The 57,671-nt window shown below is 42.4% G+C and carries 51 protein-coding genes, 3 tRNA genes and 1 other RNA gene (2 of these 55 cut by a window edge); 34 read left to right on the top strand and 21 right to left on the bottom strand.

The features are described from left to right. Together ABH008_RS14970 and ABH008_RS14965 are read right to left on the bottom strand one after the other, a co-directional pair. Positions 1 to 258, bottom strand: the 5' portion of a protein-coding gene (locus ABH008_RS14970; RefSeq protein ID WP_347986417.1) for a GNAT family N-acetyltransferase. 243 nt of this gene lie to the left of the window's left edge; only the first 258 of its 501 coding nucleotides appear in the window; the start codon lies at positions 256 to 258; its stop codon lies off the left edge, out of view. Beyond that, entirely contained in the window at positions 255 to 539 is a 285-nt protein-coding gene (locus tag ABH008_RS14965; RefSeq protein ID WP_347986416.1) for a DUF1778 domain-containing protein, read from the bottom strand. Before ABH008_RS14965 ends, ABH008_RS14970 begins: the two co-directional genes overlap by 4 nt. 1,170 nt (positions 540 to 1,709) lie before the next feature. On the opposite strand from ABH008_RS14965, the gene mutL reads away from it, so the two are divergent. Together mutL and miaA are read left to right on the top strand one after the other, a co-directional pair. Continuing rightward, positions 1,710 to 3,671: a DNA mismatch repair endonuclease MutL gene (gene mutL, locus ABH008_RS14960; RefSeq protein ID WP_347986415.1), complete on the top strand. Its 1,962-nt coding sequence runs from the start codon at positions 1,710 to 1,712 to the stop codon at positions 3,669 to 3,671. Then, a complete protein-coding gene (miaA, locus tag ABH008_RS14955) occupies positions 3,671 to 4,624 on the top strand; it encodes a tRNA (adenosine(37)-N6)-dimethylallyltransferase MiaA (protein ID WP_347986414.1) in 954 nt (317 codons plus the stop codon). The genes mutL and miaA overlap by 1 nt, the downstream gene beginning before the upstream one ends. Before the next feature lie 203 nt (positions 4,625 to 4,827). Here the strand turns inward: miaA and ABH008_RS14950 are convergent, their stop codons facing one another. Continuing rightward, positions 4,828 to 5,493, bottom strand: a complete 666-nt coding sequence (locus tag ABH008_RS14950; RefSeq protein WP_347986413.1) for an NF038129 family PEP-CTERM protein — start codon at positions 5,491 to 5,493, stop codon at positions 4,828 to 4,830. A gap of 383 nt (positions 5,494 to 5,876) precedes the next feature. On the opposite strand from ABH008_RS14950, the gene ABH008_RS14945 reads away from it, so the two are divergent. Beyond that, complete coding sequence (locus ABH008_RS14945) at positions 5,877 to 7,001, top strand: carboxynorspermidine decarboxylase (protein ID WP_347986412.1); 1,125 nt, start codon at positions 5,877 to 5,879, stop codon at positions 6,999 to 7,001. Between the two features lie 209 nt (positions 7,002 to 7,210). Further along, positions 7,211 to 7,534 carry a hypothetical protein gene (locus tag ABH008_RS14940; protein ID WP_347986411.1) on the top strand — a complete coding sequence of 108 codons (324 nt, stop codon included), beginning with the start codon at positions 7,211 to 7,213 and terminating at the stop codon, positions 7,532 to 7,534. A gap of 199 nt (positions 7,535 to 7,733) precedes the next feature. On the opposite strand, the gene ABH008_RS14935 is transcribed toward ABH008_RS14940, so the two are convergent. After that, a complete protein-coding gene (locus tag ABH008_RS14935; protein WP_347986410.1) occupies positions 7,734 to 11,501 on the bottom strand; it encodes an EAL domain-containing protein in 3,768 nt (1,255 codons plus the stop codon). Between the two features lie 518 nt (positions 11,502 to 12,019). Between ABH008_RS14935 and ABH008_RS14930 the strand changes: the two genes are divergently transcribed. The 7 genes from ABH008_RS14930 (at position 12,020) to ABH008_RS14900 (ending at position 20,136) form a co-directional block, all read left to right on the top strand. Further along, entirely contained in the window at positions 12,020 to 12,739 is a 720-nt protein-coding gene (locus ABH008_RS14930; protein ID WP_347986409.1) for a response regulator transcription factor, read from the top strand. A 4-nt stretch (positions 12,740 to 12,743) separates the two neighbouring features. Further along, positions 12,744 to 13,901 (top strand): HAMP domain-containing sensor histidine kinase, encoded by a 1,158-nt coding sequence (locus ABH008_RS14925; protein ID WP_347986408.1) that lies wholly within the window; start codon positions 12,744 to 12,746, stop codon positions 13,899 to 13,901. 206 nt (positions 13,902 to 14,107) lie between these two features. Next, positions 14,108 to 14,776 carry a hypothetical protein gene (locus ABH008_RS14920; RefSeq protein ID WP_347986407.1) on the top strand — a complete coding sequence of 223 codons (669 nt, stop codon included), beginning with the start codon at positions 14,108 to 14,110 and terminating at the stop codon, positions 14,774 to 14,776. After that, positions 14,766 to 16,529, top strand: a complete 1,764-nt coding sequence (locus tag ABH008_RS14915; protein WP_347986406.1) for an ATP-binding protein — start codon at positions 14,766 to 14,768, stop codon at positions 16,527 to 16,529. The genes ABH008_RS14920 and ABH008_RS14915 overlap by 11 nt, the downstream gene beginning before the upstream one ends. Before the next feature lie 69 nt (positions 16,530 to 16,598). Continuing rightward, positions 16,599 to 17,831 (top strand): hypothetical protein, encoded by a 1,233-nt coding sequence (locus ABH008_RS14910; RefSeq protein ID WP_347986405.1) that lies wholly within the window; start codon positions 16,599 to 16,601, stop codon positions 17,829 to 17,831. Positions 17,832 to 18,063: 232 nt separating this feature from the next. Beyond that, on the top strand, positions 18,064 to 18,846 hold the full coding sequence (locus ABH008_RS14905; protein WP_347986404.1) for a spondin domain-containing protein: 783 nt from the start codon (positions 18,064 to 18,066) through the stop codon (positions 18,844 to 18,846). 243 nt (positions 18,847 to 19,089) lie between these two features. Beyond that, positions 19,090 to 20,136 carry an EamA family transporter gene (locus tag ABH008_RS14900; RefSeq protein WP_347986403.1) on the top strand — a complete coding sequence of 349 codons (1,047 nt, stop codon included), beginning with the start codon at positions 19,090 to 19,092 and terminating at the stop codon, positions 20,134 to 20,136. Between the two features lie 236 nt (positions 20,137 to 20,372). On the opposite strand, the gene ssrS is transcribed toward ABH008_RS14900, so the two are convergent. The 3 genes from ssrS to ABH008_RS14885 all read right to left on the bottom strand — a co-directional run bounded on the left by ssrS (position 20,373) and on the right by ABH008_RS14885 (position 21,088). Further along, a non-coding RNA gene (gene ssrS, locus ABH008_RS14895) (6S RNA) lies at positions 20,373 to 20,552 on the bottom strand. 21 nt (positions 20,553 to 20,573) lie between these two features. After that, positions 20,574 to 20,864 (bottom strand): cell division protein ZapA, encoded by a 291-nt coding sequence (locus ABH008_RS14890; protein ID WP_347986402.1) that lies wholly within the window; start codon positions 20,862 to 20,864, stop codon positions 20,574 to 20,576. Beyond that, positions 20,864 to 21,088, bottom strand: coding sequence for a TIGR02449 family protein (locus ABH008_RS14885; RefSeq protein WP_347986401.1), 225 nt, complete (start codon positions 21,086 to 21,088; stop codon positions 20,864 to 20,866). Before ABH008_RS14885 ends, ABH008_RS14890 begins: the two co-directional genes overlap by 1 nt. Positions 21,089 to 21,195: 107 nt before the next feature. Here ABH008_RS14885 and ABH008_RS14880 point away from each other — a divergent pair, with 107 nt between their 5' ends. From ABH008_RS14880 to ABH008_RS14835, 10 genes are all read left to right on the top strand, one after another. Further along, positions 21,196 to 21,720: a UPF0149 family protein gene (locus ABH008_RS14880; protein ID WP_347986400.1), complete on the top strand. Its 525-nt coding sequence runs from the start codon at positions 21,196 to 21,198 to the stop codon at positions 21,718 to 21,720. Positions 21,721 to 21,726: 6 nt separating this feature from the next. Then, positions 21,727 to 23,037, top strand: a complete 1,311-nt coding sequence (gene pepP, locus ABH008_RS14875) for a Xaa-Pro aminopeptidase (RefSeq protein ID WP_347986399.1) — start codon at positions 21,727 to 21,729, stop codon at positions 23,035 to 23,037. Beyond that, positions 23,038 to 24,246 carry a 2-octaprenyl-6-methoxyphenyl hydroxylase gene (gene ubiH / locus ABH008_RS14870; RefSeq protein ID WP_347986398.1) on the top strand — a complete coding sequence of 403 codons (1,209 nt, stop codon included), beginning with the start codon at positions 23,038 to 23,040 and terminating at the stop codon, positions 24,244 to 24,246. It abuts the gene before it with no gap. Between the two features lie 25 nt (positions 24,247 to 24,271). Beyond that, on the top strand, positions 24,272 to 24,799 hold the full coding sequence (locus ABH008_RS14865) for a hypothetical protein (protein WP_347986397.1): 528 nt from the start codon (positions 24,272 to 24,274) through the stop codon (positions 24,797 to 24,799). Between the two features lie 82 nt (positions 24,800 to 24,881). Next, the gene (locus tag ABH008_RS14860) at positions 24,882 to 25,157 is read left to right on the top strand and encodes a cupin domain-containing protein (protein ID WP_347986396.1); all 276 of its coding nucleotides are present in this window, start codon (positions 24,882 to 24,884) and stop codon (positions 25,155 to 25,157) included. Positions 25,158 to 25,268: 111 nt separating this feature from the next. Next, positions 25,269 to 25,517, top strand: a complete 249-nt coding sequence (locus ABH008_RS14855) for an RNA-binding protein (protein ID WP_347986395.1) — start codon at positions 25,269 to 25,271, stop codon at positions 25,515 to 25,517. A 21-nt stretch (positions 25,518 to 25,538) separates the two neighbouring features. Further along, positions 25,539 to 25,775 (top strand): VF530 family protein, encoded by a 237-nt coding sequence (locus tag ABH008_RS14850; RefSeq protein WP_347986394.1) that lies wholly within the window; start codon positions 25,539 to 25,541, stop codon positions 25,773 to 25,775. 205 nt (positions 25,776 to 25,980) lie between these two features. After that, complete coding sequence (locus ABH008_RS14845; protein ID WP_347986393.1) at positions 25,981 to 27,768, top strand: GspE/PulE family protein; 1,788 nt, start codon at positions 25,981 to 25,983, stop codon at positions 27,766 to 27,768. Between the two features lie 306 nt (positions 27,769 to 28,074). Continuing rightward, complete coding sequence (locus ABH008_RS14840) at positions 28,075 to 29,037, top strand: rhodanese-related sulfurtransferase (RefSeq protein ID WP_347986392.1); 963 nt, start codon at positions 28,075 to 28,077, stop codon at positions 29,035 to 29,037. A gap of 172 nt (positions 29,038 to 29,209) precedes the next feature. After that, the gene (locus ABH008_RS14835) at positions 29,210 to 29,779 is read left to right on the top strand and encodes a transglutaminase family protein (protein ID WP_347986391.1); all 570 of its coding nucleotides are present in this window, start codon (positions 29,210 to 29,212) and stop codon (positions 29,777 to 29,779) included. A gap of 51 nt (positions 29,780 to 29,830) precedes the next feature. Here the strand turns inward: ABH008_RS14835 and ABH008_RS14830 are convergent, their stop codons facing one another. The 3 genes from ABH008_RS14830 to ABH008_RS14820 form a co-directional block, all read right to left on the bottom strand. Further along, positions 29,831 to 33,262 (bottom strand): AAA family ATPase, encoded by a 3,432-nt coding sequence (locus tag ABH008_RS14830; protein WP_347986390.1) that lies wholly within the window; start codon positions 33,260 to 33,262, stop codon positions 29,831 to 29,833. Between the two features lie 230 nt (positions 33,263 to 33,492). Then, positions 33,493 to 33,690, bottom strand: coding sequence for a hypothetical protein (locus tag ABH008_RS14825; protein WP_347986389.1), 198 nt, complete (start codon positions 33,688 to 33,690; stop codon positions 33,493 to 33,495). 370 nt (positions 33,691 to 34,060) lie between these two features. After that, positions 34,061 to 36,265: a tetratricopeptide repeat protein gene (locus tag ABH008_RS14820; protein WP_347986388.1), complete on the bottom strand. Its 2,205-nt coding sequence runs from the start codon at positions 36,263 to 36,265 to the stop codon at positions 34,061 to 34,063. 413 nt (positions 36,266 to 36,678) lie between these two features. On the opposite strand from ABH008_RS14820, the gene csrA reads away from it, so the two are divergent. The 6 genes from csrA (at position 36,679) to ABH008_RS14790 (ending at position 39,811) form a co-directional block, all read left to right on the top strand. Further along, entirely contained in the window at positions 36,679 to 36,870 is a 192-nt protein-coding gene (gene csrA, locus ABH008_RS14815) for a carbon storage regulator CsrA (protein WP_347986387.1), read from the top strand. Between the two features lie 17 nt (positions 36,871 to 36,887). Continuing rightward, positions 36,888 to 36,978, top strand: a tRNA-Ser gene (locus ABH008_RS14810). Between the two features lie 66 nt (positions 36,979 to 37,044). Further along, positions 37,045 to 37,121, top strand: a tRNA-Arg gene (locus tag ABH008_RS14805). Positions 37,122 to 37,137: 16 nt separating this feature from the next. Beyond that, a tRNA-Asn gene (locus ABH008_RS14800) sits at positions 37,138 to 37,213 on the top strand. A 183-nt stretch (positions 37,214 to 37,396) separates the two neighbouring features. After that, positions 37,397 to 37,822: a GNAT family N-acetyltransferase gene (locus ABH008_RS14795; protein ID WP_347986386.1), complete on the top strand. Its 426-nt coding sequence runs from the start codon at positions 37,397 to 37,399 to the stop codon at positions 37,820 to 37,822. Between the two features lie 936 nt (positions 37,823 to 38,758). After that, positions 38,759 to 39,811 carry a DUF475 domain-containing protein gene (locus tag ABH008_RS14790; protein ID WP_347986385.1) on the top strand — a complete coding sequence of 351 codons (1,053 nt, stop codon included), beginning with the start codon at positions 38,759 to 38,761 and terminating at the stop codon, positions 39,809 to 39,811. Positions 39,812 to 39,893: 82 nt separating this feature from the next. On the opposite strand, the gene ABH008_RS14785 is transcribed toward ABH008_RS14790, so the two are convergent. From ABH008_RS14785 to ABH008_RS14775, 3 genes are all read right to left on the bottom strand, one after another. Next, on the bottom strand, positions 39,894 to 40,373 hold the full coding sequence (locus ABH008_RS14785) for a nuclear transport factor 2 family protein (RefSeq protein ID WP_347986384.1): 480 nt from the start codon (positions 40,371 to 40,373) through the stop codon (positions 39,894 to 39,896). Between the two features lie 57 nt (positions 40,374 to 40,430). After that, complete coding sequence (locus tag ABH008_RS14780; RefSeq protein WP_347986383.1) at positions 40,431 to 40,988, bottom strand: pyridoxamine 5'-phosphate oxidase family protein; 558 nt, start codon at positions 40,986 to 40,988, stop codon at positions 40,431 to 40,433. Positions 40,989 to 41,198: 210 nt separating this feature from the next. Further along, a complete protein-coding gene (locus ABH008_RS14775) occupies positions 41,199 to 41,753 on the bottom strand; it encodes a carboxymuconolactone decarboxylase family protein (RefSeq protein ID WP_347986382.1) in 555 nt (184 codons plus the stop codon). Positions 41,754 to 41,882: 129 nt separating this feature from the next. Between ABH008_RS14775 and ABH008_RS14770 the strand changes: the two genes are divergently transcribed. Together ABH008_RS14770 and ABH008_RS14765 are read left to right on the top strand one after the other, a co-directional pair. Further along, positions 41,883 to 42,782, top strand: a complete 900-nt coding sequence (locus ABH008_RS14770; RefSeq protein ID WP_347986381.1) for a LysR family transcriptional regulator — start codon at positions 41,883 to 41,885, stop codon at positions 42,780 to 42,782. 119 nt (positions 42,783 to 42,901) lie between these two features. Continuing rightward, positions 42,902 to 43,774, top strand: a complete 873-nt coding sequence (locus ABH008_RS14765) for an AraC family transcriptional regulator (RefSeq protein WP_347986380.1) — start codon at positions 42,902 to 42,904, stop codon at positions 43,772 to 43,774. Positions 43,775 to 44,013: 239 nt separating this feature from the next. On the opposite strand, the gene ABH008_RS14760 is transcribed toward ABH008_RS14765, so the two are convergent. The 4 genes from ABH008_RS14760 to ABH008_RS14745 form a co-directional block, all read right to left on the bottom strand. After that, positions 44,014 to 44,868, bottom strand: coding sequence for a PA4780 family RIO1-like protein kinase (locus tag ABH008_RS14760; RefSeq protein WP_347986379.1), 855 nt, complete (start codon positions 44,866 to 44,868; stop codon positions 44,014 to 44,016). A 313-nt stretch (positions 44,869 to 45,181) separates the two neighbouring features. Next, positions 45,182 to 46,084 carry an ion channel gene (locus ABH008_RS14755; protein ID WP_347986378.1) on the bottom strand — a complete coding sequence of 301 codons (903 nt, stop codon included), beginning with the start codon at positions 46,082 to 46,084 and terminating at the stop codon, positions 45,182 to 45,184. Positions 46,085 to 46,391: 307 nt separating this feature from the next. Then, positions 46,392 to 46,652, bottom strand: coding sequence for a type II toxin-antitoxin system MqsA family antitoxin (locus ABH008_RS14750; RefSeq protein WP_347986377.1), 261 nt, complete (start codon positions 46,650 to 46,652; stop codon positions 46,392 to 46,394). Further along, entirely contained in the window at positions 46,649 to 46,975 is a 327-nt protein-coding gene (locus ABH008_RS14745) for a DUF4258 domain-containing protein (RefSeq protein ID WP_347986376.1), read from the bottom strand. Before ABH008_RS14745 ends, ABH008_RS14750 begins: the two co-directional genes overlap by 4 nt. Before the next feature lie 704 nt (positions 46,976 to 47,679). Between ABH008_RS14745 and ABH008_RS14740 the strand changes: the two genes are divergently transcribed. The 5 genes from ABH008_RS14740 to ABH008_RS14720 all read left to right on the top strand — a co-directional run bounded on the left by ABH008_RS14740 (position 47,680) and on the right by ABH008_RS14720 (position 55,085). After that, complete coding sequence (locus tag ABH008_RS14740; RefSeq protein WP_347986375.1) at positions 47,680 to 49,494, top strand: hypothetical protein; 1,815 nt, start codon at positions 47,680 to 47,682, stop codon at positions 49,492 to 49,494. Beyond that, entirely contained in the window at positions 49,491 to 50,498 is a 1,008-nt protein-coding gene (locus ABH008_RS14735; RefSeq protein ID WP_347986374.1) for a MoxR family ATPase, read from the top strand. The genes ABH008_RS14740 and ABH008_RS14735 overlap by 4 nt, the downstream gene beginning before the upstream one ends. A gap of 18 nt (positions 50,499 to 50,516) precedes the next feature. Then, positions 50,517 to 53,567, top strand: a complete 3,051-nt coding sequence (locus tag ABH008_RS14730) for a formylglycine-generating enzyme family protein (protein WP_347986373.1) — start codon at positions 50,517 to 50,519, stop codon at positions 53,565 to 53,567. Continuing rightward, positions 53,564 to 53,977, top strand: coding sequence for an HRDC domain-containing protein (locus ABH008_RS14725; protein WP_347986372.1), 414 nt, complete (start codon positions 53,564 to 53,566; stop codon positions 53,975 to 53,977). Before ABH008_RS14730 ends, ABH008_RS14725 begins: the two co-directional genes overlap by 4 nt. A 310-nt stretch (positions 53,978 to 54,287) precedes the next feature. Beyond that, positions 54,288 to 55,085 (top strand): formylglycine-generating enzyme family protein, encoded by a 798-nt coding sequence (locus ABH008_RS14720; RefSeq protein WP_347986371.1) that lies wholly within the window; start codon positions 54,288 to 54,290, stop codon positions 55,083 to 55,085. A 472-nt stretch (positions 55,086 to 55,557) separates the two neighbouring features. Here the strand turns inward: ABH008_RS14720 and ABH008_RS14715 are convergent, their stop codons facing one another. The 4 genes from ABH008_RS14715 to ABH008_RS14700 form a co-directional block, all read right to left on the bottom strand. Beyond that, on the bottom strand, positions 55,558 to 55,839 hold the full coding sequence (locus ABH008_RS14715) for an XRE family transcriptional regulator (protein WP_347986370.1): 282 nt from the start codon (positions 55,837 to 55,839) through the stop codon (positions 55,558 to 55,560). Beyond that, positions 55,839 to 56,174 (bottom strand): type II toxin-antitoxin system RelE/ParE family toxin, encoded by a 336-nt coding sequence (locus ABH008_RS14710; RefSeq protein WP_347986369.1) that lies wholly within the window; start codon positions 56,172 to 56,174, stop codon positions 55,839 to 55,841. The genes ABH008_RS14715 and ABH008_RS14710 overlap by 1 nt, the downstream gene beginning before the upstream one ends. Positions 56,175 to 56,279: 105 nt before the next feature. Next, complete coding sequence (gene draG / locus ABH008_RS14705) at positions 56,280 to 57,167, bottom strand: ADP-ribosyl-[dinitrogen reductase] hydrolase (RefSeq protein WP_347986368.1); 888 nt, start codon at positions 57,165 to 57,167, stop codon at positions 56,280 to 56,282. Positions 57,168 to 57,247: 80 nt separating this feature from the next. Then, a protein-coding gene (locus tag ABH008_RS14700) for an NAD(+)--dinitrogen-reductase ADP-D-ribosyltransferase (RefSeq protein WP_347986367.1) crosses the window boundary here: on the bottom strand, positions 57,248 to 57,671 show its 3' end. Its footprint extends 443 nt past the window's final position; the window shows 424 of its 867 coding nt (coding positions 444-867); its start codon lies off the right edge, out of view; its stop codon occupies positions 57,248 to 57,250.

The following is a 57,671-nucleotide window of genomic DNA, read 5'->3' as shown; positions in this document are numbered from 1 at the left end:
TACAAAAGGGTAGCGTGGCAGCTTTTTAAGCAGATGTTCAGGTAAATCAGTGCATGGAATGCCAGCTGCAGAGAGGGTATAGTAGCCCGCCAAAGCCGAAGTAACAGTGTCAACCGCAACAAAACATGAATTAGCTCGACGGCGCATATCTTGACTTGCCTGTTCTCGTAAGTAACGATCAAGCGCCTCTATACCACAAGAAAAAGCAGCTCGATGGTGTTTGCTACCAAGCAGTTCTATGCTGTACTGCGGACTCATTCCACGCCGAATAGTTTGTGGTTATGTTCAAAAGCTTTAAGAATAGCAGGCGATGGGGCTGGAGGATTGAGTAACAGTTCAACAAAACGAATTTGATCTTCTGCTGATAAACGGATGATATTGGTTTCTTCTATAACCTTTTCTGCTGCGTTCTGTGCAGCTGACACTAAAAAATCGCTCAGACTGCAACCTTTAAGCTCGGCTGCACGACGAACAAGCGCAAGCGCATCTGGAGTAATCCGTGCTTCAATTCTGGCGGTACGCTGAACTTCTGCTGCCATTAAGTTTAACCTCTCATTTAGAGTCCACTTTGAGTAAATTCCCCATAGACTGCTGCGAAACATTTAGCAAATGTTCGGCATAACCCTGAGTCTACTTGGGGTGGGGTTTTTGTCAATGTACGGTAAACCACTGTACAAGTCAATATTAAAACATATTAAGGCGAAATCGTAAGCCAATTTCATAAGTGTCGTAGGGTGCGGTGAGGTAACGAACCGCACCAAAAAGCCTTAATCGCTGCCGTCAATCTCAAAATATTGGTTTATCAGCGTAGACTGGGTTGAGGTAACGAAACCCAGCTTCGAAGCACATAACAACCAATACACAATTTCACTATGAGGCTAAAGTAGCCTTGCCGTTGTGCTTCTCAATGTTTGATTAAAAAGAGAACTATACACAGCCAATTGCCCGGCATTCTCTAATGTTCGTGATCAAAACTGCAATTAAATAAGCCTGTCTTTAAATTTGCAAAGTTTGTCACTTCAAATCTGGGTTTCGTTACCTCAATCCATCCTAAGCGCTTTTATTACAAACTCCTTGAGTCAAAGCACTCAATTTTTCATCCCGTTATCAAAGTCCGGGCGGTATTACCTAATGCTATCAATTTGAAAGCGACCACGTTGTTCGCCCAAGCCCATTACTTCGCCAAGGTGGCATAAGGCAGCAAATACCACCATAAAATACGGTATGGCTGTACCATACAGCACCAGCCCCAATGGTATGACAGAGCCAGCAGTATAGTGGGTGTTTTCTTCCAGTGGCGGTATTAATAAATAAGGGCGGGGTGGTTCTTGATTAGGGTCTGTCTAGTGTGGCGGTGGGTTTGGATTATAGAAAAAATCGCGTATCGGTGTGCCTATTTTGGCCAACGCCTGACCAAATGCGCCGTGGAAGCAAGATCCCTTATCAGCTGGTAGTTTAGTTTCATTTATAAAACGCAGTTGAAATTCAATATGCGTAAGCTGAAACGTGTGTTTATTGGAGTTATTGTTCAAGGTATAGTCTCAGAATACGCTCAGTTTGCACACTAACGATTTTATTATAATATCGTATTAGTTAAAAATGAAACTTAAATTTGTAAATTGCAACATAGCTTGTTTTAACCTAAATCAACATTAGCCACCACCCCACACATCCGTTAAAATACTAGGTTTTACCGACGAGCCATCCTGATGCGGATTCAAGCCTTACCCATCCAGTTAGTTAACCAGATAGCCGCTGGCGAAGTGGTAGAGCGTCCGGCTTCGGTGGTTAAAGAACTGGTCGAAAACTGCTTTGATGCCGGTGCAACGCTGATTCAAATTGATATTGAGCAGGGCGGTTTGCGCCAAATTAAAATTCGCGATAACGGTTGTGGTATTGTTAAAGACGATTTGGCCTTGGCGTTATCTCGGCATGCCACCAGTAAAATAAGCTCCCTGCAAGACCTGGAAGAACTAGTCAGCATGGGCTTCCGTGGCGAAGCTTTACCCAGTATTAGTTCGGTGGCGCGCTTAACCTTGATTTCTCGCACAGCCGATGCAGAATGTGCCTGGCAGGTCAGTGCCGATGGTACGGAACGTAATTTTGATCCGCAACCTGATCCACATCCACCCGGTACCACCGTGGATGTGCGCGATCTGTTTTATAACACCCCTGCGCGGCGTAAATTTCTAAAAACGGATAAAACCGAGTTTTCCCATATTGAAAGCCTGATTCAGAAACTGGCACTCAGCCGTTTTGATATTGGTTTTGTACTCAATCATAATCAAAAAGAAGTACTCAATTTTAAGCCGGCTAATACTCAAGAAGCACAGGAAAAACGTATTGCCGCCATCTGCGGTTCCGGTTTTTTAGAGCATTGTATTCATATCGATTATGCCGCCTCTGGTTTTCATGTGCATGGCTGGGTAGGGTTGCCGACTTTTTCCCGCAGCCAGCAGGATATGCAGTTTTTCTATGTGAATGATCGGTTGATTAGAGATAAACTGATTGCTCATGCGGTTAAACAAGCCTATCAGGATGTGCTTTATCATGGTCGGCATCCGGTGTTTGTGTTGTATTTTCATTTAGACCCGGCCTTGGTCGACGTAAATGCACATCCTACTAAGCTGGAAGTCAGGTTTCGCGAAAGCCGTTCTGTGCATGATTTTCTGTTTCAAGCATTGCATCGTAGTCTGGCAGCACAGCGACCGGGTAGTCAGCCGCAATACTTGCAGCAAACGCACATCATGGCGGAAGACGATACGCCAGTTGTTTCTCCGCCCGTTCAAACGCCAGAACAGAGCATCAGCCCGGCCGAAAAACCCAGTGTGCATCCGCAAATCAGTTTGCCATTCAGTATGCCGTCCGAACCACGTAGCGTTTCTACTCCACGCTCGGCATCGACACCGCCCCGTTTTTCGTCCCAAAGTTTTGCACCGGGATCGGCCAGAGCAGCTCCCGTGTCTGGTTTGGAACAGGTAAAGACCTATAGCAAACTATTACCCAGCACAGAGCCTGCAATGTCCAGCTCTGCGGATGGAGTGTTTCTGTCAACCTCGGCAGATGTAAACAGTATCAGTGATAAAGGGCCTCCTTTAGGTTATGCATTGGCGCATATTCATAGTATTTACATACTCGCGGAAACGGCTAATGGCATTATATTAGTGGATGCACATGCCGCTCACGAAAGAGTTAGCTACGAGCGGTTAAAAAAACATTACCAGCTAAGCGATATTGTTTCGCAACCCTTGTTGTTGCCGATGAAAATTAAGGTGACGTCTGCCGAAGCGGAAATTGCCGAACAGGAACATGCATTTTTTCAACAACTGGGTTTTGAACTGAATCGTTCTGGTCCAGAAACCGTGCTACTAAGAGCGACACCGGCTTTGCTGGCTAAAACCGATGTGGATCAACTGCTGCGCGATCTATTAGCCGATATGCTGGCACACGGCTTTAGCCATCAGGTCGAAGAAAAAATCAACGCGGTATTGGCTAAAATGGCCTGTCATAGTTCGGTACGCGCCAAACGTAAACTTAGCATAGAAGAAATGAATGCCTTGCTGCGTGATATGGAACAAACCGAACGCATAGGACAGTGTAATCACGGCAGACCAACCTGGGTTGCTCTCAGTCATGCTGAGCTAGATAGATTTTTTCTGCGGGGTCAATAATGTCTGTTTCTGGCAAGCTCCCCGTCATTATGTTGATGGGGCCTACCGCCTCGGGTAAAACCGCGCTAGGTGTCGCTATGGCTCAAGCTCTCAATGCCGAAATTATCAGTGTGGATTCGGCGCTGGTTTATAAGGGTATGGATATTGGTACGGCCAAACCCAGTCTGGTCGAGCGCGGCGGTATTCCGCATCATTTATTAGATATACTCGATCCCAGCGAAGCGTATTCCACGGGTCAGTTTCGTCAACAGGCGCTGGAATTAATTAATGCTATTCAGCAACGCGGAAAACTGCCCATTTTGGTGGGTGGCACTATGCTGTATTTTAGCGCTCTGACACAAGGTTTGGCGCAACTGCCTGCAGCCGATGCCAGTATTCGCGCTCGATTGGATGCGGAACTGGCGCAAGAGGGTAAAGAAGCTTTACATGCACGATTAGCGGCTATCGATCCACAAGCCGCTGCCCGTATTCATGTAAACGATCCACAACGTATACAACGCGCACTGGAAGTCTACGAAATCAGCGGTCAATCTTTATCAAAGTTTTTTGATGCTCAAGCTGCTGAAGAATCGCCTTATCAATGGCTTAAACTGATTGTCGCCCCAGCGGAAAGACAAAGCTTGCATGAGAAAATTGCGCTACGATTTCAAACCATGCTGGCGCAAGGCTTGATAGACGAAGTACAAGCACTTTATGCACGTGGCGATCTGGACGAAAGCATGCCTGCTATTCGGTGTGTGGGGTATCGACAGGTTTGGTCGTATCTTAAAGGCGAAGACGATTTTGCCAGCATGCAAGACAAAGCCATTGCGGCTACGCGCCAACTGGCTAAGCGCCAGTTTACCTGGTTACGAAAAGAACAAGACGCACACCCCTTGTTAAGTGACGCTCCGGATTTACTGGAACAGGCGTTACGCTATTGTCAGAAATCGTTAATGGCTGTTAGCGGGTAGTTCCATCAGAGTGCCTAGAAACTAGGCTACCAACAAGGTAGTATGTATTGAGTTAAAAAATAGTTACAAAGTTTAAACCTTTAAGCCACTGACAAAAACGCAGTATGCACACCATCGGCTAGTCCATTCGTGGTGAGCCTAGTCGAACCCTGAACGGACTAGCTGATCCGACGTAAAAAATAAACCTATATTTGGGTTGCAGTCTATATCCTGTCATGACGCCAATGCCTATAACCAAAACCCAGTACTACCGATGCAAACAACCAAAAAGCACCTGGTATGGGTGTGGGTGTAAAAATAGAACTTGAGACACCTATTGTCCAGATAACTGAGTTAGCATTTTGGGGAGTGGCACTATTTAAATCAAGTTTGCCTGCAGTTGTTCCATCTATCGTGAAGGATAATAATGAATTAGCCTTGCTGACATCGGTAGTGCTAAATAGGCTATGACCGTTAGCATCCAATAGATAAACTGAAAACGAATCTTGCAGGGTGGCCGATGGGTCAACATTTTGCGTGGCGTTGAAAATAAAACTGATGTAGTTACCTAAGGTGATAGCTTGTACAAATTCATTATTTGGTTGCGTATTTTTAAGTGTGACGGTCGATGTAAGATTCCCGCTTACGTCACCTTGTAGCGTAGGGTTAGCAGACGATAAAGTGCCATTAGTGCTAAAGCTAGTAAGGGTAATCGAATTTTGAATGTTTCCATTGCCAGCTTTAAAATCAAACACTAATTCAGCAGCCGTTCCTTTTAAAGGTTTGGTAATGATATCGGTAAGTATTTCCGTGGCCTGTGCATTTGTTAACATGAATTGACTGATTAATAGTGTCAACAGGTAACAGCTTAAAGTGTTTTTTTGTACCATTTCATGTTCCTTGTTCAAGGCTGATGATGTCTGAATTTATACTACAAACTACACTAAGTTTCCATATAAATTAAATCTATTAAAAAGCATTGGGTTTTTCTGTAGAAATATTGGTATAAGACAGCAATTAGCGACTCATTTTTTATGACATAAACAAAATTGATCTCTGACGCTAACTGTGTTGAACTAAAATGTCTGATGATTACAGGTAGCTTCGAAAAACCTGGTTTTTGCGCTTCGACAGGGCTCTCCTGAGTTGTATCGAAGGGTGGTTTTTCGAAGTTCCCTAGAGCTTTAATTCACAACAAGTTAATTTTGCATTTTCTCAACATACTGGATTTAGTCTTCTATCAGATGCTATTCCATAATAATTTATAGCCGCTATGCACAACATTTTCTTCAATTTACCCTCCAGCCCTGCTTTTGTAATCGATACTGATCAAGTGCTTGCCAACCTAAATCGTATCAACACTATGCGTCAGGCAAGTGGTTGTAAAGTGCTATATGCTATGAAAGCACTGCCTTTGGCGGCACTGCTACGTGTTTTAAAACCACATGTCGATGGTATTGCGGTTAGTTCTTTGTTTGAAGCACGTCTGGCAAAACAAGTGCTAGGTGAAGAGGTCAGTCTACACCTTACTACCCCTGGTTTACGCGCTGACGAATTTGCCGAACTTGCTCAGCTATGTAGCCACATCAGCTTCAACTCACTGGAACAACAACGCAGATTACAAGCCTTAGCGGAAGGCTATTCCCCCGGTTTGCGTATTAATCCTAAACGCTCGTATTTGCACGATGATCGTTATAATCCTTGCCGACAATATTCTAAGTTAGGAATAGACACGGCGGAGCTGCAAAACGCTTGGCCAGAATCTGTGCAAGGCTTACATCTGCATACCTTGTTTGCTGCTCATTATTTTCAACCATTAATAGAAACGGTACACAGTCTTTTGCCGTTACTTAAACAGCATGGCAAATTGAAATGGCTCAATCTGGGAGGCGGTTATCTGTATAACAGCATAACGGATCAAACCGAATTGCTGGCATTACTAGATATTCTGCATAATGATTATGCAGAACAGGTATTCATAGAGCCAGGCAAAGCTTTTGTTGGCAATGCAGGTTATCTAATTAGCACCGTTTTGGATAGTTTTATCAGTGATGGTAAAACTGTATTGATACTTGATACGAGTGTCAATCATCATCCAGAAGTATTTGAGTATCAAACTAGACCCTATTTATTTCCTACCGAACCCGAAACAGGAGAAGTAGCTATTTTGGCGGGTTCTACCTGTTTGGCGGGTGATATATTTGGTGAATATCGGTTTAAGCAACTGCCAAAAATTGGCGAACGCATTATGTTTTGTGATGTAGGGGCGTATAGCCTGATTAAAGCTAATCGATTTAATGGCTATAATTTGCCCGACATCTACCAGTTAAAAAATGGGCAAACTACTTTGCTCAAGCAGTATGATTATGCTGATTATGAACGACAATGGCTGGTTTAGGTGTTTGTTGCTAAGGCGTAGCAAAATTGGGATGCTTGAATTTGCTGTTTTTTCCAAGCTATTTTAATAGCAACCGATTTTTATAACAGGGTTAAAGTACCAAAAAAGTGAGAAAGCAGGCTGGCTTTACTTTATAATGGGCCATAGATTTTGTTTAAATGGCATATTGCCGATATTCGCTAAAAATACTTCACTGAGAACACATCGTTATGAAAAATATTAATGTTGCATTGATTCGACTGCTACAGTTTGTGGTATTCACCCTGTTTACTTTCATTGTTTTAACTTACTTTAGCGTTTTGATATTGTTGCCTCTGGATATTGTGGTGCTGATCTCTAAAGGACTGAGTGTGATTGGTTTTGGTACCTTGTTCGGTGCCATTATCGCCGTGCCTGTAGTGGCCTATTTAGGCAAAATTGTCTATACAACGCCCGGTTTAATTCAAATGTTGATCGATAGCGGTTTGGATTTGGTACAAACTGGCAAACAACGTGTGGATGCCTTTAATAAAGTGGTTGCCCAAGTTAAATAAATACTCGGCGTAAGGTGGGTTAGTTGCGCAATGCTAAGGATTTTAAACAGTCTAAACGCTGTGCGTAGCTTAACCCAGTTAAGTATCGGTAATATTCTATTGAGCTAAGTCTTTCGGGGGGCGATAGTCCTTTCAGTAGTTAGATTTAGAACTGTTTTGACGTGTGTCAGGGGTTACTGTAATTCGCTCTGTTATATCACTAGTTTAAATTTGCTTTGATCAAAAGTTTGATGTGTTGATTGAGTGTTAATCGCAATTGATATAGTTCTTGTATTCCCTTTAAAGTATCTACAGTTTGTCCAGCTGTATGCAGATCATACAAGGATTTACCCAGGTTAAGAATTTGCTGATACAAACGGGTAATCAACTGAAAGTTTTCATCCGTTCCATAATGGACATTCCCATAGTCTGATAACCAGTTGCCAAATCTATATTGATGGTTATCTCGATGATGATTGATGGGTATTTGTGCATTAAAATAGTTTTCTAGATGTAAAAACCAGGCGCGTAGCTCAATACTTGCGAATAATAACGGCAAATTTTCCCTGCGTAATTCAAATAAATCCTGCCAGGAACTATAAGGAACCCAGGTGCTGACCCAATGGGGTAACTGTTCGGCTGGCATGGGGCGGGCAATACCGTAACCTTGACCCAACTCACAACCAATTTGCAATAATAATTCGCCATGCTCAACGGTTTCCACGCCTTCGGCAATTATTTGGCGATGAAAAGCACTCGATAAACCGATCACACCTTCCAGTATGGACAGGTCATCAGGGTCATCCAACATATCCCGCACAAAACTTTGATCAATCTTCAGCATACTGACGGGAAGACGTTTAAGATAGGTGAGAGAGGAATAGCCAGTTCCAAAGTCATCCAACGCAAAACTAACACCCAATGATTGGCAGGTTGCTATGATATGCGAAACATGCGTGATGTCTTCCAAGGCACTAGTTTCCAGTACTTCAAGTTCTAAATATTTAGGTGGAATTGTGGCGTGTTTGGCAAGAATTTCTCGCAGTCGATCCACAAAGCGTGGATGCTGTAGTTGTTCTGCGCCAATATTGACACTAACGGCCATTTGCAACCCGGTGAATTTCCAGATTTCCATTTGCGTGAGTGCCTGATCGATAACCCACTCGCCAAGTTCTATAGCAAGCGGATGATTTTCAATCACTGGCAAAAATATGCCTGGTGCAAGTAAACCTCTTTCAGGATGCTGCCAGCGGATCAAGGCTTCTGCACCAATTATTTTGCCAGTGCGCATATTGGCTTTGGGTTGATAATACAGCACAAACTGCTTATCTTTAAGTGCCTGGCGAATATGGGCAATACTTTCGTGGTGACCACGAATATTGCTATCTTGTTTTGAATCAAACAGATGATAACGATTTTTGCCCGTTAATTTTGCCTGATACATGGCTTGATCAGCTTGACGGAGTAAATGATCGGCATCGACATCATCCGTTTGTGGATAAAATGCCACACCTAGGCTAGCAGTAATATGCAGAGACAATTCACCGATAAATAAGGGTTGATCTACCGCAGTAATTAGGCGGTTAAACATAGGTATGCTTGAGTTAAGGTCAGAAATGTCCAGCATGACCACTACAAATTCATCACCCCCTAAGCGTGCTAGTGTATCGCTGTCTCGCAAACTTGCGCGCATACGGTTTGCGGTTTCCAGCAATACCAGGTCACCCACATCGTGTCCGTACTTATCATTAATACCTTTAAATCCATCCAGATCAAGATAGATAACAGCCAGTAATTGCTGGTGGCGCTGTGCTTGTATAATACCTTGTTGTAAACGGTCCGCCAGTAGTAATCGGTTGGGCAGATTGGTTAATGCATCATAATGTGCAATGTGTTCAAGTTGTTGTTCATGTTCTTTGTAAGCGGTTATATCCGAAAATAAAGCAACATAATGTTTGGCCTGTTGCTGGGTATCCGCTACGGCACTGATGGTGAGCATTTGTGGATAAATTTCACCGTTCTTACGGCGATTCCATATTTCGCCAAACCAGTGATTATTTACAATTAAATGCTTCCAGAAATCGGTATAAAATTCTTTGTTATGACGTCCAGAGCTTAACATGCTGGGTTTATTTCCCAAGGCTTCTGATCGTGAGTAACCCGTAATGCATGTAAAGGCGGCATTAATTTCTATAATAGTGCCATCTAATTCGGTAATCATAATGCCTTCACGGGCATGAGTGAAGACGCTGGCCGCTAAATAGAGTTTTTCTTCCGCTTGCATACGTTCTATAGCAATGCTGACCAGATGAGCCAGTTGCTCGATCAATAAAAGTTCGGTTTTGTTTGGACAGCAGGCTAGCTGATGATAAATAGCAAATGTACCTAATATTTGCCAGGTAGACGAGCGGATAGGTTGCGACCAACAGGCCCCCAGATTTGTCTGGCGTGCAATCTGGACGTAATTGGCCCAGTATGGATGAGTGGCAATGTCTTCCACAATAACGCGTTCTCCACTGGCGGCCGCAGTACCACAAGAGCCAACACCTATGCCAATTTTGAGGCCTTTAATAGCATTGTTGTATGAGTCGGGCAAACTGGGAGCAAATACTTCCGAGAAATATTCGCCAGTTGCATCCAGCAGCAGAATGCTGCACAGCATGTCTGGATACAGTTGTTCAACACCGCGTATAATCGCGTTCAAAATTATTTCCAGCGATTTTCCATAAGACAGCATTTCCAGAATATGACTGCGAAATTGTTCGTATTGTTCAGCATGTTTGCGTTCAGTAATATCTCGGGATGAATAAAACAACATAGGTTTACTGTCTAATTCAAGTTTACAAGCACTGATTTCAACATCAAATACGCTACCATCTTTGCGTATGTGCCGAGTTTCAAATTGCGTTCGGCTGGGCAGTTTACTCAGTTGACTAAATCTGGATTGGATTTTCTGATGACTGAAATCTGCATTCCATTGACTGATATGCATTCCCATCATTTCCTGTCTCTGATAGCCAAGCATGGTGCAGAATGCATCGCTGACTTCAATGATGTAACCGTTTAAATCTACAATGTGAATGCCATCACTGGCATTTTGCAATAGCGCAACATTTTTAGCGCACTCGCGCTCTAGAGCATTAATGGCTTGTTTCTGCGAAGTAACATCCTGACCGATACATAAAATGCTGGTTATTTTTCCGGTAACATCCGTTTCCGGTATCAAACGCATCTCCGACAGGAAAAAATCGCCGCTTATGTTCTGCCATTCCAGAAACAGGGTTTCAGGTTGTCCAGTGGTTAACACTTGTTTAATTTTTTCTTGATAATCAGCAATACTGGTGGAACCTCCCAGATATTCTAGCGGAGTGTATCCCAGAAGGTTTTCCAGTGGTTTTCCGATACAATTTTGCAGAGCAGTGTTAGCATAAATACATCGGCATTGGGTGTCGTGGCGACTAATGCTATCGGGTATATTTTCCAGCAAAGTGCGTAGCGCAGTTTCTTGTTGATCTTTGTTTTGCCGATAGGAATCGATCAAATCTACAATTAGTTGCTGACCTGCGGGGAAAGAATAGTGATTAATATGTTTGTTGAAATCAGTGGCAGTGATAAAACCTAACAGGGTTTTATTGTCAGAAACGATAGCAAGATGATGTATGCCTAAATGTAGTATAAGTTGATAGGCATCCAGACAAGTCATATTTTCTGGAACGCTTAATACTGGAGTGGTATTGATATGCCCTAGTAAGCCGTTAGCTGTCATCTCGGACTGTGAGGCTTGCGAAATATCGTATTGAGTAAGTATGCGTATGTTTTGAGTTTGTGCTTCGCCGATAACAATAGCGGAAATTTGTTGTTCAGCCATGAGTCGAGCGGCTTCATTCAAATGTTGATCTGGGCGGAAGAAATAAATGTCACGCGTAGCAATTTCAATCAATCGAGTGTATTGATTTATACGATCTTGAAAGAATGAATGATTGTCCATATAGGAAATAATTATCTCAATAGTAAAAAACTTACGTTAGATTGGTAAATAGACAGGCACAGCGAGTCTATTTTAGAGGGAGTTAATGAGAAACTTTATAGGTACTAGCGTTCATGGTTTCATAAAAGCCATGCGATATCTAGTGTTTTGCGTGAATTTTGTGAAGAAGTGCATATTGTTTTGTCTTAAGCGTATCGTTGTATCTGCGTAGTTTATATGTTAACAACTCAGCTTGTCCGCTTGGAAAGTACGCAAAAATTATGGGCGAAAAACGCCGGAAGCTTTAATGAGAGCCTAGTTTATATAAAATTAAGGTAAGTATTTATAGATGGCAACTTCGAAAAAACTGTCTTTTGTGCTTCGACTGGGCTCTCCTGAGTTGTATCGAAGGTTGGTTTTTCTAAGTTCCCAGAAGTATCACGAAAGTATCACGGGCGTATCAATAAAATGTTTATTGCAAGCTTGCTTAAGCTTAATCATAATTTCTTCTCTTTTCTTGAAGTACTCTCAGCACGCTTATGATGGAGTTGCCTACCAAACAGTTATTGGTTATTGAGGATGATCCCGATATTGGGGATATGCTTGCTATTAATTTACAAGACGAAGGTTATCAGGTAACTGTATGCAGGGATGGTGCTCTTGGCTTAACTAAACTGAAGCAACAACATTACGATTTATTAATACTTGATTTAATGTTGCCTGGTGTTGATGGCCTGGAAATTTGTCGCCAAATGCGTAGTATGGAATATTATCAGCCCATTATTATTATCAGTGCCAAATCCACCGAAACGCAACGCGTTTTAGGATTGGAGTTAGGTGCAGATGATTATTTGACCAAGCCATTTTCTGTTGCCGAATTGATAGCGCGAATTCGTGCGTTATTTAGACGTGCAGAAGCCATTGAGCGACAAGCACAGGTAAAAATTGGTCTGCTGGAAGTGGGGGAGTTAAGCATAGATCCACTCTCTCACGATGTGACATTGGCAGGAAAACTGATTGCCTTAACGTTAAAAGAGTTTGAACTGCTATTGTTTTTTGCACGTAACCCTGGCAAGGCATTTACGCGTATTGCCTTATTAGATCAAGTGTGGGGCTACAGTCATGATGGCTACGAACATACCGTTAACTCCCATATAAATCGTTTGCGTGGCAAAATTGAACGCGACCCAGGAAAACCCGACTATATCCAAACCGTTTGGGGGGTAGGATATAAGTTTGTGGATCAGGCCAAGTCTTAAGTGTATGTTTAGTTCTTTCCGTCAGCGCATATTTCTAACCTATGCGTGTCTATTGTTTCTGACAACTGGGATTAATTTACTCATTAGCTGGAATGCTTTATCTGCCTGTCGACATAAGAATGCCGACAGGTTTACCAGTCAGCATAGTGAATGGGTAGTCAATGGATTAACGTTACCAGAACAAGATTATACCTACTACTTTATCTCGGAAATCAGTGCAGTATTGCTGCTAATGTTGATAGTGGGGTTGGTGGCTTTTTCGGCAATTACGCACAGATTTCAATGCTTTTATGCCAGTATAAAAGGATCTGCGACAGCGGATATTGCCGCAAATCTGTATAGCAAAAACGACGAAATTGATAACCTAGGCCAGTGTTTCAAACAAATGTCGGAACAACTGGCTGTGCAGCGCTTACAGCTACTAAATCAGGAAGATCAGCGCCGGCAAATGATGATTAATGTTTCGCATGAGCTACGCACGCCGCTCACTTCTTTACAAGGTTATTTGGAAACCTTGTTACGCAAAAATGCACATTTATCAGTCACTGAACAATGGCATTATCTGGAAGTAGCGGTTAAACAGAGTCAACGCGTAGGTCAGTTAACCCAAAATTTGTTTGAACTGGCAAAGCTGGAAGCCGATTTGTTGTTACCCCATTTTGAAATATTTTATATTCAAGAATTGGTTCAGGATTTAGCTCAGAAATTTAGTCATTTAACGAAAACAAACTGCGAACTCAGTACCACCCATTTTATGCCCGGTAACTCAAGTGTTTATGCTGATATTGGTATGATAGAACGGGTTATCAGTCAATTGTTGGAAACAACACTGCATTACACCACTAATGCCAGTTGTATTCACTTAAGTGTTGAATGTCATAACGGATTTGTAGAAGTAGCAGTGCAGAGTTCGGAATTAGATCAAGTTGGGGATGAATTGTTGAATTTATTATTGACCGACCAACTCTGGGATGAAACACAAAGCAGTCATGCCGTTGCATTAAACTTATGGATTGCTAAACGTATTATGCTGTTACATGCCAGTAAAATCGAAATCGGTCCAGTCGGGAATTATATCAATGCTTTAAAATTTCGTTTGCCAACTGCTAGCGAAGTTGAGAGTAAAATAGAATCAACTCCTCCCGGTTTCAGCGATTTTTAATGTTTAGGCCATAAAAAACCAGAGTTAAGCTATTAAAATAACCAAGCGGCACTAACTTGCTCAATGTAGTGGCGGGTGGCGAAGTCGAGCCATCATGACGACAATTCATAGAAATGCTTGCATACTCATGTGTTGTGTTTAGTGCATAAAGTCATTTTTTAGCAAAAAAAGGAGTTGAGGATTTGCTTAATAATCGGGTAAGGTCAATGTTGTCCACACGTATTACTATGGGAATAATTCTGTGTCTAGACTCGTTGCATTCCCTTGCCGCACTTGTCGAAGGTGAAATCAGAGATCAGTCTGGACGACCGGTAGCCAATGCCGTCGTGACTGCCATACCGTTACAGACTATGCAGGCAGTTAACGATAGCCCGACGGCCACTGCAATACTGGATCAACGTAACCGCGAATTTTTACCGCATGTACTAGTGGTGCGTACCGGAACGGAAGTCAGTTTTCCCAATAATGATAGCGTCCATCATCATGTCTATTCATTCTCGCAAATAAAGCGTTTCGATATTAAATTATATAAAGATATGCCTCCCAGTCCGATTAAATTCGATATTCCAGGGGTGGCAGTGTTAGGTTGCAATATACATGATTGGATGATTAGCTATGTCTATGTAACAGACGCCCCTTATTTTACGCGTACTGATGCATCAGGTCACTGGTGGTTGGACGTACCCGAAAATAGCTATAGACTCGGTCTTTGGCATCCCTATCTGCAACAAAGTACAGCAATTAATCTTGAGCCTTTTAGTGTTATGTCACAACACCCCGGCTATTTGCTTCATACCTTAAGCCTGAAAAATACGCTAAGAACGGGCAAGCCACCGACTTCACTTCAAGCTGAGGGCTATAAAGGTGAACCTTGATTTTCAAAGTCGCATTGTGTTGTTTTTCTCAATGCTGATTGTGGGCGTTCAATTGTTGACTTTAGTGACCATATACTGGGTTGGCAGAGAAAATCTACTTAGTCAGAGCGAACAAAATTTGCTGTATGCGGAGAATATTTTTAAGCGCATGCTAACAGAGCAGGGGGAACAAATGGCCAGCGAAACTCGCATTCTCGCTGCCGATTTTGGATTTCGTTCTGCTGTCAGTGACAGCGATCAAACTACAGTAAACTCTGCTTTGGAAAACCTGACTTATCGCATTCACGGACAAAGAGGTTTTTATGTGGATTTACAAGGCAACATTGTCGCAGATACCAGTGGACGCTTACAAAAACAGCCATTTATGTTCCCCGTTGCCATAAACAATGCCGAGACCCAAGGCAAAACAGTGGGTTTTGCAATGTTGGATGGCGAATTTTGCCAATTATCAGTAGCACCGGTACTGGCTCCTTTACCCATCGGCTGGGTAGTTATTCTCAATAGGGTTGATCAAGGTTTGGTAGAGAAGTTCAAACAGGTAACGGCCAATCCACCCGATATTTCATTACTATTACAGACTGAAAACAAAATAAACATACTTAGTAGCTCGCTTCGTAAACCTGATGCCGCTTTTTTTCTAGCCTTGCTCCGGCAAGCACCCGTTGCTGAGGACTCTGCACCCAAGCTTGTTAATATTGGTCATGTTGCAGTGATTGCCTTGGCGCGTCCACTGCACACAGCCCGTTCGGAGCAGGCAATTAGTCTGGTGTTACATATTGATTTACTGACAGCATTACAACCGTATCTGCTATTAGTTTATGCGAGTTTAGCATTAATGGTGTTTGGTCTATTGGCAACATTGTGTGGTACTTATTATCTGGCCAAAAACATTTCTCAGCCAGTGCGTGAATTGGCCGATGCATCGCAGCGCCTGCTGGATGGAGGCTTTGATGAGCCTCTGACTGTAACAAGGCGAGATGAATGGGGGTTGCTGGCCGAAACCTTTAATCAGGCGGGTCGGATTGCCAAAGAAATCATTACTTTAAAAGAACAAGATCTGTTGCGTCGGGAAATGGTTGCCAGTGTGTCTCATGATTTACGTACACCGTTAACATCGTTGCATGGCTATCTGGAAACCATGCAATTGAAGGCCAATCAATTACCGGAAGCCGAGCGTGAACGTTTTCTGGCAGTTGCCGTCCGGCAAAGCGAGAAAGTTGGACGTTTGGCACAGGAGTTGTTTGAGCTGGCTAAACTGGAATGTCAGGCCACTCCTGTACAATTGGAATGCTTTAATTTACTGGATTTAGTACAAGATGTGATTCATAAATACAGTATGACAGCCAAACAGCGCGGGTTAAATTTGAATGCGATTTTAGATACTCATGTACCAATGGTATTTGCCGATATTGCCATGATCGAAAGAGTGTTGACCAATCTCATTGATAACGCTCTGCGTCATACATCGGCGGGTGGCGAAGTGAAAATAAGTATATCAGTGACTGATTCTCGGTTACGTGTCAGTATCACTGATACGGGGGAAGGCATTGCCGCTGAATATTTGCCAAGATTGTTTGAAAGAGATTCTCGTATCATGCGTCAACATAAACCCGACTCTGGTGGGTTGGGCTTACAAATTGTGGCGAAAATTGTGGCTTTACATGGCGGCAGTGTCCATGTAGAAAGTAGCTTGGGTATGGGTTCGATGTTTAGTTTTGATCTGGCGATAGCAGAAATAAATCCAATTGTTTAATGGTCTGTGATTAAGCTTCTTATGTACCTTATCAAGTTAAAGTTAAGTCATCGGTTACTTAAGTTGATAATGGCTATGTTGTTGATAGAGGGTGTCTCCATATCTTGCGCAATAGCACAATCCGATAGCTTTTCAGAAATGACATGGCATGGTTTGCTAGATTTGAGTTATATGCATCCAGAAGGACCCACTAACTGGCTAGATAATGGCTTAGGCAAGCTAAGTGTCAACAATGCGCAGTCTGGCAGCAATATTTTTAATCTTAATCAAGCAACTTTGTTATTGCAAGCTCGTCTTGGCTGGAGTTGGTCCAGTAGTGTTACGGCCAAATATTCCGGTCGGCAAGATATTCCGGTTGATATTAGCGAAGCTTTGTTGTTGTTTCGCCCAGTCAGCACCACAGCATCCCAGTTCAGTGCTCGCATGGGTGCGTTTTTACCACCAGTGTCTATGGAAAATACCGGAGTGGGTTGGACCAGTCCTTATACTTTGTCATCCTCTACCATCAATTCCTGGGCTGGCGAAGAGTTAAAAGTATTTGGTGGCGAAGCCCAATATCAGTATCGTTTTAACAATGGTGACCGTATAGGTGTGTTTGCTTCCGGGTTTGGTAATAATGATACCGCCGGAGTATTACTAGCATGGCGTGGCTGGGCACTGGATAATTATACCGCCACACTTAACGATAGTTTTGCGCTGCCTGCTACGGGTATCGGTGGGTTTTTTCCCAAGCAAGCGGCACAAACCCGGCCTTTTGTTGAAGTCGATAATCGACCCGGTTTTTATACGGGTATCAGTATTGAACGCCCTGGTTTTGCCAAGTTTAGAGCGATGTATTACGATAATCGTGGCAACCCTTCTATGGTAAAAAATGGACAATATGCTTGGCATACCCGTTTTGGCAATATGGGCTTGAAAATGGATTTACCCTGGGATACAGAATTTATCGGCCAAGCCATGTTAGGCGAAACCCAGATGGGGAATTTTATTAACAATCAATATGCGGTGGATACTTCATTTTGGTCAGGGTCTATATTGTTCAGTAAAAAACTTGATAATCAGCGTTTTACTGTACGCTACGAACGCTTTGCAACCAGTGGTTTCGATTATTTACCGCAAGATCCCAATGGCGAAAACGGCCAAGCCTGGATCTGTAATTACAATATTATTTTCCTGGAACAACATCAATTTAATTTAGAGTTTAGTACTATTGACAGTGTTCATGCTTCGCGTTTAAAGCTGGGTCAGTTGGCTACGCAAAACGAACAGCTTTGGCAAGTGGCATATCGCCTGTTTTTTTAATTAAGAAAGAACTTAAAACACTTTAAACAAATTACCTTAACGATTAGATAAGTTGGTTAAATCGGCTAACTCAAAGGTTAACGTCATATCCATTCACCTTGAACAGTTTAAAGAGTCGTTTTTAAATATTTCAGCAATATAAACGTTAAACTCTCGTGATGAATTCGTGATGTTTTCAAGGGCAAAATGAGTTGCCAATTTTGGTAACCCCCCTTGATAACGGAGTATTTCAATGAGATTTTTACCAGTAATCCTATTAACCACTGCCTTTGTTCCTTTTGCTAGTGTACAGGCGCAAGAAGTCACCTTAAGTTTTGCTAATCTGTCTGCTAGTAACGGCGCTGCGCTTAGTCCTATCTTTGTTGCGCTGACTGATGGCTCTACCAGTGCATTTACGCCAGGTGGCACGGCCTCTGCCGCTATTACTAAATTAGCCGAGACGGGGAGTGGTTCTGATTTGTTCAATGTGTTCGGTTCAGCAAATGGTGTGCAAACCGCAGAAGTCACTGCATCTAGCAATGCGTTTGGTCCAGGTATCTATTTGCCAGGCGCCACAGGCAGTATTACCTTAGATCTTGATCCTAACGAAAATAAATATTTAAGTTTTTTTTCCATGGTAGTGCCTTCTAACGACCGATTTATTGGTGGCGAAATTCAGTTATTTAATAATCAAGGTCAATTTATTGCTGGAAACACTGTTATCGATGGTAATGCTATCTGGGATGCAGGTGCGGTTAAATCGCAAGTGGCCGGGGCTGCATTTTTAACAGCTGGTGGCACCAATACCCCGATCAGTAATGGCGTCATAACTGCCAATGATAATTTTTCAGTATGGAGCGGACAAAAAACCGCCGATGGTTATAACTTTACCAGTTTACCCGGTGATAATACTCCCTTGTTAAGCATAACCACCAGTGCCGTTCCAGAGCCGTCAATAGCCTGGTTATTTACCAGTGCGTTATGGATGTTGGCCGTTGTGCGTGGTAAAACGAAAAAGCTAACTTTCCTGGCTTAGATTGGCCGCTTGCTAGTCAAATCTGTTAGGGAAAGCTTATTACCTTAACAGATTTTTGTGTAATTCAATGAGATATAACTTCGAAAAGACGTTTGTAAGCGTCAGTAAATTCTGCATAACGGTCCACCCTTAAGTTTACATGTACTGAAACTTATGGATAATCAGGATTGTTTTATATATAAATAATAATTTTGCGTTATTATTCAATTCTGACTCTTTCATTTGCAATTCTATAAACCAAGTATGAATACTGGTGTCTACTATGCCTTACTCGCTTCCTTGTTTTTTGGTGCCAGCACCCCAGTTGCTAAACTATTACTCGCTACCCAATCGCCACTGTTAGTGGCGGGTTTGTTGTATCTGGGTAGTGGCGTGGGGTTGGCAATGGCTAGAGTGTTGCGTGATGGTGGTTGGAAAAAAATTACGCTTACGCTTAGCGAATGGCCTTGGCTGTTGAGTGCCGTTTTTTTTGGCGGCATACTTGCGCCCGTATTTTTATTGTATGGCTTAATGCATGTTAACGCTGCAACTGCTTCTTTACTCCTTAATCTGGAAGCGGTATTGACCGCTGTTATTGCTTGGTGTGTATTTAAAGAAAACACGGATAAGCGCATAGTGTTGGGTATGTTGCTCATTGTTATTGGTTGTGTTCTGCTAGCTTGGCCGCAGCGTGCGCTAAACTTTGTAGATTGGCTTGGGCCGTTGGCAGTTGTAATAGCTTGCCTATGTTGGGCAGTTGACAATAACCTTACGCGCAAAGTATCTGCGACAGATGCTTTGTTTGTTGCTGGCAGCAAAGGGATCATTGCCGGTGTGGTCAATACTGGTTTGGCGATGGCTTTGGGTGTGGAAATGCCAAATGCTTTGGTAACGTCTGCAATTATGCTACTGGGCTTGTTTGGTTACGGCATCAGTTTGGTGTTTTTTGTGCTGTCCTTACGCAGTTTAGGCGCGGCTCGCACAGGAGCGTATTTTTCAACTGCACCTTTTATTGGTGCTGCAGTTGCCTTGTTTTTGTTGCACGAGGCGGTGAGTCCATTATTTACACTTGCTTCAGTATTTATGGCGGTTGGCGTGTGGCTACATTTAACCGAACGGCACGCTCACCAGCATACTCATGCTGAACTAGAGCATATTCACCTTCACAGCCATGATGCGCACCATCAACATGAGCATGATGAACATTGGAATGGTCGAGAGCCGCATAGTCATTTCCACAAACATACAGCACTGAGCCATACACATGTGCATTTTCCAGATATTCACCACCAGCATGTTCATTCCAAGTAATCTTGAAATAATCGGTACTGAATCAGATGCTTAGTGGATGTTCTTGCCGATGTTTTAATGTGTCAGTAAGGTGTGTCGATACCACGAGGTATATGAATCGCGACACATGCACTTCACTTTGTTCAGCTTATTGAATACTAAATCGAGCTATATAAAACGAAGCTCAAAAAGTGACTTTAACGACTAATTATGATTGCTTTTTAGAAAAAACGTTGAGGGTAGATGTAACAAAATCAGGATCTCCCGCCTGCGCCGTCTCGTACTTTCGTCCTTGAACCGAAGGTTCAAGTGGAGACCAAATCCAGGTAATCAGGCTTCCTGAGTTAACAGGCATGCACACCATACATGGCAAAAAGCTTCCGGGGTAAAAACAGGTTCAGGAAACACCCAGTACTGCTCGAACGCTGCAGGAGATATGCTTTATATTTTAACCACTTTTAGGGATTTTCTAAAACGTTTTCTATTTTTTGGCGTAAATTGCTGAGTCGCTCACAAATGTCGGCATCGATGCTAAGTGTTTTGCCTCCAGCATCGTGTGTCATATTCAGTGCGGCTAAAACCGCAATTCTATCTGTGCTGCTGACTTTGCCAGTATCACGTATTTTACGCATTTGCAGATCAAGTTCTTTGGCAGAATTGATTAAGGCTTGTTGTTCATTAACAGCACAGGCGATTTTGTATTCTTTACCGAGAATAGTAATGGAAACGGGTTGTATAGTTTTGCTCATTATTCGTGTTCCATGGCTTTAAGCCGGGCAATCATTGCTTCTACGCGAGTTTTGGCCTGTGTGGTTTTTTCCAAAAGCTTGGCTTTTTCCTTTACCAATGCGTCTTGCTTGGTTTTGAGGGTTTTATTTTCATTTTTAAGTTGGCTGTATTGCGAAATAAGTAAGTCCAGTTTCGCTTCCAGCGCTTCGAGTTCGTTCGATGGGTTTTTTTCTGATGGGGGCATAAGCAAAATAATAGCCAATAAGATATAAAATCATCCAATAACGCTATCAATGTTAGCATAAGTGCCGATTTTAAACAGCTTCTTAATGATGGGTGATAAACGAAGTCATGATATATCAAGAAATTAGTGAAATTTTATTACAGCAGGATGCCGATATTGAGGCCGCTGAAGCACATGGTATCGCCGTTGGCATGTTAAGTGTGGAAGCACGAGCGGATGTGGGTAACTGGTTACAGGAAATATTACCAAACGATGTATTCAGTGCGGATTCAGAAACGGCTTTGGTAGAGTTGTTCGAAGCAACTCGACAAGCTTTAATTGCAGATTTAGAAGCTTTTGAGTTTGAATTGTTATTACCTGACGACGATGAACCTTTGTTTGAACAGGTGGAAGCTTTGAGATTATGGTGTCAGGGGTTTTTGTTCGGAATTGGCTATACACAATCGACTGTTGATTGGCCTGGCGAGGTGGGTGAAGTCATGCGCGATATTATCGAATTGACAAAAATTGACAGCGCAGTTGAAGACGAGGAGGATGCTAATGCACTGATGGAAGTCTGCGAATATTGTCGTGCAGCCGTATTTACTATCAGAGATTATTTTTTAGAAACCGCTACGAACGAAAGCCACTAGTTAACCATGAAACAAAACGAATTTAAAAAACGTCGCGCCACCCTGATGAAACAGATCGGTAAGGGTAATATTGCCATTATTGCCAGTGCTTCGCATCGTACCCGTAATCGTGATGTGCTTTATCCGTATCGACAGGATAGCGATTTTTATTATCTAACAGGTTTTAACGAATCAGAATCGTTGGCTGTATTTATTCCTGGTCGTGAAAAGGGCGAATATGTGCTGTTTTGCCGAGAATACGACGAGAAAAAAGCTTTGTGGGAAGGTGCGCATGCCGGATTGGAAGGGGCTACCGAGCATTATGCTGCTGATGATTCGTTTCCGATAACCGATCTGGATGATATTTTACCTGGAATGCTGGAAAATAAAGGCAAGGTATTTTACCCCATGGGTAAAGACAGTGAGCTGGATCATAAACTCATGGAGTGGATCAATAATATACGTAAACAATCGCGGACAGGTGTCAGTGCGCCAGGTGAGCTGGTGTCGTTGGAACATATTGTGCACGAAATGCGATTATTTAAATCCACAGAAGAATTAAAACTGATGCGCCGCGCAGCTACCGTGTCTGCTCAAGCACATTGTCGTGCCATGCAGTCTTGTAAGCCAGGCTTATTCGAATACCAGATCGAAGCCGAACTGACCCACGAATTTATGCAGCAAGGTTTGCGGGCAGTAGCGTATCCCTCGATTGTTGCGGCGGGTAAAAATGCCTGCGTACTCCATTACACCGAAAACAAAGACAAATTAGGCAAAGGTGATTTGTTATTAATTGATGCGGGGGTGGAATGTGAACATTATGCTGCCGATATAACCCGCACTTTTCCAATATCCGGTGTATTTAGCGAACCGCAAAAAAAATTGTATCAACTAGTGTTAGATGCACAATACGCGGCGTTGGAACAGGTAAAGCCAGGAATAGCTTGGCATATTGCCCATGAAGCGTCAGTGCAAGTACTAACCGCTGGATTGGTAAAGTTAGGTTTGTTAAAAGGTAAGGTCAGTAAACTGATTAAAGAAGAAAAATACAAACAATTTTATATGCATCGTATTGGTCATTGGCTAGGTATGGATGTACACGATGTCGGTGAGTATAAAATTAAGGACGAATGGCGTTTGTTGGAACCCGGCATGGTGCTGACGGTTGAGCCAGGTTTGTATATACCGGCAAATTGTGAAAGTGTCGATAAAATGTGGCGGGGCATTGGTATACGTATTGAAGACGATGTTTTAGTGACTGCTAATGGGCATGAAGTGCTGACAGCGGCTGTACCCAAAACCATAGCGGATATTGAAGCCTTGATGCGAGGTGCTTAAATGCAAAACCAGTATGACTTGATTATTGTTGGTGCCGGGCTAGCGGGTAACTGTTTGGCGTTGGCTTTAAAAGACACAGGTATGCGCATAGCACTGGTAGAATCAAGTAGTCGCCAGCAGCTTGCAACTGCGGCAGGTGGTGATCGTGCATTGGCGCTAGCCGCAGGGACTGTAAAGTTACTAGAAACGCTAGGTGCATGGTCAGCCATTGCTGAAAAAGCCACTGCGATTAAACATATTCATGTATCTGATCGTGGGCATTTTGGCAAAACCCGCTTATCGGCCCAGCAACAAGGTGTCGCGGCTCTGGGCTATGTGATAGTGGCACGCGACATTGAAACGCATGTTGCCGATTTGGTAGCACAAACCGGAATTGATGTATTTTATGAAACCCGCGTAGCAGGTGTTATGTCCGGTTTTGATGAAGTCAATGTCAGTCTAAAACAGCACGGAGAGTCGCTGAATATCTCTGCCCAGTTGCTGGTCGGAGCAGACGGCGGACAATCAACGGTACGCAAGTTACTGGAAATACCACAGAGCATTAGTGATTATGGTCAAACCGCGTTGGTGACTACCGTAAAAGCAACGCGTCCGCATCAAAATACCGCTTATGAGCGTTTTACGTCTTTTGGTCCATTGGCTTTGCTGCCATTGCACGGTAAACATTTATCGGTAGTTTGGACACGTAGTCACGAACAAGCCGAGGGCTTGTTACACGGTAGTGAAGCCGACTTTTTGGCTGAACTGCAAGATTGTTTTGGATATCGCTTGGGGACACTTACGTTAACCGAACCGCGCCGCGCTTTTCCATTAAGCCTAATTCGTGCAGAACAGATGGTGGCCGGACGGGTAGTGATTATTGGTAATGCTGCCCATCAATTGCATCCGGTAGCAGGGCAGGGTTTTAATTTAGGCATACGCGATGTAGCCTATCTGGCGGAATTGTTAAACAGTCATCAGCAAAAACAGGGGGATTTGGGGGCAACCGAATTACTTAACCTTTATGCAAAACAAAGGCAGGCTGATCACAATAAAACTATTGGCTTTACTGATAACCTGGTTAATTTATTTTCCAATGATTGGCTGCCAGTAGCCGCTTTGCGTAATACAGGGTTAACATTGTTGGATCATTTGCCTGCAGTTAAAAAAATATTAGTTAAACACGCGATGGGGATGGCAGCAGGGTTGTCAAAACTGCACGTGGATTGAGAGATTGTTGCGATTGGAGTTTGTTATGAAATACAGCCATAAACTGATACCCATCTTGGTTTTTAGCTTGTTAAGCGCTTGCGGTAAAGAACATGCACCCCCATCTACTCATAAAGAAACGGCTGTTAAATATGAAAAATCGGTCATTTTGCAAGGCGCCGTAAGCAATAATAGTGGACTGCTTAAAACGGGCAAAATAACCGCAAAATCGCTCAATGGGGACGTTCTGGCTGAAACGATTTTGGAAAATAGCGCGCGTTACCAGTTACAGGTACCGGCTGGTAGCCTCTGGCCCGTGTTATTGCATTATGTGCCTGAGAAAGCAAATGACGATAACGAAAAAATGTTGAGTGTTGCTATTCAACCCACCACTACAAAATACGATATTAATCCCATGACTACTGCCATTGCCAAACAGGCGAAACTATTGGGCGGTTATACACTAAGTAATCTGACGCGTGCTGCTGAAGAGCGTGTACATGTGCCAGATGCGAACAAAACCAGCACCGGATTTCGCGGCGATCCGACTACCCAATACGGAGGCTGGCACTGATAAACTGTGCAGAAGTTAGTTGTCTGGATTCTAAGAATGGTAGAATTTGCATTCTACAGACACTTTATTCTAAGGAAATACGATGAGCAAAATTATTGTTGAACACAATCCCAGTCAGGAACGTTTAGACGCTTTAGGCGTAGCCAACTGGTCGATTTGGGAAAAAGAAATTTCTACTTTTCCAATTGATTTTGATGAAACAGAAACTGCTTATATTCTGGAAGGCGAAATTATTGTTACCCCAGCTGGTGGTGAACCCGTGCGTATTTTACCGGGTGATCTAGTCATATTCGAAGCCGGTTTAGATAGCCATTGGGAAGTGGTAAAACCTTTGCGCAAACATTATAGCTACGATTAAACTTCGAAGTGATTAGCGTGTAGTGTGGTAAAACTACACTACACATTGATAAATTATTACTAACAGCTAAATGCGCTATAATTTCATTGTTTATTTAATACCTAGGAAGCTATGAAATTATTGATACGTAATCTTGCCCGCACCACCACAGAATCAGAATTGCGTAGCATCTTTGAAGAGCACGGTAAACTGCAATCCTGTCAGTTGGTCATGGATAAAGACACTGGCTTGTCCAAGGGCTTTGCTTATGTGGAAATGCCCAGTCCCGGTGAAGCTAAAGCTGCCATGCAAGTGCTTAATGGTTTGGAGTTGGCAGGTAGTAAAATTAGGGTTAAAAAAGCTGAAATTAAACAACCATGATACTCAATCGGCTGTCATAAATTGAAAAGTACGCGCTCAAATGACCCTTTACATGGTTTGACGCTGGAATCGATACTGATCTGCTTACAAGCTGAGCTTGGCTGGGAAACGCTAAGCCAACGCATACCGGTTAATTGTTTTAGTAAAGACCCTAGTCTGGCTTCCAGTTTGAAGTTTTTGCGTAAAACTCCCTGGGCACGGCAAAAACTGGAAGAACTCTATCTGGAAACGCACCATTCACTGCCTAAAGAGCCTTAAAAATACGTCTAGACTGAACGGTACTTGCTTTAGGAACGGATTATTTAAATTCAACGGCGTAGCTTGGGTTAAATGCAGTTGTAATCTAACCTATGCGAATGATAAATATTTTGTAATATATTAGTTTATAAATACTATCCACTGACTAACGTATCGTTTTTCTCTGTTTTTTGTATTGCTTATAACACCTATTCTATAAATACCTATGCGGGAAGATCATAAATCAGCAGACAAAAAGCTAGATATCAATCAGATTATCGATTGGCTGCAAGCAGATGCCATGTTGTCGGTCGCAGATTTAGAAAAATGCAAACAATATGGACAAGCAGCCGTTAATCGACAAAAACATCCCTTAAAAGTACTGGCAGAATGCGAAATATCTAACCAGCTGCTATACGGTAAGCTTTTAACGCAGGAAGATTTAACGCAATGGCTGGCTAAAAAAGTGGGTCTTAGCTATTATTATTTTGATCCACTCAAAATTGATGTCGCCAGTGTCACCAAATTGTTCAGTAAGGCATACACCAGTAATTTTAATATCTTGCCCATCGCCATTAGTGAAGATGAAGTGGTTATTGCCACAGCCGAACCATTTGTAAGAACCTGGCAACAGGATTTGGCAAAAATGCATCATGGAACGATACGTTGCGTCTTTGCCAATCCAGATGAAATCAAACGTTATATAGAGGAGTTTTATAATTTTTCCAAGTCTTTAAAAGGCGCGGGAATACAAACCTCAAACGAAACCTATCGCGGTATTGGTCAAAACTTTGAACAGTTGGTAGAGCTTAGTAATGCTACCGATCTGGATGCTAATAACCAGCATGTGGTTAATTTGGTTAGCTGGTTGTTTCAATACGCTTTTGATCAACGTGCCAGCGATATTCATATCGAGCCACGCCGACTGCAAGGCAATGTACGCTTTCGTATTGATGGTGTATTACATCAAGTTTATCAATTCCCCATGCCTATTATGAATGCGGTATTGAGTCGGCTAAAAATTCTAGGCAGGATGAATATCGCTGAGAAACGCTTACCACAAGATGGGCGCATTAAAACCCAAAATGCACAAGGTAAGGAAATTGAATTGCGTTTATCCACCATGCCCACTGCCTTTGGTGAAAAACTGGTAATGCGGATATTTGATCCTGAAGTGTTATTACGAAACTATGAGCAATTGGGTTTTAATAAGCAGGAGCTTGCAATTTGGGAACGTATGACCGAGCGTAGTCACGGAATTATTCTGGTGACTGGTCCAACGGGGTCTGGAAAGACTACCACGCTGTACTCTACGCTTAAACGTCTGGCAACACCTGAAATCAATCTATGCACCATTGAAGACCCTATAGAGCAGATAGAGCCTACATTTAACCAAATGCAGGTGCAAACCAATATAGGGTTGGATTTTGCGTCGGGTATCCGCACACTGCTAAGGCAAGATCCAGATATTATTATGGTGGGCGAGATTCGCGATCTAGAAGCCGCAGAAATGGCTGTTCAGGCCTCTCTGACAGGTCACTTGGTGATATCTACTTTGCATACCAATAACGCACCCTCGTCTATAACCCGCTTACTTAATCTGGGTGTGCCTTATTATTTGATCCAGCAAACCGTGATTGGTATTATGGCGCAACGTTTGATCAGGGTGTTATGTCACCATTGTAAGGTGGCCGTTCCGGTAGAATTGGAGCAATGGCTGGTGTTGGTAGAGCCATTTAAAGTAGCATCACCCAAACAAATTTATAAAGCAGTAGGCTGTAAGGAATGCCGCAACACCGGTTATTCTGGTCGTATTGGTATCTACGAAATTTTTGAAAACAGTGCCACTCTGCAAAAATTGATACTCGAAAGTACCGATTCCAGTTTATTAGCAAAACAAGCTGTGCGCGAAGGTATGCGCCCCTTGCGCTTAAGTGGTGCCGAAAAAGTTGCCGCCGGACTAAGTACCATTGAAGAAGTATTGCGTGTGGCACCTGAACGGATGGTATTTTAAAGTCAGTAACAAGTAAGGTTGGGCTGACGACAGGATGCCAAACGATCGCAGCTATAAACCTGAAGATAATAATTTATTTTTTAAGGCTTATAATAACTAAAACTCATCTGCTTTGTAATGTTGGGCTTTGCGTTGCTCTGCGCAACCTAAAATTAAGCCTGTCGCGGATGATGCGTCGCCAAGCGTCGGCATATCTTACAAAAAACGCATCCGTCTATTAAATAGTTATACGAATTGAAGTTAAAATAGCAATTTCCATTCTTTTTTCAAATAACCTTCGTTCTAGTCTAAATCCAAGGAATATAAATGTCACCGATTGTTGTATGCGCTTTGTATAAATTTGTTAGCTTGGAAAATTTCTATGCATTGCGTCAACCACTCTTTGACCTTATGGAAACCCATCAGGTACGCGGCACCTTGTTATTGGCCGAAGAGGGCATCAACGGCACAATAGCAGGCTCACGTCAGGGAATTGATGCAGTACTGGACTGGCTGCGAAACGATCCCCGCCTGCAAGATTTGGATTGTAAGGAATCTTTGACCGACAAGACACCTTTCAACCGCCCCAAAGTAAAACTCAAAAAAGAGATAGTCACCATGGGGGTGGAAAATATTGATCCTAAACGGGTAGTGGGTACTTATGTTGATCCTAAGGATTGGAACCAACTCATCCAAGACCCTGAAGTGATAGTGGTAGACACCCGTAACGACTATGAAATTAAGGTAGGTAGCTTTAAACACGCCATAAATCCGCATCTACAGAGTTTTCGGGAATTTCCTCAATACGCAAAAGACCATCTTGATAACAATAAACATAAGAAAATCGCCATGTTTTGTACTGGCGGCATACGCTGTGAAAAATCGACAGCCTACTTAAAAGAACAAGGTTTTGAAGAGGTTTATCATCTTAAAGGCGGCATATTAAAATATCTGGAGGAAGTACCCGAACAAGAAACACTTTGGGAAGGTGAGTGCTTTGTATTTGATGAGCGGGTAACCGTTAATTTACAGCTTGAAAAAGGCACACATGATCAGTGTAACGCTTGCCGCCTGCCGATTACTGAAAACGATAAAGCCAGTGATAAATATCAGCACGGGGTTAGCTGTCCAAATTGTTATGACAATGTTGCGCCTGAGCGAAAAGCACGATTCATAGAGCGCGAAAAACAAATGGAACTGGCCAAACTTCGCGGAGAAGCACATATGGGTGCTGATGCAGCGAAGGCACTCATTCAAAAACGTCAGGCTAAGTTGCAAAAAATATCCTGATTACCCTTAAGCATAGGTAAACATAGGGGTGGTTAACCATTCAGATTTTTCTACTGAGCTTTCTGGAAAAGGACGCTTTATGAAACAATTAAATTAAGTGGACGCAGAATAAGACAATGTTTAGCTATCAATGCCTGATCTGATGATGTTGCGTATACAACCAGAAACGATAATGGACGATTACCTTGAAAGTAGTGAATATATCGACTGGAAACACCCATTGGTGGTGAATAAAGCAAAAGAGTTGGCAGAGTCTGTTAACGATGAAGATATTGTAAAACAATGCTTTGAATTCGTACGCGATTCCATCAAACACAGCTGGGATTACAAGTTGAACCCGGTGACATGTAAGGCTTCTGACGTATTACAGTATGGCACAGGCTATTGTTATGCTAAGAGCCATTTGTTAGCGGCGTTATTAAGAGCCAATCATATTCCAGCGGGTCTTTGTTATCAACGCTTAACAATCGAGAGTGATGGGCCACCCTATTGTCTGCATGGCCTAAATGCGGTATATCTGCAACAATATGGTTGGTATCGAGTTGACGCTAGAGGTAATAAAGCCGGAGTGACGGCTGAATTTTGCCCACCCCAAGAGAAATTAGCCTTTCCCATTGTTGATAGTGCCGAAAAAGACATTCCTGGCATTTGGGCAACGCCATTGCCACAAGTTGTGAAAGCTTTAACTGAAAATAAAAGCGTCGAACTGGTTTATAAAAATTTGCCTGATTATCATAGTTAATTACAGGCACTTAATACTATTCAGTTACGAAATTTTCAACCCATCTTCACACTAAGCCACCAACTTCAATTCACTATAACCATTTGGTTTTTTTACTAATTCAATCTGGGTTTTAATGCGCTTTTTAACGCCATCAACGTGGGAGATGATGCCCACTGTTCTACCCTGAAACTTCAGGTTTTCTAATGTACTCATAGCCAGATACAAAGCTTCGGAATCCAGATTGCCAAAGCCTTCGTCCAGAAACAGGGATTCTATGGATTTACCATTGTTGGCAATATCGGCCAAAGCCAGCGCTAAGGCCAAACTGACGACAAAACTTTCGCCACCGGATAATGTTTTGGGTAAACGCCGTACATTTTTTTGTTTGGTATCTTCAATTTCCAATGCCAAACCATGCTCACTTTCCGCACTACGCAAATAATAACGGCCACTGATTTTTTCCAGAGTGGCATTAGCTTGCGATAACAGTTTACTAATCAGTAACTGACGAATTTTGTTTTGCAAACCACCTGTGGTATCTGTCAATTCATTCAGGTCGGCTTCGGCTAGGGTTAACTGCTGTTGATACTCCGCTAATTGGTTTTCTAATGCTTGGTATCTCTGGCGGTATTTTTGTTGTTTTTCCAGTTTGTTTTGTAAACTGCTGACTTCCTGTTCTGCAATCTCTGCTTTTTCGGATAATAAGCTAAACATTTCGCGTAAGTCCTGTTCACTCAGGCTGTCGTCAAAATTTTGTTGCTCTGCTTGCAGTTTAAATTCCAGCTGTAACACTTGTAATTGCAGGGGATCTAGCTGTTTTTTGTAGTCAAAATACCGCGCCTGAATTTCGGGTTGCTTTTCTACTAAATCCATAGTTTGCAGCAGTTCGTTAATGTCTTTGAAACCTTGAGCAGTAATTTTTTCAGAAAAACTGCGCTGCAGGCTCTCGAAGACTATGCGTTGCTCTTTAACTTGTTGTTCTGTGCTGTTGACCAGTTTTTGTTTGTCTAATACCGCCAAGTTTAGACTTAGCCATTCGTTGGTACGCAAGGATTCCAAATTGTCGCTAAGTTGTTGTTGTAAATCTTGAATAACTGTTTGGCACTGGTGTAGTTTTTCTTGCAGGTCGCCGATTTCTTCCTGTAGTCCCGTTTGGCGTAAGGCGTTGATTTGATAATCCTGACGACGGCTATTCAGTCGGTCAAACAATTCGTTCTCTTTGTTTTTCCCCGGCATTTTTTCGCCTAACTGTTTTAACTGTAATTCAACACGTTTGCTCAAAGCGGCTTCTTCATTGAGTGCCGTGGTGTATTGCGCAAAAACTTCTTGAGCTTCTGGGGAGCGCTCACTCAAATTGGCATCCAGTTGTTCTGCTGTAACACGTAAATTGGCTATTAAGGCTTGTTTGGCAGTAATTTCTGCTTGGGCGTTGGCGGTATCGCGCTCTAATTGCACATATAATTTAAGTACATTATTAATATTGTCCAATTCCTGTTGTTCGTCGGCCAGAAATTGTTTATGTTCTACCAGATGTTCAATACTAAAGCCATCACGATGCCGACTGAGTTTATTGGCTAACACTAGCCATGCGGTTTGTTTTTCGGCTAAAAACTTTTGTTTGGCTGTCGAATTGCTTTGTTTTTTGAGTGCGCTGCTTAGTTGATCTTCTGCAATTTCGATACGGGCTTTTAATACCTGTAATTTACTGCGTTGATCGGTCAGGGCTTTTTTGGAGTCAGTCAGTACTGGTGGTTTAATGCTATAAGGATGATGGGTAGAGCCACATAAAAAGCAGGGCTTGCCTTCCACTAATTTATCGCGTGGTGAATTCAATCGTTTTAATAAGTTTTCATTCGCAATGGCTTGATCCAAAGCTCTGGCAATGTTGTCTTCTTGAATAAACTCCTGTTTAAAAGATTCCACTTGTTTTTGCAGTGCCTCTACATCCGGTAAAGATTGATTGGATTGACGTTTAAACCAGCTAAAAAAACTTTTTTTGGCGGAAAATCGGGCGGTAACTGTCGCTATCGCTAAGAGCTCCTTAAACTCATTGACACGCAGTTGTTGTTCTGCATGTAATTCATTCAATTCGGCAACGCTTTTGCCATTGCTGATTTCCTTAAGTTTGGCTTCGTTAGCCTCAATCTGGGTTTTTAGTTCTTCAATGCGCAATTGAGCATTCGTCAAAGCTGTTTTGTTTTTAGTCGCGGCGGTGGTTTGATTTTTTGACCACTTGTTTTGGCTTTTTTGTTGTACGCCAAGTTCGGCTAAAGTGCTGCGAATATTACGCAAGCCAACAATTTCTGGAAAGTCAGTTAATAGTTGGGTATCGGTCTGATGCGTCTGTAACCAGTTGTTCACTTCGGTCAGGTTAAGTTGTTTATCCTGAATCTGCTGCGTGATAGCCGTGGATAACTCCTTTTCTCTGGGGAGTTGTAGTTTAATTTCACTGATTTTGAGTTTAAAGCCATCAATTAACTGCTTTTGCGCAACCCAGTCTATGTTGCTCAAATCAGTTTGTGGCTGACCTGTCGCTTCCTGATTGAGTTGTTGTTGCAATAGCGTCAGTTCTGCGTTGTAACTGCTTAGACGTTGTTGATTTTGAGTCAGTTCGCTACGCAGAGTATCCAGCAGGTTTAGTTCGTCTGTAAAGATCTGGCTGTCTGGGGCATTGTCGATGCGTTGTAAATCTTGTTCGTGTTGCGCTACTTTGCTTTGTAAGTCTTGCTGGGTTTTTAGCAATTGTTGATAATCTTTTTGTAACACCTGGATTTGCTGAAATTTACGCAGTTGTTGTTCAACCTCGGTTTTCTCGGCTTTTAACTCGGTGCTCAGTTCTACAAAATCCTGTAAATCCTGTTCTGCAGCTTCTAGTGTTAAATCATCAATTAGGGGTAAAATCTCACAGTCTTGCTTAACCAGGCTGATTTTATCCAGCAAACTTTGATGTTTGTCTTTTATTTGCTGTGCATAGTCGGCATAAAAATCAGTGCCACTAATTTTTTCCAGAATATCCATGCGTTCGCTGTCCAACGCGTTTAGGAAAGCGGCAAAATCGCCTTGTGGCAAAACGATGGATTTACTGAATTTATGAAAATCCATGCCAGTTAATTCTATTAAGTATTGACGTACTTGGCTGGGTGTTTCTGCCAGTAACTTTTCCTCCGCTCCTAACTGTAATAGAGTCATTTGAGGTTGATGAATATCATTACGTGTTACATGCCAGCTAGAGCGATACTTTTCACCATTAAAAGCAAACTCAATCTGAGCCAAACTTTCTGTAGCAAGCTTGGTAATAATATGTTCTGCTGGTTTGTCGAACCGAAAGGTTTCACCATATAAGCCCAGCGTAATCACATCCAGAATACTACTTTTACCCGAACCATTTGGGCCAGTAATGGCAAAAATACCACTATCAGCGATAGGGCCTTGGTCAAAACTGACTTGGCCTTCGCCTTCTAACGAGTTGATATTTTTGAAACTGATGTTGAGTATGCGCATAAGTTAATGAATTATATAGGCATGAGTGAAATTTTCTAAAACGGGTACGCGTATTGGTCCACTTAATAGGGTGTGCTAATTCGATACTCGCTGACATTTACTGCGCAATGATACTAAAAAGCCCACCCCTAGCGGATAGTTTTTTAGTTTATAGGCTATCCATCTGAAAAACCAGCCTATTGCGTGATTGTCATACTGTGTGTACTGTGCGAACAAAAGCACTAGGTTAATCATATTTCCAGTTTTTTGTTGATGGGTAATTTTGGCCATTCATTGAAAGCAAACACCCAAATCATAATGATATTAACAATTGGGATTAGCAATACCAAAGCCCAACGACCATCAAAACCAGCCTTTTGCAAAATTCGATAAGCTAACCATAAACATAACAATATGAAGGCGGGTAAGAGTACAAAATAGAGTTCCATACTTTAAACCTCCTGGTCAGGGTTGCTATTGGGCCACGGTAATAGGGCGAGTTGTAAAAAAATACAAAACAAACCAAACCCTGGCAAAAAAATCAATAGACTCCATAAGGGGTTAAATCCGGCTTTTTTGTAGATAAAAAAAACAGGGATTAATAGCATTAAACCCACTATGACAATTTGCATAAATTCTGGGACCATACTTCCTCCTCCTTATTAAGCACTTTATTGTTATAAGCAGCTTACAAAAATGGACTTAACTATATGATTTATTGGGCAAGCTATGCAGGCTGAAAATTAAACGTGATTTGCTGCATATCATATTCGTTTTAGGCAATTAAGCGATGATTAAATTTGAAAATTGCTAAAGTTGTTAAGTGTTTAGCTGATGTTGGTCGATACACATTATAAAAAAACGGCTAAAGGCAGTGATGGTGTCTTCGTCGGCAAACAGATGATGATTTTTTTCCAGTATTTCCTTGTGGATAGTGTCTCGAAAACGCTTATCAGTTGCTAAGCGTAAAGCAATAGCAATATAGTCTGCTTCATCCTTAGCTATGCAAGCAGTAATGCCCATTTTTTGGTAAAGTCCGAAGCCATGCCGACTGCGTTGCAGTGTACCCGGCAATGTAACTACCGGGGTTCCCACTGCAAAAGCTTCCAGGCTGGTGTTCATGCCATTAAAACTGGGTATATCCAGCATTAAATCAGAAACGGCGATTAAATTAATAAAATCTGCGCTGCTTTGCGGCGGCAAAAAAATCAGACGTTCAGCCACATCGGAAAATTGTTGTTGCCAGCGCTGCTTCAACAACACAGCAAAATGCGCTATAGGGCCTTCTAAAATAAGAATTTTTCCCTGTTTATCTTGCTGCAAAATAGCCGCCAAAACCCTATCAAAATCAGGATGAAATTTAAACAGGGTTTGTGGGCAAATATAGAGATGATCACTGTCCTCCCAGCCCAATTCTGTGCGGCTTTTTAGCTTATCTGGCAGAGTAGGGCGTTGATAATAACTGAGCAGGCTTGGACTCGGTAATAGCGCCAAGCTTTCGCTGTAATGTTCTACGGCCTCAACTGATTCAAATAATTGGCTGGAAATAAAATAATCCATATTGGTAATCCCGGTGGTATCTGGATGACCAAAAGAGGTGCACTGTACAGGTGCCAAACGCGCATAAGCTAGATAATAACTAAACGGATCCATACCTATATCCTGATAAAACAAAATATCTAGTTTCAACTCCGCAATTTGCTGCCTGGCCTTACTTAGCGTGTTTGCAATTAGTAAGGTTTCATCGGCATGTTGCTGAATAAAGTCGCTAATGGGGTCTTGTACCAATGGCTGAATAAATAGAGCATAAACTTTAAATTGACTGCGCGGCAGTTTGGCAAAAAAGCCTTGACTGGTTTTACCAATGCTGTGATTGTAAAAAAATTTGGAAATAAGCCCAATGCGGATAGGTTGGTTTGCATTACGGATTTGCTGGCAGTGTGGTGCCTCCCATAACAGAGTCGGGCATAGTTTTTCAAACAGCTGAGCAACTTGGGTCTTTAAGTTGCGATTGTTTAAGTGATGATAAGACCAATAAAAAAATGCGTCACGTACTTCCAGTAGTGGATCATCAATCTTTAATTCAGGTTCTGCAGCAAGTACAGACAGCTTTTGGCTCACATCCTCCCTAAGTTTTTTTAGGTGTGTTGACGATTCTAGTATGGGAGGCACTAGTGTTGCCAGACGAATGCGGAGGCCTGTTAACTGGTTTATGGATAGAATTTGTTCATAATAATCGGTAGCTTCCTGAATTTTCCCCTGAAAAGCGCACAAATCGCCCAAGCCTTGAAATGCCAATATATGTCTGGAATCCAATTCCAATACTTTTAACAAGGACTGCTGTGCGGCGGAAAAATTGCCTATATGCATCAGCGTAATGCCTAAATTGTAATGGCTGAAAGTAAAGTTTGGCTGACTGGCAATGGCTTGTTGATAACACTCTATAGCTTTGTGGTGCTGCCCCTGTTGTTTATAGATGCCAGCCAGATTATGTAGAGCAATGGCATGTAGGGGATCGATTTTCAGCGCTTGATGATAACAGGCGGACGCGGCTGTGGGGTTGTCGCATTCTTCCAGACATTTACCCAGATTGACTAATGTACGGCATTGGTTATCGGTTAGCGGTAATGCAGTTTTGAAAAACGGAATAGCCTCTGCATACTTTTCTTGTAGTTGTAACACATAACCCAGATTATCCAGCGTTTCTGCATGCATCGAATTTATAGACCATGCTTGACGAAAATACTGTTCCGCTAAGGGCAGTTGCTGCTGCTCTTCGTATAGCGAACCTAAATTAAGCGCATACTCGGGCACCAGTGGTGCCAGTTGCACGGCTTTAATAAACATTAGCTCTGCTTCAGAATATTGCTGCTGATCCAGTAAGATTAAACCCATAAAATTTATGGCTGCGGCATGATTGCGCGCAATGATTAAGGCCTGATAAATTGCGTCAGCTTCCTGTTTAAAGCCATTGCGATAACGATTAATCGTCAAGTTATAAGCTGCCGTTAACAGTGGGTTCATAATGAATTAGGAGATAAAGTTAAGTGCAAATCAGTTGTGTGGCGAATTAATGATGACTTAGACAATTTTTATACCACGAGTGGTAGAGATGAAAGCTAGAAAAAATAGCGAACTGTGATGTGGTTTTTTGTTTTACGAATTTATGACATATTTACTTGACCCTAGCCTTAATATTCCTATAAAGTTGTAATTTCGTGTTGTTAGTAAAAATATCGTTCTTAAATTAAGTTTAGGGGTGCGTTTTTTGCAAATAACTGCGATAATAATGCGGTGAATGTACTCACCAGTGTTGGGGGATATTAAAGGTTGCCGAAAAAAAACTGATCTAGGGCTTCCTTTTTTAATAAAAAAAGAATAAAATTCCGGTTCTGTTTTCAGCAGAACGAGCGCTTAGAAAAAGAAGGGAGAGTGGTATGCTTATCTTGACTCGTAGAGTGGGGGAAACTCTGATGATTGGTGATGAAGTAACAGTCACTGTTCTTGGAGTTAAAGGGAATCAAGTTCGGATAGGTGTTAACGCTCCGAAAGATGTTTCTGTTCATAGAGAAGAAATTTACGAAAGAATTAAGAAAGAACAGTCAGAACACGGCACTTCTGACGCTTAATTCTTGTTACAAAAAATGGAGAGATGGCCGAGAGGCCGAAGGCGCTCCCCTGCTAAGGGAGTATGGGTCATAAGCCCATCGAGGGTTCGAATCCCTCTCTCTCCGCCACTTATTTTTTTTTAATTTAGTATTGACAAGATTAAGCAAAAATAGAATAATAAGCGGCTCAGATAGGCGCCCGTAGCTCAGCTGGATAGAGTAATCGGCTACGAACCGATCGGTCGGGAGTTCGAATCTCTCCGGGCGCGCCACTATCAAAAAGTATAATCCCCTGTAGCTCAGTCGGTAGAGCGGGTGACTGTTAATCACTAGGTCGGCGGTTCGAGCCCGTCCGGGGGAGCCAAGTGTAGAAAGCCTCACATGAGAATGTGGGGCTTTTTTTTGTCCGGCGTTTGAGCCAGAATCTAAGGCAATGTGTCGGAATTGTTGACTGGAGAAACTTCTGATTACACATGTTTCAAAAGACTCGTTCAGCCTAAAATCGGCGAATGTTTCACAACTTATTAAAACCTATACAATACGTCCTTTGGATGCCTCTGTAGGCGAATTATCTGATGCGGTGAATTTGTTGTGTTCTAATTGTCCCAGTGAATCTGAGCGTTATGAGAGAAGCCGACTAGTCACTGAGATATGTCCAATCGATGAATTGCCATTCTACAGGAAGTTTTTCGGTGCCTATGATTTCGATGGAACGCTGATTGGGGCGGGAGGCATTAAATCCGCGGATTGGGCGTCAGATACACATATACTTTACATGATGGCTGTGGATAAAAATCATCGCAGTAAAGGTGTTGGGTCAGATTTAGAGCGTATTCGTATACAGTGGATGCGAGACAACTTTCCGCACGGGCGCTGTCTAGTTAGCACCAAGCATAAAAAGCGTTTTGAGAAATGGGATTTTAAAACAGTAAGTGAAGTTAATAACAGGCATCTAATGATATTGGAGTTTTAAAGCGGCACTAAAAAGCCTAAGCAATCAAATACCTGCGGTTTTTAAAAATGCAACGAAATTATTATGTATAAGTGTCTTATTATTTTTATTACTGCCGTTTCAATTTGGACTATTACCTGGGCTGGTCAGAAGGGAATCAAGCTCTGATAGTGGTACGTTAATGGCATGCTGCGACAAATTGACGCACTTTTTCTGGACATAAAGTAATTTGTCTTGTACTATGCGCACACCTATTTAGGGGAGGTAACGCGACCGCTCATACGGTAAAATAACAATAATAGACGCAAAGATTAAACTGCCGTTTTCGGATAATGGCAGTGTCCAGCAAAACACAAAAAATAACAGCGGACAAAGCTCACTATATGTGAGCTTTTTTATTGCCTTTCGAAAACGACTAACACCATAAATTATGTTTTTTTATGGGAGCTGTAAAATTCCTTGAATAAACTACAGGGAACTTCGAAAAACCACCCTTCGATAGGCTCAGGGCGAACGGTGGCATTTATATATCAATAGCTTAGCGTTCTTTCTGAGCCTGTCTAAGCACTAAAGCCTGGTTTTTCGAAGTTCCCTACAATCTTGCCATTGGCGAGGTAATACCAAATTCGGCATTGTGTTTCCAATTGGGTTTACTTATCACAGCAATTTTGTGACTAAGTTTATTCTATGCAAACGCCACTAGTACCACTTACTTTTGCTTAGGGTAGCTATCGCGCCGCACGACAGCAGCAAGAAAACCTGTTAAAATTGATAAAATTTCTGGCTTAAATCAAGTGTATGGGCGTTGTTCAATCATCAGGTTAGCGGTTAACTCATCTCTGGAAGTCAAGTATAGAGAAGCCTCACATGAAATTGTGGGGTTTTTTTTGTCCGGCGTTTTCTCTGTACTGTATTCCTTAGCCTGTACAACCCAGATTGCCTCATTTTGGAGTATTCATGAAGCATTTTAGAATTTCGTTTATTGTTTCTATCATCTGTTTTGGCCTTGCATTTTACTGGGGCTATTTAGATGGCGGCATCAAGAGCGGAGCTAGCTGTGTGATGATTGCCTTGATTCTAAGTGTATTAGAAATCAGTTTGTCATTTGATAATGCAGTCGTTAATGCCTCAATTTTAAAACGCATGGATGAACATTGGCAGCGGCTCTTTTTAACCTGGGGCCTTTTAATTGCGGTATTTGGAATGAGGCTGGTGTTCCCTGTTGTGATTGTAGAATTTGCCACTGGGATAGACTTTGTAAGTGTTACGCAAATGGCAATTAAAGAACCTGCGGTCTATGCGCAACATCTAACTAGTGCGCATATTCAAATCGCTGCATTTGGCGGTATGTTTCTGCTGATGGTGTTTTTTGGCTTTTTATTTAACAATGAACGTGAACTGGTTTGGCTGGGTTATATCGAAAGAAAGTTCTCCAGCTTTGGCAAGCTAGAATCAATAGAAGTGATATGTTCGCTGTTAATATTACTTGGTATGCAACGCTTTTTAGAACCCGCCGATCGTTTATCGGTGCTCTATTCCGGCATCGCCGGCATCGTTTTGTTCGTCATCGTGGATAGTTTGGCTACTTTGTTTGAAAGTGAAGAAGAAGGCGAAGAAGTTTCAAACGTTATTAAGCGCGGCAGTATGATGAGCTTTGTTTATCTGGAAATACTGGATGCATCCTTTTCTTTTGATGGAGTCATTGGCGCGTTTGCCATTACTCAAGATATAGTGACTATTATGCTCGGTTTAGCGGTGGGTGCCATGTTTGTGCGTAGCCTAACTGTGTTTTTGGTTCGGCAGGGAACACTGGATCAATATGTTTTTTTAGAGCATGGCGCACATTATGCCATCGGCGCGTTAGCAATCATTATGCTGGTCAGTATGAGGCATGAAATTCCAGAGGTGGTAACAGGGGTGATTGGTGCTGTTTTTATTACCCTCTCTATCTTTTCTTCGGTGAGCTACAGACGCAAACATGCCAGTTTGGAAGTTGTAAAGCATTCTTAAGTTGCAATGGGGCATAGCTAAAGTGCGGGTGTATAACACTTTAACTTTGCTCCAATTGGAATTTCGTATCCCTGCAGAAAGTTTATAATCCCAGCTCGGTCAATCCTGGGTGATCATCCGGACGGCGTCCTTGCGGCCAGTGGAATTTGCGTTCGGATTCTTTAATAGGTAAGTCGTTGATGCTGGCGAAGCGGCGATCCATCAGGCCATTTTCAGAAAATTCCCAATTTTCATTGCCGTAAGATCTAAACCAGTTTCCAGCGGTGTCATGCCACTCGTAGGCAAAACGAACCGCGATGTGATGACCATCGAAGGCCCATAATTCCTTAATTAATCGGTACTCCAGTTCTCGAGACCACTTGCTTGTTAGGAATTCTACAATCTGTTGCCGACCTAGTGGGAATTCGGAACGATTACGCCATTGACTATTTTGGGTATACGCCAGCGAAACTCGTGCTGGGTCGCGGCTATTCCAAGCATCTTCAGCCATTCTGACTTTTTGTAGAGCTGTTTCGCGAGTAAATGGCGGAAAAGGAGGGCGGCTTTCGTTGTCTTCTGTCATATTAAGTCTCCAGTAAGTGGTAAAAATTTATCATAGGCTACGGTGTTATCGTAATCATTAATCTAGTATCATCGCTTCAATGTCTGTTTTTGAGTAGCGAGGCGTGATGTGCTGTGCGCAATTCCAATCAAATGCTGCAATCTTCAGGATAATACAACGTTCAATATGGCCAGCATAGTTTTGATTAATTAGGCTGGTTAGTTGTTCCGGGGCATCCTCAGGGTGAAATATTTGTGAGTGAGCCCAAATCTTAAGACGTAGACGATGAGGATAATCCATTAAAAATAGCATAACGCGATCATCCGTATTCATATTGCCCACGCTAATGTATTGCTTGTTACCACGAAAATCCGCAAAACCAATTGTATTTTCATCCAGAACTTTAAGAAAGCCTTTTGGCCCTCCCCGGTGCTGCACATAAGGCCAGCCATTTTCACCAACAGTCGCCATGTAGAAACTGTCGCGGTCTGATAGAAAACTAATCTCATTTTGGGTTAACGAGTCTCGTAGCTCGGTATCATCCTCTGATACATTATAGGTTTGTCGATTACCATAGCGTTTCTGCGCAGCCTTGACTGAATGGGTAAAAGCAATTTTCTGAAATGCGCGTGTCATAATGCTATTCTCCAAAATATAAGTAACTGTGCAGTGTAAAGCTAAGCTTTTAGAGGATGTGTCGATGGCAAGAGGCGCATCAATTACAACAGATGCGTTTCATACTTTTCACAAAAAACTGCGTCGAGTCCGTTCATGGCTTTAGTTTTTTTTCCACGAACGGACTTGGCGTAGCGGTACATAGCAACTGTTTATAAGCTGCGAATAAGATTAAACAACTCTAGGCAAACCAGGTTTTACTTCTGGAAAGTCGATTTCTGTTTGAGCCACCTCGTTAACATAATTGGTCAAAGTATTCAGCGCCACATGCAACACTATTTCTACAATTTCCGCATCGTTGAAGCCTGCTGCTTTAACCGCCTGTACATCCGTATTGGAAACATGGCCTCGTTCAATGGCTACTTTGCTGGCAAAGTGAACAGCCGCAGCTGCTTTAGGATCGGTGGAAGTGCCTTTGCGATTAGCAGCGAGTTCTATATCATCCAGTTTTGCTACATTTTTACCCAAATAAGTATGTGCAGATAAACAGTAACTGCAGGCGTTGATTTCGGCAATTGCTAGAGCGATACGCTCACCTGTTTTTATATCAATACTGCCTTTAGCTAAGGCTCCACTCAGGCTTAAATATCCATGTAATGCCGCTGGACTATTACCCACTAATTTCATTAAGTTGGGAATGACACCCAATTGTTTTTGTACAGCTTCCAATAAGGGTTTTGATGCTGCTGGTGTTTGATCTGCGGATGGGATGGCGATTCTATTCATAAGGGTTCTCCGTTTAACTGTTGGTTTGAAGTGTAACGCACCTTGCGCCACGGGATATATAGTGACAAATTTCACTTGAAATAAGAATAGCTATCATTCACAATATATTATTCCGATGAGTGGAATAATATGATGGACAGACTACATTTGATGAGCGTTTTCGTTGCGGTAGCGGAAGAGGAAAGCTTTGCAGCAGGCGCTCGGCGTCTGGGTATGTCGCCGCCAGCCGTGACTAGGGCAATTTCAGCATTAGAAGAACATTTAAAAGTTAAACTGCTCAACAGAACCACGCGTTACGTGCGTATGACTGAGGCAGGACAACGCTATTTTGATGATGCTCGGCGTATTATTAGCGAAATAGATGAAGCCGACGACGCCGCTGCAGGCGTCAACGCCGAAGCGCGGGGTCATTTAGCGGTCACTGCACCCGTATTATTCGGAAAAATGTTCGTTTTACCGGCCATTGTCGACTATTTACGGCGCTATCCGGCGATGGAAGTGTCCGCTCTTTTTTTGGATAGGCCCGTTAATCTGCTGGAAGAAGGATTGGATGTGGGCATTAGGATAGGCGAACTTGCCGATTCCAGCATGAAGGCTATACGGGTAGGCTCTGTACGGCGTGTGCTGTGCGCCGCGCCTGACTATCTGGAAAAATACGGTACACCAACCAGTTTGTCAGACCTTAAAGATCACACCCTTATTGCTGTAACAGTAAGCCCAACCCACGAATGGAAATTTGGTGTGGACTCTGCATTGTCTCCTGTACGTATAAAACCAAGATTGATAGTCAACAACAATGATGCCGCTATTGAAGCCGTCCTGCAAGGCTTTGGTATTAGCCGATTACTTTCCTATCAAATCGCAGATAATCTGGCTGCCAAGCAATTAGAAATTATCTTAAGTCAATTCGAGCCTGCGCCTATGCCTATTCATGTCCTGCATCGTGAAGGGCGTTATGCCTCTGTAAAAGCCAGAGCTTTTATCGACCTGGTTGCCTCCCGATTACGGGAAGATAATAATCTGCGTTGATTTAAACAATAGATTCTTAAACTGTTGCTTTATTGGTTAGAACAGCAATGCTGGTCAGGATATCTCTGCTATGTCATGGCAAAATATTCACGCCTAACAGATATAAGAGATGAATGGAAATGACAGAGCTAGTCGTACAACTAAATGCCTATGAAATTAAGATGAATCGAGTATGTGACTATATTCGCAATCACCTTGATGAAGATTTATCTGTTGAACAACTAAGCCAGATTGCGTTGTTTTCTAAATATCATTTTCACAGGCAGTTTTCTGAATATATGGGCATTAATGTCTTCAGATTTATCAAACTAACACGCCTAAAGCGCGCCTCATACCAATTGGCATTCAATACTGAGTTGCGCATAATTGATATTGCTTATGATGCAAAATTCGAGAATCCAGAATCCTTTTCGCGCGCTTTTAAAAAAACCTTTGGACAAACACCTTCTCAATTTAGAAAAATGCCACAGTGGATACCTTGGCATGAAAAATATAAGCTACCAATTCCAAAAGGAAAAACGAATATGCAAGTCAATATAGTGGAATTTAAAGAAACCAAAATCGCTGTTTTAGAACATCGTGGTGCCGTGGAAACATTGAATGATTCCGTTGCTGTTTTTATCGAATGGCGTAAAACCAGTCAATTATCCCCGGTTACAAGCAGTGATACGTTTGGTCTTGCCTATGATGACCCTAAAACCACGCCCCCTGAAAAATTTAGATTTGACTTATGTGGTTCCGTAGCTGCCGATGTGCCAGAAAATCCGCAAGGTGTTATCACTAAAACTATACCGGGTGGGCGTTGTGCTGTGATTCGTCATTTCGGCGTGCATGAATTGATGGGTGACAAAATACATTATTTGTACGGAACCTGGTTGCCAAAAAGCGGTGAAGAATTGCGAGATTTCCCCTGCTATTTTTACTACCTTAACCTATTTCCAGAAGTAGCAGAAAGTGAGTTGATTACCGATATTTATTTGCCTTTAAAATAAAATCATACGTTGCAATTTGGCTAGGTTGGGTTAACTAGACAGAGCTAACCCAATAATCGGAGCTGTTATCTATAGCAAAAGCTGACATATTGAGTTACGGCTTGCGCCCAAACTCATCTATGCCATTAAAATAAATAATTTTTCGTTAAGGAGTTACCGTTTGGATAGGCAGGAATATGCCCATGCCAATAGCCCTTTGCAACTATCTAGGAAGCTACTAAGGGCTAACAATATGCTTTTTAAAGCGCACCTATAGATTCCAAATACCTTCGTTTGGCTTCATTTTCTTCTCGAGCGCTTTCAATTTCTTGCATCACGCTAAGCAAATCGGCAGGTTGGGTGTCGTCTTCAAATATACCCGTTAGCTTTATATCTGTAGTAAGTTCGCCACTTTCGTAGAGTTTCCACATTTCGCTGCCATAATTTGTGCTTAATAGCTCTGGGGCAAACTGGCCAAAATACGTCTTCATGTTATTAACATCGCGTTCCAGCATTCTGCGGGCATGGTTGTTACCTGCGGCATCCACTGCTTGAGGTAAATCGATGATGACAGGTCCATCGCTGCCAATTAATACATTGTATTCGGACAAATCGCCGTGAACCAGTCCATCGCAAAGCATTAGAACGATCTGCGAAATTAAAAATGTGTGAAAAGTGATGGCCTGTTCTGCCGTCATTACCAGATCGTTGAGTCTAGGAGCGGGCCTGCCATCGGCATCGACTATCATTTCCATCAGTAACACACCGTCCAGAAAGTTATACGGACGCGGTACTCTAACACCGGCTGCTGCGAGACGGAAAAGAGCCGTTACTTCGGCATTCTGCCAAGCCGATTCTTGCTCTTGGCGGCCATAACGGCTGCCTTTTTCCATAGCCCGTGCGCGTCGACTATTGCGGACCTTACGACCCTCTTGATACAGTACGCTTTGCCGAAAGCTGCGTTGGTCAGCTTCTTTATAAACCTTGGCGCAGCATAATTCATTATCGCAACGTACCACGTAGACAGACGCTTCCTTGCCGCTTTTCAATGATCGAATAACTTCGTGGACGAGTCCGCTGTCAATTAACGGTTCGAGTCTTTTAGGTGTTTTCATGTAAGTTATTATACAGTTCTTGGGCAAATGTCATTCGAAGCTTGGGTATAATTTTTTTAGCCGTGTTAAGTTAGTGTAAATCGGAGTTAACTATCATGACGAATACTGCAGGGAAATGCATAAAGAATACAACAGAAATTGCAACCAAATCAGCGAATTTTAAAATTTAAAGCAATATACAGAAAGAAGTGATGTACAAATGTCGAGATTGTAGGCTTTCTGGATGTTATCATCCTATAAAAATGGTCACAGGGTACAAGGGTTAAATCGACCTCGAAACGCCTATAAAAACATGATGTCTAAACTGAATAACTTATTCAACGTCATGAAAAAGACTGTAATCAATATACCGATTGCCATCATCGCTATGATAAATAATATCCACAAATTGTTTATTGATCAGAATATCCTGTGGGGAGTAAACGTGTCGGGCATGTATCATTTGCGAAACGGTTTCGTCAATACCGCTTAAAATAATGGTAATGGTAGTATTAGTCCGTTTAAAATCTTCATGCGTCATACCATAAATGGGACTTAGTTCATCCACTTCATGCATCACAGACCAAGTCAGCATAAAATTAGGTGTCTGGCTCCGCACTAACTTAAGATCATAAATCCTGCGCATTGATTTACCCTCTAACGTAACCTCATCCCGAAACAAATAACAATGCATCTGCGCTTCTAAAATTTGATTAGTGCGTTTATTTGCCGCTCTAAATATCAACGTTTCTACTTGATTATGCTGAGTAATAACCGCCACTTTACTGAATAAAATGCGTGCTGTTGGCCTAGAGAATCGAGCGAAGGATAAACCTGTCATTACCGCAATGCCTGTCAAACCCACTATGGATTCGAGGGTGACCATAGCATTTGCATAAAGGGTTTTTGGATACATTACGCCATAACCAATAGATGCCAGTGTTTGTACGCTAAAGAAAAATTTATCTAATAAAGAATCGGGCAGGGCATTGGCTATGCAATCACCACCCAGCCAATAAGCACACGCAAACAGTAAATTAAGCGTCAAGTAGCCAACACTAATCAGCAGTAAAAAACCGCTCCAGGGTATAGTTAGCATCAGATGATAAGGATCGCGCCAGAAACTATGCCAATTTAGACGTGAAACTTGAAAGCGTCCATCCTGATTAATTATCTGCCTTGGAGCAAGTTTGGAGGCTCTGCGCAGGTTGGTTATGTGTCTAAATTGATGCTTCATGTTAGTGGTTTATGAATTTGTCTGGCTTGCCATAAACTATAAGGAACTTCGAAAAACCAGTCTTCGATACAACTAAGGATAGCCTTGTTGAAGCACAAAAAATTAGGTTTTTCGAAGTCCACTATATTTAGCTTGCGTCAACAAATTAAGAAAAACAGGCTGATTTTGCAGGAGTCAATGCTAGCTATTATGGGCTTTTATCAAACAGCAATTTCCATTGCACCTACACTTTAAAACGCATACAATCGTAGGACCAGTTCAAATAGGATTGAATTATAAAAATTGGATAGTGCTGCTAAACTATAGCCTAAGAAGCTAAAGCCTGTATATCCTTAGGCCAGTTAGCCACTTCTACAACAGGATGCTTTAAACGGGCTTGTTCGACAATCTGTTCCAGTTTTTCGGCAACCGTGTCTTCCAACCAGTCGGTACCGCACAAATCGCAAACTTGTGCTGGTACATCGCGCACCACGACTACACCAAAACCTAGTTCGACAGTAAAAGTAGTTCGGCCAGGCTGTTTACGTCCACCATGACAGACAGGGCAAAGCGTATTTGAGTGGGTCATGAAATCCTCCGCGTAGTTAAATCCGCTTCAAAATGGGTTAAATTAGGTCGATAGGCTGTAATTATGTGACATAGGCCAGTATTAGCATCATAGCCCAAAACTACATGCAGTGCTTCAGGTTGTCCTGTTGCTAGAAGTAAACTTGGTATAGGATGATCGTCTGGGTAACATTCTATTATCATACCAGCTAAAATAGCTTGTTTGACTTGTTGCCGACTTATGCTACGTTGCAACATTCGTTCTAAAGTGTGGCGTTTCCAAAGTATTTGATCGGCATTAATCGCCGTTTGAATATCATCAAGTAACAAACCTAATGCTTTCATATCGTTCATCCCTCTAACGCTGCTCCGCTAAAACCCGTTCTTTCAAAAGCTGCTTCATAATATTGTACTTAAGATTCAACTAATAAGTTAACTTTACCAAATTAAATCCACGTCATAGGCAGTAAAAGGAGTATAGGCACTGGCTAATCTAAGCCCAAGTAGCCGTAATTATGCGAAGCTAAATTGCCGGAGGCTTAGCAGATTAGATGGTGCTTTGAATAGGCCTGCTGTCTTTTACTAATAGTTTACTTATATTGGTTTAGTTTAGCTATAGGTTGATTGGCTACTTAAATCCGCGATTACGCTGGCGCTACAATCGCGGCTACGCGCTAAATATTAACAATAAGCATAAGCACACATAATTCTTATTGATGCAGTTCCTTTCTCACTAGCATCCTACAAACATACTATTAACAAAAAAGCCTTTACTATGTTGTTATGGCCTATACAGTAATCCCCATCATGGATGGTTCAATACATTGACATAATACTTGGCTGGAGAGTAACCAGTCAGGTATTAATCTTTTCATAATTTCAGAAGAGCGGGTTAGTTGCGAGGTTGCATTAGCTGAGTGAAATTCGAAACGTAACTCCCTACGCCACTTTAGATACGCTAACGGCTATTCTTTTTAGTCAAAATGCTATGTATAATCAACCATAGCTGACAATATTAACATAAAAGAATCTGTTAGAAAGGAACCGGAATGAATGAACTTGCTAATTGCCATCCATTTTTGAACGAACTCTATTATGACAAGGATAGCAGATTCGATAAACTGTCAGATAGAATAAAAAATTGGCTATTAAATAACCCTGGATTTTATGAAAGGCTTGGTGCATGGATTTCTAACTATGAAAAGAAAGACTTTGATTTGGCACTCAAACTTATATTTTCATTAGAGTATTATAATGAAGCTCAAGTTGAAAAAAAATTCACAGACCATTTGGCGGCATTAACCAGAAAAGGTATTTATATTGAAGGACAAAATAATAATACCCTATTAGTAATGCCGGATAACAAAGTAGATAGTGCTTATCGACATGGCTGGTTGATTTCAAAGATTGAGGGGATACCCGGAAAAAATGTTATAAACATAGAGCAGCTTACAAAAGCTAACGTTGGCGACAAATATTTGTTATTCGTAAACGATACTCATGGAAGTGGCGATCAGTTTATAAGAACTGTTTGGACAAAACTAAAGAAAACTGGCATTGCCAGCAATAAAATTATTATTGTGGCCTTGACCATTGCAGAGACTGCTCATAAACGATTTAACACAGAGGGATTTCAAGTTTTTCCAGATTATGTTGCTAGTAGTGCTTCTAAAATCTTTAGCCATGATGAGTTTATTCGTATACAGGAATTAGGTGGAAAAATTCAGCCCGATACACCATTAGGTTATGGCAATACTGCACTATTAACCGTATATCATTTTCAGTGTCCCAATAATACCTTGCCGCTTATTTGGAGCGAGGGCAGTGAAACGTATCGTTGGCAGCCATTGTTTACTTATCGCTCAAAAACAAGCTCTTTAACAAAAGATGTTAATAAACTAAATGATTCGGACGAAAAACAAGATCAAAAACAAGATGGTGTAGATGATGTTCCGTCTAGTAAAGATAAAGAGTTTTTAGGCAAAATAAAGAATTCCATCATTACGGATTTAGAAGAAAATGGCTTAGTACTAAAAGAAATGCAATCAGTGTTTTTGCCAGACAAAGTAGACTCAAACCAGCCAATATTAATTGATGCTGCAGCTCACCAATTGACAGAAATCTTTATCCAATCTTGCCGTAAAAAAGAAAAGGATTTGGGTGCTTTGATAGACAAACTGCGCACAGTTTTCTCTAATCTGATTGATAAATTAAAAACAAATAATACAAACTCTGAGATAGATAAAGCGGAAATTAGTAGCTTGGCAGAGCGCCTTCTTAATAAGATATTACTCTTCACTATAGAAGATCAATGGATAGCTATCAATCAGAAAAAGCAAAATGGACAAAAATATTTTTGGCCAGACCTTGATTTGAACACGCTAAAAGTTATTCATGCCAGACTGCATCAGTATTTGCCTTATGGATTAAACGATAAAAATAAAGACAGTAGCATAGTGCAAGATAGTAGTATTCGCTTAAATGTACGAATTTCAAAGTTTTTGTCGAAACTGAATGAAATAGTTAATAGTGATACTCATCTAGATGATCAGCACATGTTTAATGTTGAGGATTTGCCAGAAGACAAACAAGTTAAACGCAATAAGAATAATGCTACAAATCTAAATAACCAAATGGGTGACCGTAAAATCAGTAGCGATTATAAATACCGTGAAAGTTTTTTTTGGCAAATAAGTGATATTTCATCCGCTGAGGAAGAAGTAGTCAATTGGGCTAATGAAAATATACCTGAATTACATTGGATTATTCTAAAATCTGATCTCTCTGAGCAGATATTCTGGTTTAATAATAAATATTTGGCTTCTGCAATTAAAGAATATTATAAAATTTGGAAAAACAAATGATCGATAGGCAAAAAATTATCGCAGATATCGAAAAACTGCAAAATATAAGCGAGCAAACACTGCCAGCTAATGGTTCTTGGCCGCAATCAGTGCATAAATTTGATGAAGACAGTCTTGACGCATTACGCACGGCTTTAGCCGCTGGGCGGCCGCTGTTGTTACGTGGCGAACCCGGCACAGGGAAAAGTCAATTAGCCAGGGCTGTTGCTTATGCGCTAGATCGTTTATTTGTTTATCAAGTAATTGACGCCCATACCGAAAGCCAAGACTTACTATGGCGTTTTGATGCCGTTGCCAGATTAGCCGAGGCGCAAACTCTGCAAGGCCAACAACTGGATACCGTTGACCGAAAAAAATTACTGGATTGTAAAAAATTTATTTCGCCGGGTGTCATCTGGTGGGCCTTGGATTGGAAGACGGCGGAAGATACTTATGATAAAAGTCAATATCAGCTAATAAAACCGGAACGCCCAAATGCTGAATGGCAGCCTGGGCAAGGTAGTGTGTTATTGATTGACGAAATAGACAAAGCCAATCTGGAATTACCAAATGGACTATTGGAAATCCTTGGCAATAACGCTGTCACTATTCCTTGGTTAGACACCCCTATCGGTGGTGGTGAACACCTGCCGCCATTAGTCATAATCACCACTAACGAAGAGCGCGAGTTACCGGCAGCATTTGTGCGTCGCTGTCTGGTGTTGCATCTGGATTTACCCAAAGAAGACGATGCGTTTATCAATTTGATGATAGATCGGGCGCAACTACATTTTAAAGAAGCTTGTTCTGAAGATATTTACAGAAGTGCTGCCAAATTATTATTGCGCGAACGCGAACGTGCTCGTGATAAATCTTTAACCCACCTTCCAGGACAGGCAGAGTATTTGGATATGTTAAGAGCCATTGTGGTGTTAGGTAAAAACGATCCGCAACAACATGTTGCTATGTTAAATACAATCAGCAAATACACAATGCGCAAATACCCGCAAATGCTAACTGATTAACCACACCCACACTCAAGAATGTCTCATCAGCCTGACAAATTATATAAATGGCAATTGCCGCACTCTAGTGTTGGCTATGCAGATTTATTGTGGGGCTTCTATTCAGGACCACCCTTAACTGAGACACAGCAAGCTAATGTTGCGCGGCTACTAAAGTTTGAACCGCTAACCGATATAAAAACAGAAAAAGAAAATGATGGAAAATCGCAATTTCAGCAGTTTGTAACAGAAACTTACATAAAAACTGACTCAACGCCGCATTCGAATAGCGAAGAGTCCGCCAAAATAGCGAGTAGCAGTTATTTTCGAGTTATCCATCGTGAACAAAAACAGGTGGAAGATCAGTCTATGTCAATTGTAAACTGGTTGGAACAGGCTGGTGATGTGTTGTCACAAAATAAAAGATTTACCCCCCGTGAGCATCGGATTACGGTTAGCTATCCACCACTTATACCTTGGAGTAGATTATTACCGGTTTTACTCAAAACATTGGGTGGCAATCAGCCAGGACGCAATCCCGATGTAGACAAGCTGGTAAAGTGGCAAGCCAGTTGTCAGCAATTAACACACTTGCCGAAAAAACATCGCTATACCTGGAAAAGCCAATCTTGGTTACTCATAGATAATAACCCAGACTCTATACCTTTTCGTCAGGATTATCATGCTTTGCATCATAAATTGCGAGATTGGCGTGGCAGCGAAGGCTTGGATGTTCAATTTGTGCATCGTGCCGAACCCGGTAAAGAAATTGTTCGTTACCGTGGAAAAAAACCTGTTTATGCGCAATGGCAAATGCCGGATAACAGTACGCCACTGTTGATTTTATCCGATCTGGGGTTGCATAGTAATAATGATGGTGCCGTAGATAATTGGTTGGCCTTTGGTCAACAGCTTAAACAATATGGCTTACGTCCTACTGTATTATTACCAGTCGCCTGTCGAAAGCTCGACCTACGTTTACTGCATTTTTACAACTGTATCATTTGGGATAGGCACAGCAATTTAAAACCACAGAATAGCGATTCGATTGGCACCACTATCGACGATGAGCAGCAGTTCATCAAAACACTGTTGGCACTCTGCTATCCGGCTATTCAGGTTAGTCCCGGTTTGTTAAGAAGTATTCGCTATTTATTGCCGCCAGCTTGCGATGCCAGTGTTGAAGTAGCCCTTCGTCGCCAACCCCATTTAAAAGATACGGAACAAAGTGATTGGAGTTGGATGCCTGACAGTAAAGCGGCTTACTTACCCGAGTTTTTAAGCCAGTTTCAGCAATTGACTACCGCTCAGCAACAAAGCTTGATTTGGCATATTGCTACCCATCATGCCCAGATTGCCGATGAACATTATTTTGAAGTGTTGTCTGAATTACAACGACTGGGTATTGAATTACCGGATAGTATTAAGCAGGCTATAGACGATTATCTTCCACAGTTAATTAAAAGTTATTACCGTTATGAAAATCATCATGGACTGAACAATTGGGCAAACCGCTACCTATCCCGTCTGGCCTTTTCCAAAGACTATCCATTCAGCCAACAACAACAAGTCATGCGTATTTTGGTTACCCTACGCAATGATGATAAAACCAAACCCGCCATCCAATGGCCGGAAGATATCCCAAAAGAATTACTCAGACAATTTTTGCCAGCTGGCGAACCCCTGCAACAACTATTACTTTGCCAAGTGGGTACCCAGTTAAAGTTAAGTAGTGCCTCTAAAGCCTATGCTGAGCAGGAGTGGGGCGCTCCGGTGGTGGTGTTGGGGTTGCCGTTTATACAAAATACCGTTATCTATGCGTATACAGATACACAGGGAAAATCACACACCTATAGTCTGGATTTAAACACTGCTGAACCGGTAATGCTGGATTTACTCCCCGGCACTCACTCAATAGAAATCAACAACGAAATATTTGAAATAGAAGCCTTAGATCAGGAGAATTTGCCAGCTTATATGGCTGGAATTAGCATGGAAGGTACTTATACCAGTATGCAGACCCGCAATAATGCCGATCAATACTTCACCTGGTATTGGCAGCCACCCATTCTTAAAGGGCAACAACTTCAACCTAATGAACACTCATCAAAAGTACTAACCTGCCCAGGTTTTTGGTGGTACCGCCCCCAACTAGATGCAGTAGTTAGCGAAGATTGGCCTTATCCACTCTATCGTGATGAATATGGCCTGTATGCCGATGTCAACATCGCCGGAGTTATCCAACGTTTTCGTTGGATACAACCCGGCGAGTTTATGATGGGTTATCCAGATGATGAAGAGGGTAGAAATTCAAACGAACTCTTACACAAGGTAATACTCAGCCAGGGTTACTGGCTGGCAGATACGGCTTGTACCCAGGCCTTATGGCAAGCGGTAATGGGCGATAAACCTAGTTATTTCAAAGGTACGGAAAGGCCGGTAGAGAATGTAAGCTGGGATGATGTGCAAGTGTTTCTGCAAAAAATTAACCAGAAGCAACCTTTTTTAGATTTACGTTTACCCACTGAAGCAGAATGGGAGTACGCCTGTCGGGCAGGAACCAAAACAGCGTTCAATTTTAAAGAATCCCTTTCAACTGCTTTAGTCAATTACCGGGGTACTTGGGAATTCGAAGTTGATAAATGGGCAAATAATGCCTTACGCGAAACAACAGAGGTAAAAAATAAAAGCTACCCATCGAATGCCTGGGGTTTATATCAAATGCACGGCAATGTATTGGAATGGTGTCAGGATTACTATGGCGAATATACATCCAAACAAGTAACCGACCCACATGGCCCAGCTAGCGGCGCTTACCGTGTGTTGCGCGGTGGGTCGTGGGACGACGTTGGCGGGCGCTGCCGTTCCGCCTACCGTGACTGCGCCCCTCCTGGCTTCGCTATCCAGTACATCGGTTTTCGCCTGTCCCGAGGTCATGAGTACAGTGAGGCAGCAGCAGACCGGCTGCCGGATGGGGCACACGCGGCGGTAGCGCGTGGGACACAGGCGGGGGACGGCCTGCGGGATAGCGATAACACGTTGGCGGATAAAAGCCTTTTATCTAAAATAACAAAACGGTTTAAAAAATGAAATACAAATTTTTCGCCATACCCGCTACAAATCCAGAATCTATAGAAAGCCAGTTAAATGCGTTTTGTAGTAGTCATCGAATTAGTTTTATCGAAAAACATTTGGTAATGGACGGTGCTAACAGCTTTTGGTCGTTTTGTATTGCCTGGCTAGAGGGTGATGGGGTTCCTTCTACAGCCATAAATAGCAGTGCCAAAGCTACGGTTGATTATAAACAGATTTTAAGCGAAGTTGATTTTGCCTTGTATGTTGAATTGCGGAATTTTAGGAAAGATTTAGCAGAACAGCAAAACGTGCCACCCTATGCCTTGTTTACTAATGAACAACTAGCGGTGATGATACAACAGCGGATTACAACCAAAGGTTGGCGTAAACAAAACTTAAGCGTACATCCGCCGATTTTGGTATAAAATAATGTTGGGTGTATGCCATATTGGCGCTAACCGTGTGTTGTGCGGTGGGTCGTGGAACAACAATGGCAGGAACTGCCGTTCCGCCAACCGTAACTACAACCATCCTGACAACGCTAACCAGAACATCGGTTTTCGCCTGTCCCGAGCTCACTGTACTGTTGGAAAGAGTGCATATGACCAGGCTTGCATCCAGTCCTGTCTAAAGTTTACCAGACAGGCAAAAACCAAGGCCGCCAGTTGCGCTAGTAAAATTACGTCAGTATTGAACGCCCATTGGTCGGCCGCCTATTTATAAATTAACACTATTATGCCTAACCCCAAAGTTTACCCCACACAATTCCCCGAACCTTGGGCTTCTGGTTGGGGACAAGACCAATTCGGTTTGTGGATGGCTTTTAGCTACAAAGGTATAAAGCAGGTTTTTCGCTGGATAGAGCCGGGTAGTTTTTTGATGGGTTCTCCAGAAGACGAATCACAAAGAGAAGATGATGAAACCCAACATAGTGTCCTGTTAACCAAGGGCTTTTGGTTGGCTGATACTACTGTCACCCAAGCCTTATGGCAATCAGTGATGCAAAATAACCCCAGCAAATTTAAAGGTGAAAATAAACCTGTAGAAACTGTAAGCTGGGACGATGCCAATGCCTTTATTAACATCCTGAACCAAATTAAACCCGAATTGGCTTTGTGCTTGCCCACCGAGGCTCAGTGGGAATATGCTTGCCGTGCTGGCACAAAAACACCGTTTTATTTTGGTCAGCAGATTGATGCCAGTCAGGTCAATTATGATGGACAATTTCCCTATAACAATGGACCTGTCAGTGAGTATCGAGAGCAAACCGTGGAAGTAAAAACCCTGCCGCCTAATGCCTGGGGTTTGTACGAAATGCACGGCAATGTTTTGGAATGGTGTCTAGATTATTATGGCAAATATATACCCGACCAAGCAACCGATCCAACAGGCGAAGACAGTGGCGCTGCCCGTGTGTTGCGCGGTGGGTCGTGGAACTTCAATGGCAGGATCTGCCGTTCCGCCTTCCGTTTCTACGACCATCCTGACTACGCTTCCCAGCGCATCGGTTTTCGCCTGTCCCGAGGTCAGTGAGCCAGTCAGGCAGGCGGCAATCCGGCAGCCGCTTGGGACACGCGCGGCGGTAGCGCGTGGGGCACAAGCGGAGGACGGGTTGCCAGGGCTGTGGGTCACTATTAAGCTGGCGTGCTAGTTGTGCGGCTATTTCTCTGTTAGCCTGCATAGCCGCGATAATGCTAAGCTAAATCACGGGGTGGCTTAGCCGATTTAGTGGTGCTTTGAATAGACCAGCTGTCCAATACCTACAGTTTACTTATATTGGCTTAGTTTAGTCAAAGGTTGGTTGGCTACTTAATACCGCGAGTACGCTGGCGCTACAGATCGTAGCTAATGTGTTTAAGGGTTATCCAAACATTGTAAATATTTTCGAAGTGTCTGCTGTTTTAAGGCTGGCACCCGTATTTTTCATTCCCACCGCAATAGCATTAATCGTCCGCAGAGCTGGCAGGATGTGGTGAAGAACGAACCGCATCCTTTGGCTAAAGCTCTAAGCAGCATCAAGTATCCGTAATTCTAAATGCAGTCCGGCTGCTGTTGCCATGTTTACCAGTGCATCAAGGCCAAATAGGTTAATCTTGCCACGCATCAGGTCGGAAACTCGCGGCTGAGTTATACCGAGATGCTTTGCGGCTTCTGCCTGACTTATTCCAGTGTTAATAATATGATTTTTTAACGCCATCATGAGAATGGAGCGCAATTTCATGTTTTCCGCGTTTTCCTGGGTATCTTCAATTGCATCCCAGACACTGGCAAATTGTTGGTTGCTCATTAGCCTTTCTCCTTCAATAATTCCCGGTAACGTTTCGCTGCTAAGTCTAAATCAGCTTTGCTTGTTTTTTCTGTTTTCTTCTGGAAGCAATGAAGAACGTAGACGGCATCGGTAAACTTGGCTACATAGATGACTCGGAATGCTCCAGAGGCATCTCGAATCCGAATTTCTTTTACCCCTTGCCCCACGGTATTTAGGGGCTTCCAATCGTCCGGCTCTTGTCCGTTCTGTACTTGGTCGAGTTGATGACCTGCTTCACGCCGAGCCGTAATTGGAAAAGCACGAAGATCGTCAAGAGAGCTGCCGCAGAATTCGATTGGCTTTAGGTTTTTCATACTTCAAATATACAATATTTTGTATAATTAGACAAATATTGGGTTACACCTACGGCTACTATGTAGTCTGGCAATGTGATTTAAATCATGCTTCATGTTCGTTCTTTATGCCTGAAGTTTGTTAATTTGTCGCAGCGCAATAGATTGATGACGAATTTGGGTGACAATGTTCTTATCCAATTGATTTAACCAGCGTTTCGGAATGTGTTCCAGGCCGTAATAAGCACCTGCCAGCATACCTGCGAGTGCGCCAGTGGTATCTGCATCATCGCCCTGATTAACGGTAGCAACCACACATTCCTCAAAACTGTGGGTGCTAAAAAAATAATGTAGCACAGTCTGTATTGTATCCACTATATAAGCAGACGCTTTGCCGGGGTAGGGGGTATAACTAAATTCTGGATGAATATGCAGCAAGCGATTAGCCTCAAATTGACACCGAGCCACCCCATCTTCTGCCAACAACAAATGCCTCAGCATTGCCCCTAAAGCCAAGGTTGCGGCATCTGAAAGCGGATGGTTATGCGTCAGATGACATTGTTGCAAACTCCATTCATGAAAAGTGTGTTGTTGCTGCAAAGTGAGCAACACTACCGGCAAATTGCGCATACAAGCGCCATTTCCGGCATCCTTCTCATTGGGTGTAGTAAATAATTCGCCAGTAGTACGATAACGTAACAAACCACGCCGTACGGTATTTCCCACATCAGGCGGATTAGTATCCAGCCATTGTATAAACTGATCGGCAATGGCTTTAATATCCCAGCGCCCTTGTTCTAGCACAGCCTGCCCAAGTGCCAGTGTCATTTGTGTATCATCCGTTACCTCACCAGCAGTCAATCCCAGCCAGCCACCGCCTATAATGTCTTTATGTACACCATAACGCTGTTGTATCTGTTTAGGCCGCATAAACTCGACTGTTGCCCCCAACGCATCTCCGCATGCAAATCCCAGATACGCAGCCAATACCCGATCATTTAAAGTTTGTGGCATATTGGTTCCTAAAAAAGAATGATATTTATCTGGCTGTATCGGCAAGCCATAAATGTGGTGCCGCTTAGATCAATAAACGCTTAGCGCAATACCCGTACCCGATAATCACCACCAATCACCAGATATTCAGCTTCGCCATGTAAAGCATGTTGCGGTAACAATTCGTTAAAAAACATCAGTTTCGACATGGGTACTTGCACTTCCAGAATATAAGCACCAAATTCGCTTGCAATACTGCGTCTATCGGTAAAAGAAACTAAACTGTTAAATTTTAGCACCTGATACGGGCCTGTTTCATCAAGGTATTCGCGCAAATCAGTCAGTGTATTTACTCCGCGATACAGAGTCTTGTGAGAGCGGGCAGGGTAATGCAGCTGCTCTATTACCCATTGGCAATATTCGTACAACAAATCCAACTGCATATAAATACAGTTATTATGATAACGGCTGTGCATTTTTTCGGAGCAATAAATTAGCCAATCATGCCCCATAAAACTGTTAATA

This window comes from Methylomonas sp. AM2-LC, from assembly GCF_039904985.1.
Taxonomy (GTDB): domain Bacteria; phylum Pseudomonadota; class Gammaproteobacteria; order Methylococcales; family Methylomonadaceae; genus Methylomonas.
This window is presented reverse-complemented; position numbering and strand designations above follow the sequence as displayed.

What these genes read in the sequence shown, in the direction of transcription:
- ABH008_RS14945 (WP_347986412.1), top strand. Translation starts at nt 5,877, where the DNA reads ATGCACAACATTTTCTTCAATTTACCCTCCAGCCCTGCTTTTGTAATC.
- ABH008_RS14785 (WP_347986384.1), bottom strand. Translation starts at nt 40,373, where the DNA reads ATGACAGAAGACAACGAAAGCCGCCCTCCTTTTCCGCCATTTACTCGC.
- ABH008_RS14920 (WP_347986407.1), top strand. Translation starts at nt 14,108, where the DNA reads ATGTTGTCCACACGTATTACTATGGGAATAATTCTGTGTCTAGACTCG.
- ABH008_RS14845 (WP_347986393.1), top strand. Translation starts at nt 25,981, where the DNA reads ATGCGGGAAGATCATAAATCAGCAGACAAAAAGCTAGATATCAATCAG.
- ABH008_RS14830 (WP_347986390.1), bottom strand. Translation starts at nt 33,262, where the DNA reads ATGCGCATACTCAACATCAGTTTCAAAAATATCAACTCGTTAGAAGGC.
- ABH008_RS14890 (WP_347986402.1), bottom strand. Translation starts at nt 20,864, where the DNA reads ATGAGCAAAACTATACAACCCGTTTCCATTACTATTCTCGGTAAAGAA.
- ABH008_RS14715 (WP_347986370.1), bottom strand. Translation starts at nt 55,839, where the DNA reads ATGAGCAACCAACAATTTGCCAGTGTCTGGGATGCAATTGAAGATACC.
- ABH008_RS14855 (WP_347986395.1), top strand. Translation starts at nt 25,269, where the DNA reads ATGAAATTATTGATACGTAATCTTGCCCGCACCACCACAGAATCAGAA.
- ABH008_RS14710 (WP_347986369.1), bottom strand. Translation starts at nt 56,174, where the DNA reads ATGAAAAACCTAAAGCCAATCGAATTCTGCGGCAGCTCTCTTGACGAT.
- ABH008_RS14860 (WP_347986396.1), top strand. Translation starts at nt 24,882, where the DNA reads ATGAGCAAAATTATTGTTGAACACAATCCCAGTCAGGAACGTTTAGAC.
- ABH008_RS14780 (WP_347986383.1), bottom strand. Translation starts at nt 40,988, where the DNA reads ATGACACGCGCATTTCAGAAAATTGCTTTTACCCATTCAGTCAAGGCT.
- pepP (WP_347986399.1), top strand. Translation starts at nt 21,727, where the DNA reads ATGAAACAAAACGAATTTAAAAAACGTCGCGCCACCCTGATGAAACAG.
- mutL (WP_347986415.1), top strand. Translation starts at nt 1,710, where the DNA reads ATGCGGATTCAAGCCTTACCCATCCAGTTAGTTAACCAGATAGCCGCT.
- ABH008_RS14910 (WP_347986405.1), top strand. Translation starts at nt 16,599, where the DNA reads ATGGCTATGTTGTTGATAGAGGGTGTCTCCATATCTTGCGCAATAGCA.
- ABH008_RS14820 (WP_347986388.1), bottom strand. Translation starts at nt 36,265, where the DNA reads ATGAACCCACTGTTAACGGCAGCTTATAACTTGACGATTAATCGTTAT.
- csrA (WP_347986387.1), top strand. Translation starts at nt 36,679, where the DNA reads ATGCTTATCTTGACTCGTAGAGTGGGGGAAACTCTGATGATTGGTGAT.
- ABH008_RS14740 (WP_347986375.1), top strand. Translation starts at nt 47,680, where the DNA reads ATGAATGAACTTGCTAATTGCCATCCATTTTTGAACGAACTCTATTAT.
- ABH008_RS14835 (WP_347986391.1), top strand. Translation starts at nt 29,210, where the DNA reads ATGGACGATTACCTTGAAAGTAGTGAATATATCGACTGGAAACACCCA.
- ABH008_RS14765 (WP_347986380.1), top strand. Translation starts at nt 42,902, where the DNA reads ATGACAGAGCTAGTCGTACAACTAAATGCCTATGAAATTAAGATGAAT.
- ABH008_RS14750 (WP_347986377.1), bottom strand. Translation starts at nt 46,652, where the DNA reads ATGACCCACTCAAATACGCTTTGCCCTGTCTGTCATGGTGGACGTAAA.
- ABH008_RS14790 (WP_347986385.1), top strand. Translation starts at nt 38,759, where the DNA reads ATGAAGCATTTTAGAATTTCGTTTATTGTTTCTATCATCTGTTTTGGC.
- ABH008_RS14940 (WP_347986411.1), top strand. Translation starts at nt 7,211, where the DNA reads ATGAAAAATATTAATGTTGCATTGATTCGACTGCTACAGTTTGTGGTA.
- ABH008_RS14935 (WP_347986410.1), bottom strand. Translation starts at nt 11,501, where the DNA reads ATGGACAATCATTCATTCTTTCAAGATCGTATAAATCAATACACTCGA.
- ABH008_RS14905 (WP_347986404.1), top strand. Translation starts at nt 18,064, where the DNA reads ATGAGATTTTTACCAGTAATCCTATTAACCACTGCCTTTGTTCCTTTT.
- ABH008_RS14735 (WP_347986374.1), top strand. Translation starts at nt 49,491, where the DNA reads ATGATCGATAGGCAAAAAATTATCGCAGATATCGAAAAACTGCAAAAT.
- ABH008_RS14930 (WP_347986409.1), top strand. Translation starts at nt 12,020, where the DNA reads ATGATGGAGTTGCCTACCAAACAGTTATTGGTTATTGAGGATGATCCC.
- ABH008_RS14720 (WP_347986371.1), top strand. Translation starts at nt 54,288, where the DNA reads ATGCCTAACCCCAAAGTTTACCCCACACAATTCCCCGAACCTTGGGCT.
- ABH008_RS14775 (WP_347986382.1), bottom strand. Translation starts at nt 41,753, where the DNA reads ATGAATAGAATCGCCATCCCATCCGCAGATCAAACACCAGCAGCATCA.
- draG (WP_347986368.1), bottom strand. Translation starts at nt 57,167, where the DNA reads ATGCCACAAACTTTAAATGATCGGGTATTGGCTGCGTATCTGGGATTT.
- ABH008_RS14825 (WP_347986389.1), bottom strand. Translation starts at nt 33,690, where the DNA reads ATGGAACTCTATTTTGTACTCTTACCCGCCTTCATATTGTTATGTTTA.
- ABH008_RS14965 (WP_347986416.1), bottom strand. Translation starts at nt 539, where the DNA reads ATGGCAGCAGAAGTTCAGCGTACCGCCAGAATTGAAGCACGGATTACT.
- ABH008_RS14840 (WP_347986392.1), top strand. Translation starts at nt 28,075, where the DNA reads ATGTCACCGATTGTTGTATGCGCTTTGTATAAATTTGTTAGCTTGGAA.
- ABH008_RS14760 (WP_347986379.1), bottom strand. Translation starts at nt 44,868, where the DNA reads ATGAAAACACCTAAAAGACTCGAACCGTTAATTGACAGCGGACTCGTC.
- ABH008_RS14730 (WP_347986373.1), top strand. Translation starts at nt 50,517, where the DNA reads ATGTCTCATCAGCCTGACAAATTATATAAATGGCAATTGCCGCACTCT.
- ABH008_RS14725 (WP_347986372.1), top strand. Translation starts at nt 53,564, where the DNA reads ATGAAATACAAATTTTTCGCCATACCCGCTACAAATCCAGAATCTATA.
- ABH008_RS14865 (WP_347986397.1), top strand. Translation starts at nt 24,272, where the DNA reads ATGAAATACAGCCATAAACTGATACCCATCTTGGTTTTTAGCTTGTTA.
- ABH008_RS14925 (WP_347986408.1), top strand. Translation starts at nt 12,744, where the DNA reads ATGTTTAGTTCTTTCCGTCAGCGCATATTTCTAACCTATGCGTGTCTA.
- ABH008_RS14950 (WP_347986413.1), bottom strand. Translation starts at nt 5,493, where the DNA reads ATGGTACAAAAAAACACTTTAAGCTGTTACCTGTTGACACTATTAATC.
- miaA (WP_347986414.1), top strand. Translation starts at nt 3,671, where the DNA reads ATGTCTGTTTCTGGCAAGCTCCCCGTCATTATGTTGATGGGGCCTACC.
- ABH008_RS14880 (WP_347986400.1), top strand. Translation starts at nt 21,196, where the DNA reads ATGATATATCAAGAAATTAGTGAAATTTTATTACAGCAGGATGCCGAT.
- ubiH (WP_347986398.1), top strand. Translation starts at nt 23,038, where the DNA reads ATGCAAAACCAGTATGACTTGATTATTGTTGGTGCCGGGCTAGCGGGT.
- ABH008_RS14745 (WP_347986376.1), bottom strand. Translation starts at nt 46,975, where the DNA reads ATGAAAGCATTAGGTTTGTTACTTGATGATATTCAAACGGCGATTAAT.
- ABH008_RS14900 (WP_347986403.1), top strand. Translation starts at nt 19,090, where the DNA reads ATGAATACTGGTGTCTACTATGCCTTACTCGCTTCCTTGTTTTTTGGT.
- ABH008_RS14885 (WP_347986401.1), bottom strand. Translation starts at nt 21,088, where the DNA reads ATGCCCCCATCAGAAAAAAACCCATCGAACGAACTCGAAGCGCTGGAA.
- ABH008_RS14755 (WP_347986378.1), bottom strand. Translation starts at nt 46,084, where the DNA reads ATGAAGCATCAATTTAGACACATAACCAACCTGCGCAGAGCCTCCAAA.
- ABH008_RS14770 (WP_347986381.1), top strand. Translation starts at nt 41,883, where the DNA reads ATGATGGACAGACTACATTTGATGAGCGTTTTCGTTGCGGTAGCGGAA.